This window comes from Streptomyces sp. NPDC057428 (assembly GCF_042803195.1).
GTDB lineage: Bacteria > Actinomycetota > Actinomycetes > Streptomycetales > Streptomycetaceae > Streptomyces.
In genome coordinates this window covers 1-46,341 of record NZ_JBHVCT010000055.1, presented here as the reverse complement: position 1 = coordinate 46,341, position 46,341 = coordinate 1, and the positions used below count along the sequence as shown (strand labels likewise).

Annotated in this window: 37 protein-coding genes, 4 pseudogenes and 1 CRISPR repeat array; of the genes and pseudogenes, 20 read left to right on the top strand and 21 right to left on the bottom strand. The window is 69.5% G+C overall.

Features of this window, described 5'->3' with window-relative positions:
• Positions 1–138 precede the first annotated feature (138 nt).
• On the top strand, positions 139–807 hold the full coding sequence (locus tag ACFU5K_RS21125; protein WP_384063869.1) for a hypothetical protein: 669 nt from the start codon (positions 139–141) through the stop codon (positions 805–807).
• A gap of 50 nt (positions 808–857) precedes the next feature.
• Here the strand turns inward: ACFU5K_RS21125 and ACFU5K_RS21120 are convergent, their stop codons facing one another.
• A complete protein-coding gene (locus tag ACFU5K_RS21120; protein WP_384063866.1) occupies positions 858–1,355 on the bottom strand; it encodes a hypothetical protein in 498 nt (165 codons plus the stop codon).
• 44 nt (positions 1,356–1,399) lie between these two features.
• On the opposite strand from ACFU5K_RS21120, the gene ACFU5K_RS21115 reads away from it, so the two are divergent.
• A protein-coding gene (locus ACFU5K_RS21115; protein ID WP_384063876.1) for an IS3 family transposase occupies positions 1,400–2,616 on the top strand; the annotation gives its coding sequence in 2 pieces (ribosomal slippage) (positions 1,400–1,715 and positions 1,715–2,616; 1,218 coding nt in all).
• A gap of 598 nt (positions 2,617–3,214) precedes the next feature.
• Here the strand turns inward: ACFU5K_RS21115 and ACFU5K_RS21110 are convergent.
• Positions 3,215–4,918: an IS1634 family transposase gene (locus ACFU5K_RS21110; RefSeq protein WP_384063864.1), complete on the bottom strand. Its 1,704-nt coding sequence runs from the start codon at positions 4,916–4,918 to the stop codon at positions 3,215–3,217.
• Between the two features lie 161 nt (positions 4,919–5,079).
• Here ACFU5K_RS21110 and ACFU5K_RS21105 point away from each other — a divergent pair, with 161 nt between their 5' ends.
• From ACFU5K_RS21105 to ACFU5K_RS21085, 5 genes are all read left to right on the top strand, one after another.
• Complete coding sequence (locus ACFU5K_RS21105) at positions 5,080–5,241, top strand: hypothetical protein (RefSeq protein ID WP_384063861.1); 162 nt, start codon at positions 5,080–5,082, stop codon at positions 5,239–5,241.
• 205 nt (positions 5,242–5,446) lie between these two features.
• Positions 5,447–5,812 (top strand): hypothetical protein, encoded by a 366-nt coding sequence (locus tag ACFU5K_RS21100; RefSeq protein ID WP_384063859.1) that lies wholly within the window; start codon positions 5,447–5,449, stop codon positions 5,810–5,812.
• Between the two features lie 106 nt (positions 5,813–5,918).
• Positions 5,919–6,614, top strand: a complete 696-nt coding sequence (locus ACFU5K_RS21095; RefSeq protein WP_384063856.1) for an ABC transporter ATP-binding protein — start codon at positions 5,919–5,921, stop codon at positions 6,612–6,614.
• Positions 6,611–8,851, top strand: a complete 2,241-nt coding sequence (locus ACFU5K_RS21090; RefSeq protein WP_384063853.1) for a hypothetical protein — start codon at positions 6,611–6,613, stop codon at positions 8,849–8,851. Before ACFU5K_RS21095 ends, ACFU5K_RS21090 begins: the two co-directional genes overlap by 4 nt.
• Positions 8,852–9,129: 278 nt before the next feature.
• On the top strand, positions 9,130–9,513 hold the full coding sequence (locus ACFU5K_RS21085; protein ID WP_384063850.1) for a hypothetical protein: 384 nt from the start codon (positions 9,130–9,132) through the stop codon (positions 9,511–9,513).
• Between the two features lie 194 nt (positions 9,514–9,707).
• Here ACFU5K_RS21085 and ACFU5K_RS21080 read toward each other — a convergent pair whose 3' ends face one another.
• Positions 9,708–10,250 carry a GNAT family N-acetyltransferase gene (locus ACFU5K_RS21080; RefSeq protein ID WP_384063848.1) on the bottom strand — a complete coding sequence of 181 codons (543 nt, stop codon included), beginning with the start codon at positions 10,248–10,250 and terminating at the stop codon, positions 9,708–9,710.
• The gene (locus tag ACFU5K_RS21075; RefSeq protein ID WP_384063845.1) at positions 10,235–11,221 is read right to left on the bottom strand and encodes an XRE family transcriptional regulator; all 987 of its coding nucleotides are present in this window, start codon (positions 11,219–11,221) and stop codon (positions 10,235–10,237) included. Before ACFU5K_RS21075 ends, ACFU5K_RS21080 begins: the two co-directional genes overlap by 16 nt.
• Positions 11,222–11,719: 498 nt before the next feature.
• On the opposite strand from ACFU5K_RS21075, the gene ACFU5K_RS21070 reads away from it, so the two are divergent.
• From ACFU5K_RS21070 to fxlM, 5 genes are all read left to right on the top strand, one after another.
• On the top strand, positions 11,720–12,211 hold the full coding sequence (locus ACFU5K_RS21070) for a hypothetical protein (RefSeq protein WP_384063842.1): 492 nt from the start codon (positions 11,720–11,722) through the stop codon (positions 12,209–12,211).
• Between the two features lie 286 nt (positions 12,212–12,497).
• Complete coding sequence (fxlA, locus tag ACFU5K_RS21065; RefSeq protein WP_384063840.1) at positions 12,498–12,686, top strand: FxLD family lanthipeptide; 189 nt, start codon at positions 12,498–12,500, stop codon at positions 12,684–12,686.
• 76 nt (positions 12,687–12,762) lie between these two features.
• The gene (locus ACFU5K_RS21060; RefSeq protein ID WP_384063838.1) at positions 12,763–15,789 is read left to right on the top strand and encodes a lantibiotic dehydratase; all 3,027 of its coding nucleotides are present in this window, start codon (positions 12,763–12,765) and stop codon (positions 15,787–15,789) included.
• An 11-nt stretch (positions 15,790–15,800) separates the two neighbouring features.
• Positions 15,801–16,958, top strand: coding sequence for a lanthionine synthetase C family protein (locus ACFU5K_RS21055; RefSeq protein WP_384063835.1), 1,158 nt, complete (start codon positions 15,801–15,803; stop codon positions 16,956–16,958).
• An 87-nt stretch (positions 16,959–17,045) separates the two neighbouring features.
• Positions 17,046–18,269, top strand: coding sequence for a methyltransferase, FxLD system (gene fxlM / locus ACFU5K_RS21050; protein WP_384063833.1), 1,224 nt, complete (start codon positions 17,046–17,048; stop codon positions 18,267–18,269).
• Between the two features lie 78 nt (positions 18,270–18,347).
• Here fxlM and ACFU5K_RS21045 read toward each other — a convergent pair whose 3' ends face one another.
• The 4 genes from ACFU5K_RS21045 to ACFU5K_RS21030 form a co-directional block, all read right to left on the bottom strand.
• A complete protein-coding gene (locus ACFU5K_RS21045) occupies positions 18,348–19,214 on the bottom strand; it encodes a hypothetical protein (protein ID WP_384063830.1) in 867 nt (288 codons plus the stop codon).
• A gap of 333 nt (positions 19,215–19,547) precedes the next feature.
• Positions 19,548–19,796, bottom strand: coding sequence for a carbohydrate-binding protein (locus ACFU5K_RS21040; RefSeq protein ID WP_384063873.1), 249 nt, complete (start codon positions 19,794–19,796; stop codon positions 19,548–19,550).
• A 64-nt stretch (positions 19,797–19,860) separates the two neighbouring features.
• A CRISPR array of direct repeats spans positions 19,861–20,133; the repeat unit is 28 nt; unit sequence GGACCATCCCCGCGCGTGCGGGGAGCAC.
• 222 nt (positions 20,134–20,355) lie between these two features.
• Positions 20,356–20,871: a hypothetical protein gene (locus ACFU5K_RS21035; protein WP_384063827.1), complete on the bottom strand. Its 516-nt coding sequence runs from the start codon at positions 20,869–20,871 to the stop codon at positions 20,356–20,358.
• A complete protein-coding gene (locus ACFU5K_RS21030; protein ID WP_384063826.1) occupies positions 20,864–22,576 on the bottom strand; it encodes a type IV secretory system conjugative DNA transfer family protein in 1,713 nt (570 codons plus the stop codon). Before ACFU5K_RS21030 ends, ACFU5K_RS21035 begins: the two co-directional genes overlap by 8 nt.
• Before the next feature lie 199 nt (positions 22,577–22,775).
• Between ACFU5K_RS21030 and ACFU5K_RS21025 the strand changes: the two genes are divergently transcribed.
• A complete protein-coding gene (locus tag ACFU5K_RS21025) occupies positions 22,776–23,096 on the top strand; it encodes a hypothetical protein (RefSeq protein ID WP_384063823.1) in 321 nt (106 codons plus the stop codon).
• An 85-nt stretch (positions 23,097–23,181) separates the two neighbouring features.
• Here the strand turns inward: ACFU5K_RS21025 and ACFU5K_RS21020 are convergent, their stop codons facing one another.
• The 6 genes from ACFU5K_RS21020 to ACFU5K_RS20995 are packed head-to-tail and all read right to left on the bottom strand — an operon-like array spanning position 23,182 to position 30,093.
• Positions 23,182–24,729, bottom strand: a complete 1,548-nt coding sequence (locus tag ACFU5K_RS21020) for a type VI secretion protein (protein ID WP_384063820.1) — start codon at positions 24,727–24,729, stop codon at positions 23,182–23,184.
• Complete coding sequence (locus ACFU5K_RS21015) at positions 24,729–26,252, bottom strand: SCO6880 family protein (RefSeq protein WP_384063818.1); 1,524 nt, start codon at positions 26,250–26,252, stop codon at positions 24,729–24,731. Before ACFU5K_RS21015 ends, ACFU5K_RS21020 begins: the two co-directional genes overlap by 1 nt.
• A gap of 3 nt (positions 26,253–26,255) precedes the next feature.
• Positions 26,256–28,127 carry a hypothetical protein gene (locus ACFU5K_RS21010; protein WP_384063815.1) on the bottom strand — a complete coding sequence of 624 codons (1,872 nt, stop codon included), beginning with the start codon at positions 28,125–28,127 and terminating at the stop codon, positions 26,256–26,258.
• The gene (locus tag ACFU5K_RS21005; protein WP_384063813.1) at positions 28,117–28,899 is read right to left on the bottom strand and encodes a hypothetical protein; all 783 of its coding nucleotides are present in this window, start codon (positions 28,897–28,899) and stop codon (positions 28,117–28,119) included. Before ACFU5K_RS21005 ends, ACFU5K_RS21010 begins: the two co-directional genes overlap by 11 nt.
• A gap of 9 nt (positions 28,900–28,908) precedes the next feature.
• Positions 28,909–29,244 carry a hypothetical protein gene (locus ACFU5K_RS21000; RefSeq protein WP_384063810.1) on the bottom strand — a complete coding sequence of 112 codons (336 nt, stop codon included), beginning with the start codon at positions 29,242–29,244 and terminating at the stop codon, positions 28,909–28,911.
• Positions 29,245–29,268: 24 nt separating this feature from the next.
• The gene (locus ACFU5K_RS20995) at positions 29,269–30,093 is read right to left on the bottom strand and encodes a hypothetical protein (RefSeq protein ID WP_384063807.1); all 825 of its coding nucleotides are present in this window, start codon (positions 30,091–30,093) and stop codon (positions 29,269–29,271) included.
• A gap of 358 nt (positions 30,094–30,451) precedes the next feature.
• Here ACFU5K_RS20995 and ACFU5K_RS20990 point away from each other — a divergent pair, with 358 nt between their 5' ends.
• The 4 genes from ACFU5K_RS20990 to ACFU5K_RS20975 all read left to right on the top strand — a co-directional run bounded on the left by ACFU5K_RS20990 (position 30,452) and on the right by ACFU5K_RS20975 (position 34,184).
• Positions 30,452–31,504 (top strand): NlpC/P60 family protein, encoded by a 1,053-nt coding sequence (locus ACFU5K_RS20990; protein WP_384063804.1) that lies wholly within the window; start codon positions 30,452–30,454, stop codon positions 31,502–31,504.
• A gap of 23 nt (positions 31,505–31,527) precedes the next feature.
• Positions 31,528–32,100 carry a hypothetical protein gene (locus tag ACFU5K_RS20985; protein WP_384063802.1) on the top strand — a complete coding sequence of 191 codons (573 nt, stop codon included), beginning with the start codon at positions 31,528–31,530 and terminating at the stop codon, positions 32,098–32,100.
• Positions 32,101–32,241: 141 nt separating this feature from the next.
• Entirely contained in the window at positions 32,242–32,634 is a 393-nt protein-coding gene (locus tag ACFU5K_RS20980) for a hypothetical protein (RefSeq protein WP_384063799.1), read from the top strand.
• A complete protein-coding gene (locus ACFU5K_RS20975; protein ID WP_384063796.1) occupies positions 32,634–34,184 on the top strand; it encodes a hypothetical protein in 1,551 nt (516 codons plus the stop codon). Before ACFU5K_RS20980 ends, ACFU5K_RS20975 begins: the two co-directional genes overlap by 1 nt.
• A 282-nt stretch (positions 34,185–34,466) precedes the next feature.
• On the opposite strand, the pseudogene ACFU5K_RS20970 reads toward ACFU5K_RS20975, so the two are convergent.
• Positions 34,467–34,829: pseudogene (locus ACFU5K_RS20970) on the bottom strand (GNAT family N-acetyltransferase); the annotation flags it as partial.
• Between ACFU5K_RS20970 and ACFU5K_RS20965 the strand changes: the two are divergent.
• A pseudogene (locus ACFU5K_RS20965) lies at positions 34,809–35,473 on the top strand (transposase); the annotation flags it as partial. The pseudogenes ACFU5K_RS20970 and ACFU5K_RS20965 overlap by 21 nt on opposite strands.
• Positions 35,474–35,501: 28 nt before the next feature.
• Here ACFU5K_RS20965 and ACFU5K_RS20960 read toward each other — a convergent pair.
• The 4 genes and pseudogenes from ACFU5K_RS20960 to mobF form a co-directional block, all read right to left on the bottom strand.
• The gene (locus tag ACFU5K_RS20960) at positions 35,502–35,789 is read right to left on the bottom strand and encodes a hypothetical protein (protein WP_384063794.1); all 288 of its coding nucleotides are present in this window, start codon (positions 35,787–35,789) and stop codon (positions 35,502–35,504) included.
• A 161-nt stretch (positions 35,790–35,950) separates the two neighbouring features.
• Positions 35,951–36,171: pseudogene (locus tag ACFU5K_RS20955) on the bottom strand (transposase); the annotation flags it as partial.
• A gap of 83 nt (positions 36,172–36,254) precedes the next feature.
• On the bottom strand, positions 36,255–37,676 hold the full coding sequence (locus tag ACFU5K_RS20950; RefSeq protein ID WP_384063791.1) for a hypothetical protein: 1,422 nt from the start codon (positions 37,674–37,676) through the stop codon (positions 36,255–36,257).
• Positions 37,677–38,038: 362 nt separating this feature from the next.
• Positions 38,039–42,106 (bottom strand): MobF family relaxase, encoded by a 4,068-nt coding sequence (mobF, locus tag ACFU5K_RS20945; protein ID WP_384063788.1) that lies wholly within the window; start codon positions 42,104–42,106, stop codon positions 38,039–38,041.
• 724 nt (positions 42,107–42,830) lie between these two features.
• Between mobF and ACFU5K_RS20940 the strand changes: the two genes are divergently transcribed.
• Positions 42,831–43,292, top strand: a complete 462-nt coding sequence (locus ACFU5K_RS20940) for an SCO4225 family membrane protein (RefSeq protein ID WP_384063871.1) — start codon at positions 42,831–42,833, stop codon at positions 43,290–43,292.
• A gap of 324 nt (positions 43,293–43,616) precedes the next feature.
• On the opposite strand, the gene ACFU5K_RS20935 is transcribed toward ACFU5K_RS20940, so the two are convergent.
• Positions 43,617–44,846, bottom strand: coding sequence for a PP2C family protein-serine/threonine phosphatase (locus ACFU5K_RS20935; RefSeq protein WP_384063785.1), 1,230 nt, complete (start codon positions 44,844–44,846; stop codon positions 43,617–43,619).
• A 322-nt stretch (positions 44,847–45,168) separates the two neighbouring features.
• On the opposite strand from ACFU5K_RS20935, the pseudogene ACFU5K_RS20930 reads away from it, so the two are divergent.
• Positions 45,169–45,410, top strand: a pseudogene (locus ACFU5K_RS20930) (hypothetical protein); the annotation flags it as partial.
• Between the two features lie 260 nt (positions 45,411–45,670).
• On the opposite strand, the gene ACFU5K_RS20925 reads toward ACFU5K_RS20930, so the two are convergent.
• A complete protein-coding gene (locus ACFU5K_RS20925) occupies positions 45,671–46,201 on the bottom strand; it encodes a DinB family protein (RefSeq protein WP_384063782.1) in 531 nt (176 codons plus the stop codon).
• Positions 46,202–46,341 lie beyond the last annotated feature (140 nt).

Here is a 46,341-nt window from a genome sequence, read left to right as displayed (position 1 = left end):
CTTGGTGCTGGTCATGAGGGGGTGGTTCTCCTGTCGTGCCCTCTCAGGCTAACCCGACGAAGCGGGGCGTCTCACCCAAGGCTGACAGAGAGGGGCCAGCGGGCTACGAATGTCAGAGGCATCCGGTTGGATGAGCACGTGACTGTCTATGACGTAGCCCGCCAGCTCCCCACCATCGCCGACCTGCGAGACCTGTGCCGCTCGCTTGCGATGCTCGATGCGATCCTGAGCCCGGACTGGGAAAGCCGGTACTACTCGTTCAATGCCACTTGGGCTGAAGGCGAGGAGATGGCTTCGATGCGCAACGGGTCGGGAGACGAGTACTCCATCGTGTTCTCGGCGGCTGGGGTCTATGTCCGCGGCTTTGGTCACGAAGCACCAATGAGCCCGTATGGACACGATGGCGAGCCCTGGCCGGGAGTGATCGACGATGTTCCCGAGGTCTTTAGGTCCTTCGTCGAGGAGCCGGCGTTCACCGACGAGGGCGGCGTGCCCGTCGTGACCGCCTGCTTGTGGCGGGAGACGACGGACGATCAGTGGCACCACGGCACGATCGACTTCCCCTCGGACCGTGCCGACCCTGACGGGGCCACGGGGCTGTTCGAGCTTCTGGTCGACCGCTCTCCCGAGGCGTTCCAGCGCTTCGCAGAGGACTATTACGAGGTCCCGGTGCACTTGAGGACGGTGAGTGACGTGTATGCCTTGAGGCCGCTGAACCAGGAACTCGTGTCGTCGTTGAACGTAGAGGTCACCCTGGCGGACCTGGCCCAAGACATCTCCGAAATCGGCTATCCGCAGGCTCACTGAAAGCCGATCCGTCTGCCCACCGGCACGTTTTTGCTGGTGGGCCTTCGTGTTCAGAGATCGCCGGTTCCCCGAGGAGCCCAGCCCGCTGGCGATCTTGCGTGATCCCCAGGGGCGTATCGGCTCCATGTCCCGCCGGTCTCGTTGCGGAGCCGGGTGGTGGTCTTGTCGTGGTAGCCGAGAGCGTCCGCGACGACGGGTGCGGGGAGTTCGAGGAGTTGCTGCCGGATGGCGGCGCCGCGGGCGGCGGCGATCGGGATTCCGACCTTGTTCAGAAGCGCGGACAGGTGGTTGGGGCCGAGCGGCTGGCCGGTCCGGCGGCCAGGAAAGAGCCAGCGGGATGCCGGGTTGGTGGCAGTGTTCATGTTGCCGCGGTTCGCGATGTGCTCCAGCAGCAGGGTGGCGACCGGTGCGGGAACGGGCGAGGGCGGCTCGCCGAGCCGCAGCAGCACAGCGTCGGATGACTTCGACGTCGATGCCCAGGCGGGCGCCGTGGTCGATGGCCTTGGTGCGGTAGCCGCTGTCGGGGCTTCACCCCAGATCGTGGACACCTTGGACACTGGGCCTTGTGGGTTCAGAGGAAGAGATGTCACTGATGGTGATGAAGGTGTACTCAGCGGAGTTCAGGGCGGATGCTGTCGCGTTGTATCTGTCGGACCCGAAGAACACGTTCGAGGGCGTGAGCAAGGACCTGGGGGTCAGCCGGGAGACGCTGCGGAACTGGGTGCGGGTCGAGCGGGCCCGGCAGGGCCGCGCGGCAGGTACGAGTGGCTCGCCGCGGGCGGCCCAGGCCGTCGATGTACCCTCCGACGATGTGCTGAAGGAAGAGAACAAGCAGCTCAGGGCTCGGGTCAGGGAGCTGGAGACCGAGCGGGAGATCCTGCGGAGGGCGGCGAAGTATTTCGCCGGCGAGACCAACTGGTGAGCCGTTTCCAGTTTGTTGATGATCATCGCGGCGCGTTCGGCGTCAAGCGGCTGTGCCGGGTCCTGGAGGTATCCAGGTCCGGGTTCTACCGGTGGCTGAAGGGCGCCCCGGCCCGTATGGAGCGGGCGCGGTCCGATGCCCGCCTGGCCCGGCGGATACGGGAGATCCACAAGGAGTCCGACGGTACCTACGGCGTCCCGCGGATCACGGCCGAGTTGTGGGACGCCGGGATCGAGGTGAACCACAAGAGGGTCGCGCGCGTGATGGCCCGGATCGGCCTGCAGGGCGTGCACCTGCGCAAGAAGGTCCGCACCACCGTCCCCGAGCCGTCCGCGGCGCCGGTGCCCGATCTGCTGCGGCGTGACTTCACCGCGAGCGAGTCGAACACCAAGTACGTCGGCGACATCACTTACCTGCCCATCGGTGACGGCCAATTCCTGTATTTGGCAACGGTGTTGGACCTGTGCTCGAAACGGCTGGCGGGCTGGTCGATTGCCGACCACATGCGCACCGAGCTGGTCACCGACGCGCTCCGGGCTGCGGCCCGTACCCGCGGCGGAACCCTTGACGGGGCGATATTCCACAGCGACAACGGCGCCCAGTACGCATCGAAGGAGTTCGCGCATGTGTGCCGCGAACTCGGCGTCATCAGATCACGCGGAGCCGTCGGAACCTCGGCGGACAACGCCGCGGCCGAATCCTTCAACGCGAGCCTGAAGCGGGAGACCCTGCAGAGAAGGAAACGCTGGTCAGGAGCGCGTGAGGCCCGCCTTGCGGTGTTCCGGTGGGTCACTCGCTACAACACGAGAAGAAGACACTCCGCACTCGGCCAGATCAGCCCGATCGCCTACGAACAACGATCGATTACGCTGACCACTGCCGCATAGCAAACGGTGTCCACGGTCCGGGGTCAAGCCCCGGAAGGTTCATAGACATAACAGGTCAGTTTCGAGGTCCTCCAGCCCCCGCACCACTGAATTTTCACCAAGCATCGAGTCCCGGTCTACCGCCGTTCGAAAGTCCGAGGGGCGTGGTCCCGATACGCAGGGCCCCATCCCGGTGGCCACCGAGACCTCCCGCGGACTTCTGGTCGCCTGCCTTCGGGCAACCGGCCGCCCCGACACTCTGGCCGTGCGACGTCAACGGCCACGCTAGCGTCTACCTGGGCCCCCTACGGTCCTGGCCAGCGGAGCCTACGGCGCCACACCAACTCGCGCCGACTGGAGCGACAGGACCACTCACGCCGGAGTGCAGAGGGCTTCGGTCATCCGTGCAGTCGGCTTCGGAACCTGACATCGGGCGTGAGATCCATGCCGGGAGGCGTCGCAGCGGATCACCAGATGTGCGTCAGCCGTGATGCCATCACCCCCACCTGAGTTCCACAGTTAGCGGTGTCGACTAGGGAACGAAAACGTGGGTTGACCTGCGGAAATGTCTGCGAGCACGCCGAGATGGCGTGTCACTAGGCGGGGGGATAGTGCCTGGTCAGCGGCCTGCGGTCAGATCGATGATCTTCTTGGGCGGGGTGACGTTCAGGGCGGTGAAGATGTCGCGCTGGGGCTTGGTGAGGTCGGTGGACTGGCGGAAGGTGCCGGCCGGGCCGGTGTAGGTGACGGCGTGCAGGCGCTGGAGTTCGGCGCGCAGGCGGTTCCAGGTCTGGCCGGTGGAGGTCTCGGCGACGCGGATCAGAAGCAGGGTGAGCCAGCAGAGCAGGATGTGGGCGCGGATGCGGTCCTCGCGGCGGTGGTAAACGGGGCGGAGATCGAGAATTTGCTTCATATCGCGCCAGCCGCGCTCGACTTCCAGGAGCTGTTTGTAACCCAGCGCGATGTCCTCGGCCGACAGCTTCGGATCCGAGGAGCGCAGGAGGTACTTCCCGTCGAGGTTGGCCTCGGCGGCGATCTTCTTCTTGTCCACCCGCAGCAGCCCGCTCGGGGTGGTGTGCAAGAACCGTTTCAGGCCGGGCTTGGTGGACAACACCCCAGCCAGCTTGTCGCGTTCGGGCCTGGGCAGCTTGTCCGTGCCCTCGATCGCCTCGGTGAGCTGGGTGACCATCCGCTGACGGATCGCGGCGTCGCGGGTGGCCTGGTCGGGGTTGAAGCAGATCACGAACCGGTCGTCGGTTCCGATGTTGACCTCCTTGACCTGGAGGTTGTCGCGCACGGACGCATAGCGGCCCTGCCGCGAGAGGGCGGCGCGTACTTCGGGTGATCCGGTGCGGAGCTTTTCGCCGATGATGTAGCCGCCGCCTCCGCGCATCAGCGCCCGGCGGTTGGCGGCGGAGGTGAAGCCGCGGTCGGCGACCCACACGATCTTCGACAGCGTCCACTCGCGCAGGTCGTCGCGGACCTGCCGGATCAGGGCCTGGTCACCGGTGTTGCCGGGCCAGGACCACACCCGCACCGGGATCCCGTCGCGGGTGACGGCCATGCCGATGACGACCTGGGGCAGATCCTCGCGGGAGTCCTTGGACTTGCCGTGGGTGCGGAACCCGTCGTGCCGCACCGCGTCTTCGGCCGGCGCGTCGGCGGCCAGGCGCTCGCCGTGTTCGTCGCGGGCGACGGGTTCGTCGGCGTCCTCGGTCTCGAAGTACGCGGAGGTGGTGTCGAAGAACAGCAGGTCCACCTCCAGGTTGAGCAGGTCGGTGACCTGGAAGTACGCCTCCTTGGCCAGGGCCGGCTCGATGGTCAGCAGATAATCCATGGCTCGGTAGCAGGCTTCGTCACTGATCGCCTCCAGGCCGTCTATGTGGACGTCGTCGGCGATCCACTCGGTCGCGGCGAGCTTGCTGGAGGCGGCCAGCGCCCGGTTGGCGACCAGCGCGAACAGCACCCGCTCGACGCGCGGATCCAGCCGCCGCCCGGCCAGTTGGCGGTGCACGACACCGTCGAGGCCGAGCCGGTGCCACAGTCCGTCCAGCGCGTGCACCCCGCCCCACGGCCTGGAACTGATCAGTGACAGGTCTCCCGAGCCGGTCGCGGCCAGCGCGGACGCGGGGTCCAGCAGTCTCGAGAGCGCGCCGACCAGCCGGCGCACCGCCTCGCGGTCGAGCTCGTCCTCCCGGCCGAAGGAGTGCAGCACCTTCGTACGCGAACGCCCCACGGCCGGGTCCCACTCGTTGTGGGCCAGCTGCAGATACCGGACCGTCTGCCCGTCCTTGTTCCGCCGGGACGTCGTCTTCACATACATGCCGCTAGACGATACGCACATCAATCCAGGTCACAGCCATGGGGGTAGCAAGTCGTGCCACTAGGCATTTCCAGCCTTTCACGCTAGGTGCAACCGTCTGACCTGCACCGATGCCCTGCCACACCCCCGAGAACCCCACTCAACTGTGGAACGTAGGAGAGGTGCGGCTGATTGCGAAGCGGTGGGTCCGGTACGTGATGGTCGAGATCGACGTGGACGACGACAAGGTAACCCGGGTGGTCGCTCTGTCCGAAAAGGTCCGCGAGGACCGCGGCGGCATGGGCCACTTCCTCGCGACGAGCAGTTCATCCGGCGGACAGTGACGACCAACCCCAGCTCCATGCGTTCAGAGTGGGCGAGCCGCGCCAGGAGTCACAGTTCCGGGTTGACGGACGGACTGATTGCGGATGCCCACCATGCTCGTGCCGTTGCCGTCGGATTTTTATGCGATGGAGCCATCTGATGATCACTTGTGGACTAGGCTGCGATCTTGTCATGTTCAGATGAATCGTGCAGAGGACTGATCTCATGAGCAAGCGAAGAGTTGCCATCGCCCTGTCAGCAGTCGGAGTCATCGCTCTCGTCGGTGCCGCGCCGGCACTCGCCTATCAGACAGCAACGCTGTCCGGCACCGGCCAGGCTCGCGTCTACGACAACTCGATTTCCAACAAAGCCGTGGTGGGTGCCTGGGACAGCACTTCGGACTCCAACCCGGTCTACAGCACCTACTATCGGTCGGCGAGCTCCGGCACACAGCGCAACGTGTGGAACAAGCAGGGCTCAGGTACCGAGGACTACTCGGGTACCGGAAGCTGGGTCATCAAGGCGAAGATCTGTGAATCCCAGATAGCTCAGCCGGACGACTGCTCCGTGTATGTGGCCATGAGCCACTGACCGAGGCGTGCTGACGGGCTCCGCCGCAACGGCGGGCCCGTTCAGATCCTTTGGCCCCGTGACCCGGTGACGCGCAGGCGGGCGACCGGCTGAGAGAGACCGTGTGATGCAAGTGAACCCCGTGCTGGAAGTCCGGGACCTCTATTATTCCGTGGCCGGCCGGGCGCTGCTCGACGGTGTGGACCTCGCGCTCCCCGCCGGTCAGTCGCTGGCCGTCACCGGGCCCAGCGGGACGGGCAAGAGCACCTTGCTCAACTGTGTGCTCGGGCTGATCCGATACGACCACGGTGAGGTTCGGATAGCTGGTCAGGACCTGGCCGGGCTCAAGCCGCGCACCCTGGCCAGGCACCGACGCGACACCATCGGCATGGTGTTCCAGTTCGGCGAACTGCTCCCGGAGCTCACTCCCGTGGAGAACGTCGCGATGGCCGCGCTCCTGGCCGGAGTGAAGCGGGCCGAAGCCTTCGGCCGTGCACGCCGACTGCTCGTCGACCTCGGCGTGCCTGTGGAGATGACTCCGACCGCGGAGCTGTCAGGTGGGGAACGGCAGCGGGTGGCAGTGGCGCGCGCCCTGGTGAACCGGCCTGCGCTGATCCTGGCCGACGAGCCAACGGGATCGCTCGACACGCAGAACAGGGAGGCTGTCGCCGATTTGCTGTTCTCCCTTCCCAGGGAATGGGGCTGTGCGGTCCTGGTAGTCACGCACGATAAGTCGGTTGCAGCCCGCGCCGATCACTGTTTCGCTCTCCGCGAGGGGCAGCTCGTCGCTCAGGGCGCATCTCTTTCCCGAGGTGTCCGATGAGTGCGGGACAGTCGCTGAGTCGTCAGCTGTTGCGTATGGGGCGCGCCGCCGGGCGTGGCTCTGCCGACGGCCGGATCCGTTTCGTGGCTCTGACGATCGCCACATGCGTGCTCGCCGTGACGTTGACCGCTGCGGCGGCCGCCTGGGCCACGTACCAGGAGCGGACCGATCGCGGGGCAGCACGCACGCCTGTGCTGCGTCTGCACGACGGGCAGACACCCGAACAGGCACCTTTGCGGATTCAGCTGTACCTGGACGATGTTCACGACCGGCAGGTGGAGGTCGTCTACGTCGAACCCATGAGCCCCGATGCTCCGCTGCCTCCCGGTGTCTCTCGCTGGCCGGGTCCGGGCGAAGCCGTGCTGTCGCCGTCGCTGGCCGCCGACGGGGTCGGAGACCGGTACGGGCGAGTCGTCGCCGGCATCGCTGCGGAAGGGCTGGCCGCCCCCGGTGAGCGTTACGCCTACGCCCGGCCGGCGAACGGAACGCTCACTGCCGAGCACGCCCTGCTCGCCACCGGTTTCGGGTCCGAGGACGCCGGCGGATTCGGTGACCTGGCCACCGTGCGCCCCCTCTCCGTCTTTCTCAGCCTGCTGATCGCCATGCTGGGTCTGCCCGCCGGCCTGTTCGCCGTGGTGGCCACCCGGCTGGGAGCCGCGGGCCGTGACCGGCGTACCGCGCTGCTCGGCGCGCTGGGCGGTGGGCGCCGACAACTGGCGTTGCTGAGCACGGGAGAAGCGGCTCCGGCGCTCTTGCTGGGTACCGTACTGACCGCGCCGGTGCTGGGAGCGGCCCTGGTCACCGATCTGAGGATTCCCTTCGTCGGCTATGTGCTGGCAGCATCCGACATGCGATCCCACGCCTGGCAGCTGGTCCTCGCGCTGCTCGCATCCCCCCTGCTGCTCGCCGCTCTGGTCGTGGTGATGCATCAGTGGGCGGGGCCCGGCAGGTCCACCAGACCGCGCGCTGCCGGTCGGGGGCGACTGGTGAAGGTCGCAGCCGGCTCGTGTCCGTTGTTCCTGGGAATCCTGAGCTGGTCGCCCACGGCATTCGCCACCTATGGAGCCACCCAGACCGTCGTACTCGTGTCCTTGCTCGGCACCGTTGGAGCCCTGGCCACCGTGCCTGCGGCCATCGCGCTGCTGCTGTCCGCGGCAGGCCGTGGTGTGACGGAACTCGGGCGCCGCCTGGGCTGGGCGGGGACGCTCCTCGCGGGCCGCTGGACCCAAGGACGCCCGGGTTACCTTTCGCGCCTGGTGGCGGGAGTGGTCATCGCGCTGGGGCTGCTGAGCGTGGTCCAGGTGTATCCGAGCATGCACAGCGCCTCTGTTCAAGGGGCGCTGGCCATGCGGGAGCGCTTCGGGCACAGCATCCTCACCGTACAGATGCCGCACGGCGCGGAGGACAGAGCCGGAGTGTGGGCCGAGAGGCTGCCGCCCGGGGCCGAGGTGGCGGTGCTCGACTCGACGCTCGGTCTGGCGAACGGTGCGGGCGAGGTTAAGGAGACCCCGGACGGGCCCGTCGAGGTCCGGCAGGCCGTCACGGTCCGCGGGAGCTGTGATGCTCTGCGCGGCCTGGGCCTGGAGTGCCCGGCTGGACAACGCACCCGGGACGTCCCCCTCTCGGATGCCACTCCCGCCCTCCGTGCCCTGCTGCCGCCCTCCGTCGCACAGGTGGGCGTGGACCGCGGTCCTCTTGCCGCCCGTCAGGGCAACACGATCGTCGTCTACTCACCGCAGGGCGAAGCGCTTCCGCTGGGAACCCTCAAACGCGACGCACTCTCCGTCCTGGGGCCCGGCGCCCTCGTCGAGGGGGTGGGGCAGGGATGGATCGGAGGTGCGGCCCTGCTCTCCTCACAGTTGCGGTGGGTGACACTTCTGGGAGTCGTGGGCGTGGGGCTGGTGGCGCTGGCCGCCGCGTTGAACTGCCTTGCGGAGGTCCTGCGCTTCGCACGCTCCATCGCCCCGATCTCTGTTGTCAGCGGCAGTCGGCGGGTGTATGTGACCGTGGCCGCCTGGACTCTCGCGGCGCCCCTGTGCGTCGCCGCCGCGCTGGGTGCGGTGAGCGCCGTCTGGGTCACCCTGCCCTACACGACACCGCCGAGAAACGGTGAGCTCCCTCCGTGGATGCTGACCGCGTCGGTAACTGTGCTGTGCGCCCTGGCCGTGCTTGTGGCCGGTGCGGCCGCCGTGAGCGCGGTACGGGAATCGCGGCACTGGCGTCCCCGCCACGACTGAACCCAATCTGCCGGGAACCTTGAGGCTGCAGAGTCAGCCGTCGTGAACGCCTTGGTGCATCGGTCAGCGATCCGAACGTTGGTTGACGCGGGCTGTGACGTTGCATAAGCGGTCGCGCGTGAAACCTCGCCGCGGCACCACCGCTCTCGGAAGTCTGCACACCCGCGTCCGCCGCCACTGAACCCGCACCTGGGTTCAACTTCCTGAACGTCCATGGGCGGTGCGGTGCAGGGTGGCACTGCGTCCGCACGCCCATATCCGAGCACCTGACCGAGGACTTGGCGGAACTGCCCAATGTCTTCGGACGGCGCTTCGATGACGGCCTCGATCTCGCGGTCGGTCAGCCGGAGGTCTTCCAGTGCTTCGGGGTCCAGCGAGATGCGGAGAACGTTGCCCGTCAGGGCAGCTTCCCGCACGCAGCCGTATGCGGTGCCCTGCCCGGCCGTGACCAGGCAATGTGTGTCCATCCCAAGGGCGGCCTCCTGGTCATCGGGCTCCTCTTCTCCCGCCATGAACATCAGGATGAAACCGCTTCCATCCTCACCCTCGGCAAGAGCGGCTTCGGTGAAGTAGCCGTCAGGGTCGATCTCGGTCCTAACGGCGCGGGCGGTAAATCGGTATGTCATGACGGGGTTCTATCAGTGTGCCCAGCCGTGCCGTGAGGCAGGGGCGAGCGCGATGTTCCACCGTCAGGCTGAGGTGGTGACGGGGACGCCACGTGGGGAATAACGCGGCTCTGTCCGCAGTTCCGTGAGCCCGTTCAGAACGACCTGTTACGACCTGTTTTGCCACCGGAAAATAGAACCGCGGGCGCAACGCCCCCGCGGCTGAAACGCGGGGGCGTGGACGGACGCATTCAGGCGGGCAGCTTCTTCAGCATCACCGCGTACACCGGGGAGTCGGCGAAGGGCTGCTGCTCCCCCGCCTTCGCGTAGCCCCACGTCTCGTAGAGCTCTTGCACCTTCGGGTGGGTCACGTCGACCAGAAGCACGGCGAGATCCTCGCTCCGCTCCGTTAGCAGCGCCTCGTGCATACGGTCCGAGATGCCCTGCTTCCGCCACGCCGGGCGCACCATGACCTCGGAGACTGCGAAGGTCGCGGTGTGGCCGTTGTTCGGCTCGAACTCCGTGGATCGCCACCATTCACGCCCCGGCTGCAGCGGGGCGCCGTAGGCGAAGCCGGTCGGTTCGTCCCCGTCGAAGGCAACGACGCAGGCGAAGCCGTCCATTGCGGACCAGTGGTCGACGAACCAGGGGAACCGCTGGTTGAACTCGTTGTCCATGGCATCGGCGTAGGAGTCGGCGTGCACATCGATCAGCATCTCCTTGAAGCCTTCCGGGAGGCTTCCCCGGCTGTAGTGCCGCAGGTCGATCACCCTGGTCGTCACGCTCGACTCCATTCAGTTCGCATACGGTCTGCCCAGTCGCGGGCGTACATCGTGGACGGCGCCAGCCGGAGCAGCTCTCGGTGGAAGTCTCCGATCAGGGTCCGCATCCGTCCAGGCAGTGGGGCGCCCTCCATGACCGTGAAGACGGTGGCTGCGGTGGCCGTGGCCTGCTCCGGATCCCCTTGTCGCAGTTGCGCGGTGGCGAGCTGACACGTCGCCAGCGCGCGGTTGCGTTGGAACTCCGCCGGGATCCTCGCGAGAGCACGATGGGCCATCGCCTCCGCGTCGGCCGACTCGCCGTTGTGGTTGAGGATGATGGCCGCGAGGTGATTCAGTTCGGCCGGCCCGTAGAACGCGGTCCATCGCGGGCGGTCTTCCTCGGCCGCCTTCTGAAGCGCGTCCTGCGCGGCGCCGAGGGCACGCTGGGCCGAGCGCGGATCCCCCAGTGAGGAGTGTGCCAGGGCGAGGCGGACGCGTCCCATGGACCTGAACAACGGGTCCGTGCGGGCGGCCTGGCACGCGTTGGCGGCCTGTGCCGCCGCGAGCTGCTCCGGCCAGTCCTTCCGCTGGTAGGCGAGCATGGCCATGTTGACCCACACCCGCATTCCCGTGGCCGCGTCCTGGGACAGGCCTGCGAAGGTCGCCGACTCGTGCAGGTACTTCCGGGCCGTGTCGAGGTCGCGCAGGTCGATGCAGGACCAGGCCGCGATGGTGGTGTACTCGGCCGCGAGCGCGTACAGGGCCCGCCGTACCCGTTCGCCGGCGTTGCGCTGCTGAAGCGCCAGGACCTCGGCGCGGCCGTCGAGGGCGGCAGCCGCCAGGGTGGTGTGGCCACCCTGGCGGTCGTCGGCCTCCACCAGCTGGTTCATGCCTGCTGCGGCGCGGGCAACGTCCGTCATGCCCACCGACCAGCGCTGTTTGCCTACGGGGACGGCGGCGGCTGCCGCTCCGGTGGTGGAAGCGATGAAGTCGCGTCGCAGCACGGGGTCCTCCGGGGGGCGGTGCATGGAGCTGGGTGCGTCGAACCCTAGGTTCGTCACGCGGCAGCCGAACACACGCTCAAGTGCGGCGCAAGTGCGGCCGATCGGGCGTCTGCTGGACCCGTTGAGCAGGTTACGGACCGTCCGCGACGTGATCTCACCCGGGCGACCGGTGATCTCCTGCAGCGCCCCATTGAGCCGTGCCGCCAACTCTTCCTGTGTCAGGCCGAGTTGCTTGATGCGCCTCTGAAGGACGAGGTTCGCTCCCATGCACCGAAAGTAACGCCGTCGTCACTCGAACGCCCAGCCCTTTGGTCATGTGATCGCAAAGTCTTCCGGTTGGCCGGCGCATACGAACCTGGACTCTTCCTGTTGCCGCCCGCTCTGGGCTCGTTGACTGGTCACCAGCCGCCGGGCCGTGTTCGGCACGACGGTGTGAAGGAGAGCCCGGCCCTGTCGCCCCGTCAGGGCCGGGTGCCGCACACCGGAGGGAATGACCTCGTGACCGTGATCATCGAAAGGCCGGAGCTGCTGCGCCCGTCCCTTCTGCAGCCGGCCGCCGACGTCGCTCCGGTGGTAGCGGAGTGGTCGGGCAGGCTGCCCACGCCCCGCGTGAACGCGCACGTGGCAGCAGCTCAGAGCGCACGTGTGCGCTGCAACCTGTGGCTCACGATCTTGCAGTGGCCCGGGCTCGTGGAGGGTGCTGCGGCCGTCGTGCACGAGTTGGTGCGCAATGCCGTCATGCACGGCTCCACTGCGTGGAACCGGCACGTCACGCTCAGATTCGCGCTCACCCACACCGGCGCTCTGCTCATCGAGGTGACGGACGGGCTTCCCACCTTCCCCGGCTTCGACGCTGGAGGGTCCGGGCTCGGTGGACTGGCTCGGGTACGCCGTCGCGGGGCCAAGGTCACCTGGTTCCCGACCTTCGACGGCAAGACCGTGCAGGCAACCGTGCAGGCCCGGCTCTCGGGCTCCGAGGCGCCGTCCTGACACCTGGCCCCGTTCCTCGCGACCGGCTCGTCCGCCGCATGGCCGACGAGCCGACGCGAGAACTGGCTGAGCCGCCCCCACACCGAGCCCAGCGCCGACAACCCGGGCCCGAGCCGACCACCGACTCCGCGCCCACCGACTTCGCGGCCACCCACTCCGTACTCGCCGACGGTTCCGCCCCCGCGGGGCGTTGACGAGCACGGGCACAACACCTCGATGCGGGTCGCATCAGCCCAGCAGCGAGGTGCGACAGAGCACGTCCATCGATCCGACAAGGAGCATTGCCATGACTGCTGTCATGCCCGAGCAGACCGCCCCGCAAAGGGCCACCGACACCGCCGACCTCGCCGAGGACCCGTTCGCCCTGGATCTGAGCGTGACCACGGACCTCGGGGGCCTCGGCATGCCGGCCGCGTGCGGCACCGGCGACGGCTGCGCCGCGTCCTGTGCCTCGTCCTGCGCGAGCGCGGTCTGACACACCGGTCCCAGGAGGGCCGGGGGACCCCGGCCCTCCCTCTCCACCGGTCCGCACGACGAAGGAGTTGTCGCGCATGAGCAACAAGTCTCTGTACGCGCACACGGGCACGGCTCTCTTACGGGCTGCGGCCGCACCACGGGACCGATTGCCCGACTGGTGGCCCGACCCGACGGACAGCGACGGCTGCATGAAGTGGCTGGACCACGTCTGGTCCCGCCAGGACCTCGTCGGGCCGATCCGGCAGGCGAACCGCGAACTCGCGCTCAGCATCGACGCCATGCGTGGCGGGCGGGCGGCCACCGGTAAGAAGTTACGACGAGCAGCGCTGTCGACCGCGCGCTACCTGCTGCGCGCCACCGGCCGCCCCACCCCCTTCGGTCTCTTCGCCGGTATCGCCCCGGCCGCACTCGGGGCTGCTGCCGAAGTGCGCTGGGGAAGCGGCCACCGGGCGGTGGCCCGCGTCGACACGATGTGGCTCAGCAGCGTCATCGAGCGTCTGGAGAACTGCCAGGAACTGCTCGAGCGTCTGGACGTCGTACTCAACAATCTTGCCGCCCGACGGGGCGGGCGCCTCCATGTTCCGCACGGCGGCCCTCACGGTGCCGGCATCAAGTACACGAGCGCGGTACGAGCGCTCGAGACCTGCGCTGCGGCACCGACCCGGTTCAGCGCCGTGGTCGACGGCCTCGCGGAGGTCTTCCCAGGAGCCGGCCCGGCGCGGATCCGCAGCATGCTCGTCGATCTCGTCCGGCAGGGATTCCTCGTAACGGGCCTGCGAGCTCCGCTCACCGTGACCGACCCTCTCGGCCATCTCCTCGAGCGCCTGCACGGGGCCGAGGCCCACACGATCGAAGCCGTCGCGCCGATCCTGCGCGGCCTCGAGGGTGCGGCAGCAGCTCTGCGGCACCACAACCGCACCCCCACCGCGGGGCAGACGCGGCTGCGGAACACGCTGGTCCGGGAACTGCGCGTCATGTCGGACGCCGGCAGGGCGCCGCTCGCCGTCGATCTTCTGCTCGACTCTTCCGTGCAAGTCCCGTTCGGCGTGGTGCGTGAGATGGAGGCCGCGGCGACGACCCTGTTGCGCCTGACCCGCCGCCCCACCGGCCACGCGATCTGGCACGACTTCCAGACCGCGTTCTGGGAGCGGTACGGCACGGGCACGCTCGTCCCGTTGAGCGAGGTCCTGGATCCTGCGGCCGGACTCGGGTTCCCGGCCGAGTACCCCGGCAGCGTGATGTCCACCCCTGCGACGCTGACCTCCGAGCGCGACGGAAGGCTGCTCGCGCTCGCCTGGCAGGCCGTGGTCGACGGCAGCCGCGAGATCGTCCTCACCGACGATGCCATCGACGCGATTACCGGGGACGGGCCGGTGGCGGGCCCGCCGCACGTGGAGATGTGCGCCCGGATCCACGCCGAGGACGTCGCGGCCCTGGACCGGGGTGACTTCACCCTCACCGTCACGCCCGCGCGGTCGGCGGGCACGCTCACGTCCCGCTTCACTCCGGCCGCCGGTGGATCCGGGCTGCAGGAGACCTACCGATCCATTCCTCCGGGCGTCGCCGGCGCCTTGCCGGCCCAACTGTCGTTTCCGCCGCTCTACGCCCACACGGAGAACGTCTGCCGTATCCCCGCCTACCTGCCGCACGTCATTTCACTGGGCGAGCACCGCGGGCCGGAAGGGCACGCGGCCGTGATCCCACTCGATGATCTCGCCGTCACCGCCACACACGACCGTCTGCACCTGGTGAGCGTCTCCCGCCGCCGGATCGTCGAGCCCCAGGTCTTCCACGCGATGGCGCTCGAGAAGCAGCCGCCGCCACTGGCCCGGTTCCTCGCCCACCTGCCACGCGCCTTCACGGCCTCGTGGACCGGCTTCGACTGGGGGCCCGAGGCGGTCCGGCTTCCCTACCTGCCGAGGGTCCGTTACCGGCGTACCGTGCTGTCCCCGGCCCGGTGGCGCCTCACGAGCACGGACCTGCCGGCCACCGACAGGGTGGAATGGGAACAGGCTCTTGCCCGGTGGCAGCGGCGCTGGCACTGCCCCGAGACGCTGGAACTGCGGGACGACGACCGGACTCTGCGCCTGACCCTGAGCGAGCGTCTGCATGTCGCGATCCTGCGCGCCCATCTCGACCGTAACGACGCAGCGATCCTGACCGAGGCCGCCCCCGCCGGTGCCTTCGGCTGGATCGGCGACCACGCCCACGAGGTCGCCGTGCCGCTTGTCGCCACTCGCGCACCTGCCCCCTCACCGCTGTCCGGTCGCCGGCTGCCCACACTGCTCAACAGCGCGCTGGGTCTCGCGCCGGGCTCCCCGGACGCCGCATGGCTGCACGCAAAGATCCACACCCACCCCGACCAGATGAACGACATCATCACAGGCCAACTCCCCCGGCTACTCGCTGCCCTGCCCGGCGAAGTCGAGTGGTGGTTCCTGCGCTACCGCAGCCCCCACGAGCCCCCTCATCTACGTCTGCGCCTTCGTGTCCCGAGCGCGGAGCTGTACGCGACGTTCACCGCAGCGGTCGGGCAGTGGGCCACACGGCTCCGCAGCGAATCCCTCGCGGGCCGGCTCGTCCTGGAGACGTACAGCCCGGAAATCGGCCGCTATGGACAGGGCGAGGTGCTGGCAGCGGCCGAGGCGGTATTCGCGGCCGATTCCCGCGCCGTCGCCGGCACCCTGCGCCACGTCCACGGCCCGCTCCTTCATCCGACAGCGCTCGTTGCCATCGGCATGGTGGACATCGCGCGCGGCTTCCTCGGCCATGAGGCGGGGATGAAGTGGCTCGCCGACCGGCCTGCCCCACCCGCGGCCGCAGACCGCGCTGCATCGGAACAAGCTGTACACCTCGCCCGGCTCCAAGCGCCTCTCGACCTGCCCGGCTGGACCGGCGAGGTGGCCGGCGCCTGGCAGGACCGTGCCGCCGCCCTGACCGGCTACCGCGATCAGCTCCCCGCCGATGCGGACCTCGACGCCGTTCTCGAATCGCTGTTCCACATGCACCACAACCGGATGCTCGGGCTCGACCGGCCGGGAGAAAGGATCTGTCGCCGCGTCGCACGACAGGCGGCACGCGCTCGGCAGGCCCACCGATGACCGCGGCGTCGATGCGACGGGAACAGTCCCTCTACTCCGGCGCCCCCGGAATCGCTCTTCGCCACAGCGCCGACGCCCAGGCGGGCCGAGGGGGATGGGAGGCCGTCCACGAGTGGGTGACTGCCATGGTCCGGCACCCTGTTAACGCTGACCCGGATACGTGCGGCCTCTTCGAGGGGGCGCCCGCCGTCGCCTACGCCCTCCACCTCGCAGACCGGCCTTCGTACGCCCCGGCCCTGGAGACGCTCGACCGGCACATCGTCGCCATGACGCGTCTCAGATTGCGCGCGGCCCACCGGCGCATCGACCGCGAAGAGTTCCCGCGACTCCGCGAATACGACCTCATCAGCGGCCTGACCGGGCTCGGCGTCTACCTTCTCACCCGGGGCGGTCACGACACGTTGCTGCTCGAGATCCTCTGCTACCTGGTGCGACTCACGGAGGCGGTCACGGCCGATCACGACCTCCTGCCAGGCTGGTGGACCGGCGACGGGCCCGAACTCCGACCGAGCGTCGAGTGGCCGGACGGGCACTGCAACCTCGGCCTGGCACACGGCATCTGCGGTCCGCTCGCCTTCATGGCGATCTGCATGCGACGGGGGCTCACCGTTCCCGGGCAGGCCAGAGCGATCCGCTACATCTGCACCACCCTCGATCAGTGGTGCCTCGGCACGGGAGACCGCCCCTGGTGGCCCGAGACGCTCTCCCGACGCGAGTGGAAAACCCGTGTGCCACGCCGGAACGGCCCCGGCCGCCCGTCCTGGTGTTACGGAACCCCTGGCATCGCCCGCGCCCGACAACTCGCCGCGCTGGCACTCGGCAATGCGCCGCTTCAGCACCATGCCGAGGCGGCGCTCGTCGCGTGCGTAACCGACGAACGACAGCTGAGCCGGCTCACCGACGCCTCGCTCTGCCACGGCTGGGCCGGCCTCGTACGCACCGTGCAGCGAACAGCGGCGGACGCGGGCCCCGGCAGCACGCTGGGCGAGCTCCTGCCCGGGCTGCACGCCCGGATGCGCGACCACCTCGAGCAGTCGGGCCTCCACCGGTCGGCGCCGCGTGCAGCAGGCCTGATGGAAGGCGCCGCAGGCATCCATCTCACGCCATTGGACACGGTCGGCGCCGCGCCGATATCCCGCTGGGACGCCTGCCTGCTCCTCTGCGGGTGACCCGCGCCCAGCGCCGCAGCACACCCACATTCGCACCACTAGGCTCGTGCCCCTCGTCACCGCCGGGCACGTCGTGGAAGGAATCCCATGAACACCACCACCCACTCCTCGCCCGAGGTCCTGCGCAACCGGCTGGTCGACGAGATCGTGGAGGAACGGATCGCCGGACTCTATGACCCGCGGGTCGAGGAAGCCCTGCGAACGGTGCCGCGGCACGAGTTCCTCCCGGCCGTGAGCATCGAGACCGCGTACGCGAATCAGTCCGTGTCCATCAAGGACAACCCCGCCGAGGACGCGCTCCCGTACAGCTGCGCGTCAAAGCCCGACGTGGTGTTCTTCATGCTCGTCCAGTTGCAGCTCGACGAAGGTCACCGCGTGTTCGAGATCGGCGCGGGCACGGGCGTGAACGCCGCATACATGCGGCGCCTCGTAGGCGCCTCCGGGCTCGTCGTCACGGGGGACATCGACGGCGACGTCACGGCCTATGCCCGCAAGACACTCGACGCGACCGGGTTCCGCGACGTCGACGTCATCACCCGGGACGGGGTGCTCGGCGCGGAGGAACGTGCCCCGTTCGACCGCATCATCGCGACCGTCGGGGTCTGGGACCCTTCCCCCGCCATGCAGAACCAGCTCAGGGACGGCGGCAGGCTGGTACTCCCCCTGCGGTGGCGAGGTCTGACCCGCAGCGTCGCATTCGTGCGACAGCCCGAACGGCTCCTGTCCGACTCGGTGAAGATGTGCGGTTTCCTGCCCTTGATCGGCCAGGACGGTGAGCGCACCGGTTACGTCGATGACGAGCACCTGATCCGTCTGTTCTGGGACGACGACCAGGCCATCGACCCCACCGAGTTGACGACGGCCGTCTCCCAGCCGGGAACGGTCGCCTGGACCGAAGCGAGTGTCGGGCCTGTCGAGTCGTTCGACGGCATCTGGCTTCGCCTGTCGGCCACCGAACCCACCACCTGCCGCATCACGGTGAAGCCCGCCGCCATCGAGGCAGGGCTCCGACGCCCCGCCGTGCCCGCCCTGAGCCCCGCTCTCGTCGACGGGAACTCGATCGCCTACCTCACTCTGGAACGCATGACGGTCGAGGAAGGCACGGAAGCCCGCTTCCGTATCGGTGCGGTCGGCTACGGACCACGCGGGCGCGCGCTCGCGGGGCGGCTGTGCGACCAGATCACGGTATGGGCCGGCGACCGGGCCGCGGAACCAGTGATCAGCCTGTACCCGGCAGGGACCCCGGACTACGAACTCACCGACGGCTACGTCATCGAGAAGCCGTCCGCCCGCATGGTGATCTCCTACTGACACCTCGCCACCCTGAAGCCGAGGCATCCGTTCGAACGCACGCATACGGACGGGGTGCGGGAGCGGACCGGGTCGCCGTCAGGTCGGCGGGTCGAGGGCGATGGTCCAGGTGTGGAGGGTGTGTGGGCTGGCATGACCTGGGCGAGGCTCGGCGATGACAGCGGTGACGTGGTCGCCGGCCCGGCGCAAAGACGGCGTGAAATCGGAGACCTGGTCGGGAGCGAGGGGCAGGAGTTCGGCAAGGACCACGGCGTCCAGCCTGCGGTCGACGGCGCGCAGTGTCCCGGCGTCGAGGACCAGAATGGTGCCGTCGTCCAGCACCAGCGGCCGCGGGGTCTGAGGATCGGCAAGTCGCGGACCACGTTCGATGACGCCGCCGGGCAGCAGCCGGACCACCCGGCTGCTGGTCGGGTGGGTGCGGTCCGCCTCGACGACGCGGACTCCGGTGCCGACCACGTAGTGGCCGTAGCTGCGCCAGGAGTCCACGGCAGTGCCGTCGCGGTCGTGCTCCCAGGTGTTGAAGAAGTCGTAGCCTTCGAGGCCCAGAAGGAAGCGTCCGCCGCGCAGGGCCGCACCACGCTCCCCGCGTAGTTCGGCGATCTGAGTGCCGGCCGCCAGGTCGAGCAACAGGGCCGGGCCGAGGAAGCCCCACGGGGTGTACTCGAGCGAGTCCGTGGTCACCAGCACCCGGCCACCGGAGACGTGGGCGGCGTTGGGACGGCCGGCGCAGCGGTGCGTCCAACGGGTTCGGCCCGCGGTGTCGACGCATCTGATCTCCCCGGTCGTGCCGTGGATGCGCAAGTCGTCCCGCAGCACGAGCGGCTGCTGTGCGGGACGGGCCTCGTACGGCGGGCGTCCGACCGTGCGCTGGTAGTCCACCACCGTGGCACGCCACGGGGCTGAGGTCGGCTCACCGGCGCGGCCGCTCTTCTCGGGCTTCGGCATGGCCGCGATGATAGGGCGTAGTTGCAACGCTCCGGCCGGCCGGCACCTCGCCACGTCGTCGGGGCCGTCCGCGCCCACCGCGCGTGGCCGGAGGAGGCCGTACCTATGACGACCACTGTCTTTCGGGCAATCACTCGGCCGTGGGATGGCCCAGGTCAAGCGCAAAACGGGTCCCCCTCAATTCCTCTGAGGGGGACCCGTTGCGTTCACCACGGCATGGCCGCCGACCCGCCGGCCGACCTTCGCCACTGCTTCCGGTCGATGGCGGCGGTCGGAGCCCGCCCGCCGGTCGGGGCGCCGACAGTCGCTTCCTCCAGGTGTGCCTGCCGGTGCCTACCTCCCGAGGGTGAAGGTGTCGATGTCGAACAGGGAGCCTGCGCCGCCGGTGAAGGTGAGGAACACCGGTCCGGTCGGTGTGCCGGAGAGCGCTGTGGAGACCGTTCTGAAGGTCTCCCAGCCTCCGGTGTTGGGCACGGAGACTGTCCCGATGATCTGTCCGGTGGCCGAGCCGGAGCGGACCTGCACGGTGCCGCCCGCGCCGGCCGAGGAGACCTTGGCGGTGAAGGTCTTCGCACCCGTCAGTGACGCCTGGGCGTAGCCCGCCCAGTCGCCGTTCTCGATGTTCGAGATTCGTACGGACCGACGGGGGACCATCCCCGCGCGTGCGGGGAGCACTGATCCCGCGGTGGACGCTGCCGGTCATGGGCGGGACCATCCCCGCGCGTGCGGGGAGCACAGAGCTCAAAGGACTGACTCGGAGCGGGTGTACGGACCATCCCCGCGCGTGCGGGGAGCACCCTGTGTCTCTTCCGGCGGTTCTCGCACGGGTGGGACCATCCCCGCGCGTGCGGGGAGCACACGCGCCTTCCTTCATCACAACACCGGCCTTCGGGGCCATCCCCGCGCGTGCGGGGAGCACTCTTGTTGAACTGCGAGTTTGTCATCCGAGAGAGCCGTTCTGCATAACTTCCTTCGATTCCGACAAAGCGGCCTTTCGAGCTGTTACACCCAAAAAGAAGTCTCGTCAGCCACCCCTGAGCTCAGCCACTCATCTTTCGCCACCCTGAATCACCGACAGGCCCCGGCGTCTCCCCCGATCTCGCAGTACTTCGCGCCCCACCGCTGGCTGGCCCTCTGGCTTCTACAGTGGCGTCGCAGCCTCCGTCGCCCGCCGGCGGAGCTCCGTTTCCGCCGGATGCCAGGCAGGGTCGGTGGTGGCCCGGGACGCCTGGAGGTAGGCCTCAAATTCCTCCGCCGCTCCGGGGCTCGCAGCCGACATGAGCGGCGGAACCTCGTGGCGTCCGGCGGCGCAGGCGGCCAGTTGCAGGCGCGGAAGCATCGCGTACAGGGTGTTGATCCAGTCGGCCTCCGCGAGCTCACGGCCCGGCGCCTGGTCGCCCGCGTACGTGCGGATCCAACCGACGTAGAGAGCCGTCAGGTGCTCCACGACCGGTGAGTGGCGGTGCCAGCAGGGCGGGAGGTTGTTGTGCAGCTCGAAGGTGGTCCGCAGCCAGTCGACCCATACCGCCAGCTCACGAAGCCGTTCCTGTCGCTCCGTCGGCTCCATGGCGGACCACACCCACCGCTGCGGCTCGGGCTGCTCCTGCGAAGGGACCGAGGGCCACAGGGAGGCCGCGTTGCTGTACGGATCAGACACCGGTGGACGCCTTCCCGGGAACGTACGCATCGGGGCCGGGACTGGGGTCGGCCAGCAGCTTCCTGAGGTCCTTGTCGCGGAAGGTCAGCCGCATCCTGACCTTGATCGGTGGCTGGTTCGAGTACTGCGCGATCGCGGTGAAGTCCGGCAGCTGCTGCAGTGAGTGCACCGGCGCCAGGTCCGTCTCGGTCGCCGAGGTGTTCGTGGAGTACTCGCCGCGCGAGCGGCCGTGCGAAGTCCTCATCACCTCGGTCCGCCCGTACAGGCCGGAGAAGTAGCGGAGCGTCTCCAGGTCTCCGCAGCCGGGCAGCAGCATCCGCAGGCCACTCGCGGAGAGCACCGTGTTGGCCTTCTGGGTACCGAGCCGGTCCCGCAGCTGGGAGAGGTCGTGCCACACCGTCAGGACGTCGATGCCCATACCGCGGCCGGTCGTGAGAATGTTCGGCAGCCTCGGGTAGCGCAGCATGTTCCCGGCTTCGTCGACCATCACGCCCAGCGACGGGTCGAGGGGCTTGCCCGTGCTGTTGTAACGGACCTCGGCGCCATGAATGATCGAGGCGATGATGGAGGTCAGCAGGGGGGCGAAGCGCTCGGCGTCGGCCTCGGAGGCAATCAGGCAGACGGTGCCGTTCCCCTCCAGGAGTTCTCCGACGGTGAAGTCCGTGCCTGCGCAGGTCTCACGGACTTCCTCGTCGGCGTACACCCTCACTAGCACGTTGAGGGTGAACTGGATCGACCCGATGCCGTCGTCGTGAAGCCGCAGCCAGGGTGAGGCGTAGTCGTCGGCGACCTCGTCGAAGCCGTGCTGCAGCAGGACGGCTCGGACGTGGTCGACGGCGTCCTTGCCCAGGCTGAGCCAGCGGCGCATCGCCGTCACTCCCCCGCCGGACAGGTTCGCGGCGAGCAGGACACCCTTGAGGACGCTCTTGGCCTGGTCGACCCACGGCGCGGCGCGCTTGCTGTCACCGGAGGAGGACGCCTCGGCCATCCATGACGCCATCCGGTCGGCGGCCCTCGCGTCGGTGCAGTAGTCGACGGGCGACCATCTCTGGGTGGGCCGTCCGGGAATGCCGGCCGGGGCGATGACCCAGACCGGCCCGAAGTGGCGGCGGCGCGCGTAGATGATGTCGAGGTCTGCGGCCTTGGTGGTGGTCACCACCAAGGGGCCTTGCCATTCGGCGGCGTTGGGCAGCACCAGACCCGTGGTCTTCGAGGACCCCGGCACTCCGAACACCGTGGCGCTGATGTTGGGCTGCGCGGCTACGATCTTCTTGGTACGCATCCCGCGCCCGGCTGTGATCCGGTTGGCGCGCTTGACCGGGTCCTGTGGCGCCCGCAGTTTCCGCTCCACCGTCGCTCCGCCCCACTGGGCGCCGCCGGTCCGGCCCCTGCGGTCGACGATGCTGACGGCCTTCACGACCAGGACGAGTACGACCAGGAGGAGTGCAGCGGTCAGCACATAGAACAGCCAGCTTGGCGGGGCCGGGTTGTACGCCGCGTCGGGGCCCCGTACCAGGGACTTGAGGACGGTGGCGGGAACGCTGTCGGTACGGGTGGCCCACCCCCGTCCGGACAGCAGGGCCGCGGCCGGCGCGGCCAGCAGGACCGCTCCACCCACCGCGACGGCCGCTCCGAATCCGTAGGCGGTGAGCAGGGTGTTGTCGTCCAGGCCCGCTGCGGGCGACCCGGTCTTGTCCGCTGCCATCGCGTCCGTACTTTCTGGGTTCGTTCTGGTCAGAATCGTTCCGATGACCTGGGAGGCAAGGTCGGACCGGGTCCACTCGAAGCTTGCGGTCGTGCGTTGAGGTGTGCCCGGCTGAACCGGGCAACGGTCGTGAAGGGTGGTGCGTCCGTGCGGGTGTGGGCCAGCCCTTCGTAGGGGCGGATTTACTGAGGGGGCTTTGATGGAGAAGGACACGGAGCGGGAGCGAAGCGCGGAGGCAGCACCGAACGCGTACGAGCGGGTCCTCGCAGAGGATCGGCGGGTAATCCGGGAGGCACTGCGCTCCAGCCGGGGCGGGGCACACGGCGGTCTGGTGGTAACGGCCGTAGCGCTCGGTGCGGTCGGGGCTTTGGACGGCCCCAAGTGGCCGTTCATCATCGGCGGCGTTTGCGCGGTCTGGTTTGCACTGGCCTTGGCCGTTGTCCGCCGACGCGGCGGACGGGGCTGGACGGCGATCGAGCGTGCGTACATCGCGACCTTCGGCTGGGCCCAATGGCTCTGACTTGACCGGTGTCGGGCCGCTCTCCAGCACACCCGCCCCATGGGTTCTGCCCACTCGACGCTTCAGAAATGACGAACCCACGGGCTTACACGACCATCCGCTCGTCGGTCTCGAACAGCTTCTGCTCGATGTGGGAAAGGACCAGCTGGACGGCGTGGCCGCCCCCGCGGCCCACCTTCCACAGAGCCCGTCCGCGCTGGCCGGCACCCCAGGACCCGATCAGGTCGCATTCGGCGTCCGAGAGGCCGATCGCCTCGCGGGTGATCTGCAGGGGGCGGGTGTCCTGGGCCAGTTGGATCCGTGTCTCGCAGGAGGAGATCAGGTCCTTGGCGATCGCGACGGCCTCCGAGCTCGCCGACCCGACGCTCTCGAAGTCCGACAACCGGTGGGTGGCCAGGATCTGGATGGTCCCGGTTGCCCGGGACAGCCTGAGGTCGGCGTCGATCTTGCGGACCATCGCCGCCCCTCCGGAGCGCATCTGCCGCCACAGCTCGTCACGGACGACGATCCACGGCCGTTGGCCCGGCCGGTCGATCGCCGCCTGGGCCCACGAGGAGACGCACGACAGGACCATGGCGATCGTCTCGTCGCCGTACTGCTCGAGGGCACTGATGTCGACGGACTGGATCGGTGCGTCCCAGTCCAGGCCGATCGAGGTCTGCTCGTCGAAGAGACCGCCGAGATGCCCGTTGACCATCGTGCCGAGAGCTGAGCGGATCGACACCATCTGCTCGCGGGCCAGCTGGACCTCGCCGTCCCGGACCCGGAGCTCCTGGGCCATCGCGTCGGTGGGGTCACGGAGCTTGTCGTAGACGAGAGGCAGGGTCGGCGCGGCGAGCCTGCTCTGTCCGTACAGCTCACCGGTTACTTCGCGCACCGCGACGTCCAGGGCCTCCTCCTCCCGGGACTCGAGGGTGCGACGGAGCTGGAGTTCCAGGAGGGCTTTGAGCAGGGTCAGGCGGCGCCGGTGAATCTCCTGCAGGCGGCCCCTCAGCTCGGCGGGATTCTTGATCCAGTCGAGGCCGGCGCCGAGTGGTCCCGCGTCGAGCGGGTTGAGGCGGCCGGGCAGGCCGGGGCCGAGACGAACCGGCTCGACGCCCAGGTGCCGGCAGAGTCCGGCGTACTCGCCTTTCACGTCCCCGGCGATCAGGGTCCGGTGTCCGAAGGCCATCAGCCGGAAGCACAGGGCTTTGATGTGGGCGCTCTTCCCGCTACCGGGGATGCCGGTGATCATCACATTGGGGTTGGTGCAGAGACCTTCTCGGACCCAGACGGCCGGATGCGCGCTGAAGGCCTGGGTGGTCAACGTGTTGTGCCCGATGTACGCGCCCACCGGTGGCAGCGATCCTGCGTGCAGGAAGGGATACGCCCCGGCCGCGTTGCCCGTGTCGGCCCGGACCACCTCGGTCCGGGGCAGGGATGCGGAGCGGCCTGCGAAGGGCTGCGGCCAGCCCTTGCGCGGAGCCACCCGCATGACGGTCTCGGCGTCCTCGAGCCGACGGGACTCCCGCTGCTCCGCGGGAGTCGGGCCGGAGGGCGCCGGGACATACGCGGTGTCGATGCCCGTGGCTTCACCGATTCCGGACGCGTCCAGCTCGGTTTCGGTGAGGCGACGTCGTGTCCGCAGGCCCATCAGAAGCCCACCCGCCGGTCAGGGAGGCCCTGCCCCAGGGGCAGGGCGCCGGCGGCGAATCCGACGTCCTGGGCGCCCCACATACGCCGTAGCTCCAGGCCGGATGCGGCTGCGTCGGCCTGCATCTCGGCGCAGGCCGTCTCCAGCTCCTCCAGATCGGTCACGGTCACCGACAGCACCGCTGTCATCCGGACCACGCCCTGCCCAGCCGCGCGGGCGACATCCTGGCTGCGGGCGAGATCGACCTCGCGGCGCTCGTCCTCGCTCTCGTCCCGTCCGGTCTTGGCGCGCAGGTAGCGGGCAGAGGACCGCTTGCTCTTCTCGCGGGCCAGTTCCTGACGGGCGCGGCGGGGGCCGAGCGGCTCGTAGACCAGGCTCATGGATCGTCGTGCGTTGCGCCGGGGCCGCAGCAGCGGCTGGAGGAACGTCGCGTAGACGTGGGCCTTGGGCCAGGTGCGCACCTGATAGGTGACGGTCCACGCCCCGTCGTGCCGGTACGTGCCCCATCCGGTTTCCGCCGCCGCCGGTCCGGCCAGTGCGGGGTCGACGCCCTCTTCGACGCCTTCCCATCCGGGGTTCCGGGCGGCTGCGTTGGTTGTGGCGATCGCGACCTGGGCGTCGGGGTCGTACGCCGTGCGGATGCTCTGGGCGACCTTCCGGGGGGAGAGCCATTCCATGACCTGGAGGCTCGCGGTGCTCAGTGCTCCGCCCAGTGCGTGGATTTCCCTGACCAGGACGGCGGCAGCACCGACCTGACCGCCGCCGGCTCCTTTGATCGCGAGTCGGGCGCGGCCGGCGGACAGGGTCACTGACAGGTAGGTCTCGCGGTTGGTGGCCGCGGGCCCCGCGCCCTCCATCAGGTCCGCGAGGGCGCTCACCGCGGCAGGAGGCGCGTCAGGAGTGATGTGGTGAGCCGTCCATGACCGCAGGGCGGCGCCGTCGTCGGGCAGGCAGCGCTGGTGCACGGACAGCCGCACGACCGGAGAGTCCTCGGTGCAGAAGGTCCGCAGGAGGGCTGCCCAGGACGAGACCCGTGCAGCCTGCTTGTCGGTGTCCACCAGCGCGAGGCCCGGGAAGGAGACCCGGGACACCGCGGTGTACGTCCCGGCCACCGGGTCGTGCGCGACTCCCAGCAGACCGCCGAGGCCGTCCGGTGCCTCGAGGATCCGGAGCCTGGCCAAGGTGCCGGGCAGGTCCATCGGCTGCCGGCCGGTTCGGGCCGAGCGGGGGGCGAACGGCCCCGAGACGAAGACGTTCTGATTTCGCGCCACGGCGATCTGATGCCTCACTGCCAGCAGGATCCATTCATCGGCGCTCAGCCCGCTGACACGGCCGAACGCGAGCACGAGGAGCACCGCGGCCACCGGCACGCACGCACCGGCCGCGGCCCAGCTCGCGAGGTTGACGGGGATGAGCAGGAGCGTGCAGCCGAAGGCGACCAGGGCGAATCCGGGGCCGGAGAGGCGCCCCATGAAGCCTGACTTCTCCGACTGCCATCCGCTGTAGGTGACGGGTCGTGTCATGGGCTATCCCTGCGTCGGAGGGCTGGGAGGCTGCGCCGGAGGCGGCGGGATGTCCGTGCCTTCGGGCCGGGTTTCGGGTGGATGCCCCGAGCCGGCCGGTACGCGGCGCTGGGCGATGACGACGTGGCGGCCCCCTGCGGCACCGTGGTCGAGTCCTGCGTGACCGGCAGTGCTCGACATGCCGGACTCAAGGGTGTCCTTGCCTGCCGCCAGAAGCTGCAGGGGCAGTGCGACTGTTCCGAAGACCTTCGAGCCGAAGGACCGCCCGGCACCGTTCGCAGCGCTCCCGCCGACGCCACCGCCGGATACCGGGGTGGCGTTGGAACCGCTCGTCGACGTCTGGGCGGTGTCCTGCTCCAGGGCCTGGGTGTAAGCGCTGCCGCCGCCGACCGCGCCGGCTCCGCCCATCTCGGGGCGGTAGCCACCGCTCACCGACGCGGCGGACGACCCGACGGAGCTCATGAGGCCGGAGGCGATCGCGCTGCCCCCACCGACCGTGGAGAACGTCATGAACTTCGCCAGCACGGGCCATGCGAAGCAGGCCAGGATGAAGATGACCAGGCCCACGAACATGTTCTGCACGCCCTGCCCTTCGGCCATCGCGCCGAATCCGATGGCGAAGCACAGCACGATCATCGGCTTCATGAGGATCAGGGCGATCAGGGCGTTGCGTGCCTTCGGCCACCACTCCTGAGTGGAGTCCGAGAGCTGGCCGGCCAGAACGACGGGCATGGTCGCGACCAGGATCATGATGCCGGCCTGGCGCAGCAGCACTTCGAGCCACAGCGCGGCGATCGCGAGGATGCAGATGATGCCGACGACGATGACAACCCCGACCGCCGCGGCGGCCACCCCCTCGCCGGTGATGAGTGCGGTGCCGACTGTGGCGGCGCCTCCCCCGCCGGTGATGAGTCCTCCGAAGAGGGTGCCGAGCTGGTGCTGCATCGCCTCGGTCGCATCGGCCTCGCCGGATCCGCCGCCGTCGAAGGTGTAGTTGATGATCCAGGTGGACACCGCGTCCGACCAGGACAGAGCGGTCTGGGTGGCCAGCACGTACACGGAGGAGATCACTGCCCACTTCGCCAGGCCGATGACGGCGGTGGCGGCCGGCTCGCCCCGCTGGCTGACGGCGACCTTCCCGAACTGCAGGAGCAGGAGGAAGGTGGCGATCACCAGGGAGAGGGATGTCATGACGCCGGTGACCGAGTCGATCCCGGTCCTGGACAGGTCGATGGTCGACGAGGAATTGAAGATCTCCGCGAACTCCTCCAGCAGCCACACCACGGCTTTCCCGATGTAGCGGGCTGCCTCCTGCAAGGCGTCCGAAGCCAGCTCACTGATCTTCCCCGCCGCCCAGGTCACCGGGTTCTTCGCGTCCGGCGGGTATGTGTGCTGGCCGTCCCGCAGGCACTCCTGGAAGGTGCCGCCCTTCTCGACGCAGGCGGTGACTAACTTGTTCAGCTCTTCGAAGTTGCCCTGCTCCTGGTCGTAGGCCTTGCGCCATTTCTCGAGGCGGAGCTCCTCATACCGTTGGCGATCGGCTTCGCCGCAGTTCCTGGCCGCGTTGCCGTCCGCCCCCTCGCACTCGCCGATGGTGCCCGGCAGCTCACCGGCTTCGGCGGGCCTGCAGTCCCCGTCGGTGGCCCCGAAGTCCATGACGCACCAGTGGCCCTGGGTGTCGATGCCCGCGACGTCACCGCCCTTGGCCCATTCCTGCGGCGGCGGCTCGGGGGGCCCGTGATCGGCGTGCTTGCCGTCGTGATCGGCCGCTGCGACGGGGGCGGCGACCACGCCGCCGGCCATGCAGAACAGCAGGGCGAGCAAGAGGCACCGGACCCTGGCTGCCGGGGAGTGCTGCGAGTGCTCAGTCCTCATGCCTGACCTGGATCCACTGGTCCCGCCACGCAAAGGGCGAATCCGGGTCGTACGCGACGGGGAACGTGCGCTGCTTCACGTAGTTCGCCTCGTCGGTGATCTTCCACGCACCGGCCTGCCACTTCACGATGAGGTCCGTGGTGTCCCCCTTGACGGGGTTGTCGTCCGTGGCCTTGTCCGGAGTGGTCGCGTACCTGTCGAAGCTCAGCCAGATGTGGACGACGTCGCCGCGGGGAAGGTCGCCGGCGAGGCTGCGCATCCGCACGGCTTCCACCGTGGTCGTGAAGGTGATCCCCGCCGGTGTGCCTCCGGAGGCGGGGAGCCCCGCGCCCTCCCGGAGTGTGCGGACCTCGGAGATCTGCTTGTCGATGTACCCGGCCGCGTCCGGCGATGTCACGACTTCGAGCTGCTGGCGGGCCTTCTGGTCGTCCATCCAGGCGTACTCCTCCCAGAAGTGGACGACAGCGGAGATCGCGCCCCCGGGGCTGTGCGGGAAGCCGGTGCTGACGCCCCCCTTCTGTCCTGTGGGCGCGTTCAGCGACACCTTCTTGGCTCGCTCCGGCGTCATCTGCGCGCTGTCATCGTCCGAGGCGGAGCCGGACGGCTTCGCCTCACGGGTGGCCGTCGAACCGGCTGCCGGAGTACGGGAGTGGTCGTCGTCGAGCAGTGAGTACGCGGTGACGCCCCCGGCGCTCACCGCACCGACGACCAGCACGGCGAGCCCGGCAAGCAGGAACTTGGCCCGTCGGGCACTGCCTTCGTGGTTGTCCATGCCGGCGCCTCAGATCGACATGTTGTAGACCGCGAGCACGAGCGAGCTGGTCAGGCCGATGCCACCGGCGCCGCACAGGCTCCAGAGCACGGACTGCTTGCCCCTGGCCGCCAACTGCGCCCTTTCCGTGTTGTGGCCGACGGCAACCAGCAGCCAGCCGGTCAGGCCTCCGATCACCGCGGCGGCCAGGCCGAATCCCGCGGTCCAGTTCAGGACGGTCTGCACCTGGCTGTTCACCGCGGCGGGGAGAGCGGGCGCCGGTTTCGGCACGATCGGCAGATCTGCGGCCAGTACCTGCAGGCCCGGGTCGGTGGCAAGAGTGTGGACAGCGTCCATGAGCGTCATCGGGAACACCTCGTCAGGGCTCGGCTACGAATGGGAGACCACGGCAAGCGGCGCGGGTCGCGGTGCGTCCGGGAGCGGCGTGCCCCATGAGGCTCCGGCTGCCGCGAGGACTTCCTCGCTGAGCAGACGTGCCGCTTGCCGGGTACGTGAGCGCAGGCGGGCGACCGTGCGCAGCCCGTGAGCGCGGATGTGCGGGTCGTACGGAAGGTGGACGACCGCGGCAGTGCGTGCGGACAGCATCGCGGCGCCGGCCCGCGCGACAGCGGGAACGCGCCCGTCCGACTGCGCGACCAGGACCACCACGGTGCGCTGGAGCGGTATCCCGTCCGCGTGCAGTGCCATCACCGCCTGCTGGAGGGCCTGTACGCCGCCGGCGGTGGCGGAGGCGCACAGCACGGGAACCGCGTAGGGCAGCTCGTACCAGGACCGGGTCTGCCCGGTCTGCCCGGCGCACCGGGACTCGATGAGGTCGTGGGACACGGGGTGCGGGGTGTCGGCCACGACGCACTGCCAGCCGCCGATCGCGGCCAACTGCAGCCAGGCGGCCGGAGCGTGGGGCAGGGCGAGCGGAGGGCTGTGCCAGTCACGGCCGTCGGTCAGTACGTGCCAGCCGGGTCGTCCGGTACCGGGCCGTGCAGCCGCAGCATGCCGCACCTGGGAGCGGGTGAGCGGCCTGTCCGGCGGAAGTGCCGCCAAGCCGCCGGACTGCTGCCCAGCCGTCCACGACGGCCAGGGCGACGAGAGGCGTGGAGCAGTGTCGAGGACGACGGTGGTCGCGTCGGCCGCAGCCATTCGCTCCGCCAGCAGGTCCGACACGGTCGACCGGCCGCTGCCACCCGTAGCAGCCATTACCGGCACGACCAGACGGACCCCCGTGGAGAGCGCAATCGAAGGTAGGTCCCTTTTGCCCACGCTAACCCCCACCGGCTGCACCAATTATTCGCATACGCTAACACTTCCCTCCACCCTGCCATACCGGGCGACTTCGAGTGCCCGAATCCGGTCAGATGGAAGGTTTATCGGGGCGCTCAATGCTGGCTCCACCAAGCAATGATGGCATAGTGTCACATCCGGTTACCCGTCTGCATCCTGCTCGACGGCTTGAAGCGGACTGAGTATGCGGATTCGTTTCAGCAAATTTTAGTGCAGGCCAAGGGGGACTGTGCGCATCAAACGATGGTTGGCGGTGGCCGTCGGCGGGGCCGTCATGACCCCAGTGGCTCTGGGGGTGGGTGTCGTACTCCTCATCGCCGCCTTCGACGAGGACAGCGGAGCCGCGGGCGGAAGCCTCGGACCGACGGCCAGCAGTCTGCGTATCGGCCGGGGCGGTGTGCCGTCCCTGTACGCGTCGATGATCCTCAAGGCCGCCGCCGACTGCGACGCAGGACTTCAGCCTGCGGTGCTGGGGGCGCAGCTGAAGCAGGAATCGAACTTCAATCCGCGGGCTGAATCCCCTGGAGTGGGCGCCCAGGGCATCGCCCAGTTCATGCCGGGAACGTGGCCCACCTGGGCGACCGACGGAAACGGGAACGGCACCAGGAGCGTCTGGGAGCCCGCAGATGCCATCGCCGGTCAGGGGAAGTTCATGTGCAGCCTGATGCGGAAGGGCAAGGCGCACCCCCGATACGACGGATCACCGACGGAGCTGGCACTCGCCGGCTACAACGCGGGCTGGGGCAGAGTCGACGAGTACCGCGGTGTCCCTCCTGCGGACTTCGCCCAGGGCCAGACGTACCACTACGTCAGGAACATCATGGCGCTGGCGAAGCAGTTCACCGCCCCGGCAACGAGCGCCGACGTGCAACTGCCCGCCGGGTACACCCTGCCCGCCGGCGCACCCCGCGAGGTCCGCACCGCCGTCGCGTGGGCCCTCGAGCAGAAGGGCGGCTGGTACCGACTCGGCGGCGACTGCACCGACGCCCATGGTGCGGACTCCGCTCGCTGGTGCGACTGCTCGTCCCTGATGCAGCAGGCGTACAAGGCAGCCGGCATCAGCATCCCGCGGGTGACCTACGACCAGGCCGACATCGGCACGCATGTCAGCGTCGACAGGCCCAGGCCTGGGGACCTGGTCTTCAACCCCGGCAGCGACGGCTCCGATGCCCGCCCCGGGCACGTAGGCATGTACATCGGCGACAACATGGTCATCGAGGCTCCACGCACCGGGGTGCGGACTCGCGTCGTTTCGTACAGCAGCTGGCGCAACTCCACGAGTGCCGTCACCCGCGTCACCGAGGTCCGCCGGGTGGTGCAGTGGTGACGGGCGAGACCGAAGGACGGCAGATGCACACCGGGCACATTGGACACATCGGACACGAAGAGGTCTTCCACCCTTGGGGCACCGTCACCCCGGCCTTCTGGGGCGTCCGGCATGAGGCCGTCCCGCCGGAGCGGTCCGTGGCCCGCATCCCGCAGGTGCTGCGCGGACGGCTGACGGAAATCGCCGCGACGGCGGCCGCCGGCCGGCTCCAGGACGCCGCCTGGACGGCCTACCAGCTCGACGCCGAGGTCACCGGCGAGTACGGCCCGGAGCACCTCAACACGGTTCACATCCGGGAGATCCGCGCGCATCTGGCGTACCTGGCGAACGACCACGCGACCTCGCTCGGGTGGTACCTGCACACCGCCCGCCTGCGGGCCACGATCCAGGGGCCCGGTCACCCTGACACCGAGGAGGCCACCCGCCGGGTCTACAGCCTGTGGCGCACCGTCCCGGACGCCGACGCACCCGCGCTCGGCGCAGAACTCCTGGGCACGGTCACCGACATCCACGGGCCGGAGTCGGCAGTGGCCCGTCGGACCCGCAAGCGGCTTCGGGCCCTGACCGCTGCACGCGAGGCCAGAAGCATCACCTGAGTGTCTGACGACCGCTCCGTCCACAAGCGCTCCGTCATCCACAGGGGGTTGGGGCTCCTACTGGATGCGGTGCCACGATTCCCATCCGCTGCAACGCGCGACAGACCCTCAACGGACGCGCAACAGAAGGAAGAGGCCCTCATGAACACCGCGATGAACGCTCTGGACGCAGCTCTGGCATCGACGCATCCCGCCACGGTGCTGGCCGGAGCCTGGGACGCACTCGATCTCGGAGAGCGAGTGGCTGATGCCGTCACCTGGGACGAGGCGAGCGACGATGTCCTCGCCCTCACCGCCGCGCAGGAATGCTCGGCAGCCCGCTCCCTCCTGCCGGTTCCTGAGACCGGGCGCCCACTCCCCCTCGATGCGAACGAGATCCAGGCCGGCCCGGGCGGACTCGCTCCGTACGTCGCGCTCCTGGACAGGGCACATGGGGCGTTGGCCGGCCTCGCCGCCGAGGACGCCCAGTTGGGTCGAGCCGCCGAGCACGCGGCTACCGCCGCACGCTCGCTGGCCGCCGTCCGGGGGCTGTGATGGCTACGCTCGACGAGCTCTTCGACACGGCCGGGGCCCGGCTCCGGACGGCAGCAGCAGCTCCGTCATCCGACCGTCCTACCTCCGCCCGTCACCTCGACCAGTTCCTGTCGGCCCTGACCGAGCCCCTGGGCATGGGGGACGAGGACGCCCCCCAGTCGTCCGTCACGAGCGATCTCGTCTATCACCTCCGGAAGGCCAGTGATGCCCTGCAGTCCGCGCAGGGTCTGCTGCCCTCCCCCGGCGGCGGGCCGGCCGAGGGGCACCTCCTCGACGCCGCGGCCGCCGTCCACGCGGTGCGCGACGTCATCGAGAGCCACCGCGGACCCGACCGCGTACCGCTGACGGCGTACGCATACGCACTCACCACAGGCCCGGCCCATCACTACCTCACCCGTCGGTGCGCCGAACTCGCCTGGGGTGCGGCCGACGTAGCGTCCACGCTCGCCCAGGCCGCCCTGGACCCCTCCATCGCGGCAGCGTTCACGGACGTCCGCCGCTTCCTCTCCGAGGCGTCGGTCTTCGGCCGGGACGGGACCCGCGACGCGGACACCGCGATCGGCGCCCTCTCGCTGACACTGCCCGTCACCCCCGTACAGGCACACCCCACCGACAGGACACGGGACGTGCCGGCGAACCTTGCCGAGGACTGCGACCGCCTGTCCCGGGCGGCCTTCGAAACGCTGCACCACCGCTCCGATCACCGAATGAGCGGATCGGACCTCCAGCAACTGGCGCGCTGGACAGCGATGCAGCGACTCCTGTCCGGCCGGGTGCTGCTCAGGGTCGCCGACGAACTGCCTGACGAGGCTGCCGCCTCCCTGCGGGAGAGCGCGCAAGTGCTGCGTGGGTCGGCGCAGGCCTGGCAGAAGTCCGCGACAGCGTGGCACCGGATCGTGGACATCTCCGACCCGCGATCCCACCCGAAGCTGCCTGCGCCCAGTTACGAGATCGTGCGGCGCGGCGAGGTGGTACGCCTGCCACAGGTCGTCCCCCACCCGGCCACCTTGATCGCCCACACAGCGGCCGTCCGCGTCGGGCAGTTGCTGTACGGACCGCAGTGGCGGCCCGAGACCGCGACCCGCCCAGACCCGCGGGGAGGATCGGAGATCCTTGCCGACGCGCAGGGCGCCGGAGCTTTGGCCGCTGCCCTGTACCGGCTGCCCGCCGCCGGCTGGCAACTCGCTCTCGCTGCGCCGCAGGCCGTGAGCCTGGCTCGGGGCGGCCTCGTCACCGACGTTTTCGAGCACCAGGCACCCGGACCGGAGAACCACCGCTTCCGACCGGTCCACCCTCACCAGCTGGAAGCGCTGTCCCGCTCGTACAAGGCAGTCCTGCCGGCAGAGCAGGCGTCGGCGGTGTCGCTGCTGGACGTGGCAGCGCAGGCCGGAGTGCCAGTACCGCGCGCGCTGCTGGATGCCGCGGCGCACAGCACGCTGGCGGCAGCCGCGCAGGGTTGGGGACCGGCCCGGAGGGCAGCCGGGCCGGATCAGTCCGGGATCAGAGTGCAGCAGCGGCCGCAGGTGCGGCAGCGGCGGACGAGTCTGTAGCAGACTGTGCCGCTGCCGTACCCGGTCTGGCCCGTCAGTGCCTCAGCGCCGCGGTCACTGACCCGCAGACTGCGGATCAGTGACCGCGCACCTTCCGCTGTACGGCTGCCGGCATATGAAGGTTGTCTTGACCGCAACTCATCAACCTCCAGGATTGCTCGCTCGACCATCTGCGTCCTGGCTTCGTTGACAGGGGCTCCGGTTCAACTCTTGTGGTGGCACCACTGTGCGTGACAACTGACATTCCGTATAGCAGGCAGGGAATTGGCCCACCGCGCTACAGGCGATCAGTCCGGCTGCCGTCTCCCTTGAAGCCACAGGTATTGAAATAGAAGGGACGCAGGTGCTCCTCGAAGTCGACGTGAAGCCACTCGCACTTCGCGGCACGGGCTTCATTGGCCGCGGTTGCGACGAGCGCGGCTCTATCCAGGATGAAGGCATGAGCTCCGCCCGTCCCAGACCACGTTGACGAAGCCGATCAGAGAGCCGTCTTCCCGTGCACAGACCCAGCCGAGGCTGTGGCGCTCAACTCGTTCTCGTCAGTCGGTCTGAGCGACTGGGTGACCCAAAGCCGTCGGCGTGTACAGCGTTGAGGGAGACGTTGTCGAAGTCGCCCCGCCATTCATACGCGGCCTGCTCACCCAGTTCCACCCCGGCCTGGAACGCGTCCTGGGCCCCCGCCTCGACCACCAGGCCGTCACCTGGCTGCTGGAGCGCCGCGGGTCCCCCGCCGCACTGCGAGAGGCCGGCCGCCGCAGCCTCGTCGAACTCATCCGGCCCAAGGCGCCACGCATGGCCACCCGGCTGATCGACGAAGTCTTCGACGCGCTCGAAGAGCAGACCGTTATCGTGCCAGGGACCGGCACCCTCGGCATCGTCGTGCCCTCCCTGGCACGCTCGCTCGCCGCGGTCCACGAACAGCGCCGGGCCCTGGAAGCCCAGATCAACACCCTGCTGGAGGCGCACCCTCTTTCCCAGGTCCTGACCTCGATGCCCGGCGTAGGCGTCAGGACCGACGCAGTACTGCTGACCACCGTGCGACGGCACCAACTTCCCCACCGCCGCCCACCTCGCCTCCTACGCCGGTCTTGCACCGACAGCAAAGTCGTCGGGAACCTAGGTCCACGGCGAACAGCGAACACGCACCCCGAGGCAGACGACAAATGCGCGCCCGCCGCAAAACCCACACCCTCCTCCGCCTCGCCCACCAACGCATCAGCGTCCTGTTCGCCATGCTCCGCGACGGCACCTTCTACGAACCCCACATCCCCCTAGCGACGGCGGCATGAACCATGCCGCCAGGCAGATCAATTCAGGTCAGCGCGTTGTGCCGTCTGTCCACGCCGAGATATCTGCGGCAGCCCGCCGGACAGCTTCTTCCTGGTCCCGGGCGAGCTTCGCGCAGGTCGCTGCGACGTCCGGCACACCGTCCGGTCCCACGAGGGCGTCACACACCCCGGTCTGCAGCCAGTCAGCCTGGTTGTCGTCAGCCTCGGCAACCGCGAGAGCAATGAGCCGTACGGCGGCCACCGTCCCCACCCGGGCCAGGGCCTCTGCCGTCTGTCGAGTCACCGCCGTGTCCTCGACGTCCAGCAGTAGCCTCACCAGCGCTTCCGCAGCTTTAGGAGCATCAGCGAAGGAAGCGAGGTCGCGCCCGGCCCGAACACGTTGCCTCCACGAAGAAGACGACCCCTCAGCCAAGGCCGCCTCCAGCCCACTCATCATCTCTGGCACGACCAGACAGTCTCATGCCGCACAAAGAAGACCGAACCCCTGGGCAGCTTCTTTACGGCCAGGCGGATGATGGTGCCCTCGATGATGGGCAGTGCAGTGGCCCGTCGTGGTGCAGCCATGCGGCTCGGCGGGTCAGTCGCGGGTGCAGCCGGTCCCATGCCTGCGCGATCGCTTTCCCGTAGAGCCGGGTGTCCGTGGCCGTCGCGGCCTGCTCGATGCCCCAGGTTGCGGGGTCACCGAAGACGAACTCACCGCGTTGTCACCAAGGCAGGCGTGCTGTCGCCAGGGGCCACCGGTGGGTGAGTGCTGAGCAGAGTTCGGGACCGTGGTGCAGTCTCAGCTGTCCACCCCGGCTTCCCACTTACGCCGGCGCAGCGTGTGGTCGCTGAAGAGGTGTCGGCTCTGGTCGAGCAGTTCACCCACCTCCGCGTCGCCGCGCCGCCCGTCCGGCGACGGATGCCACCGCTGCACTGATTGCTTGGCCCAGGTGCGCAGCTTCATATCCGGGTCCTGGAACAGACCGACCGCCGCCCGTAGCGCCACGGTGCCGCCGCGCGCGTCGAGCAGCCGGAATGCGCCGACGCGGACGTGCCGCGGCCGATCGGTACTGGTGCGCTCCAATAGCCAGTCGGCGGGCAGTTCCCTGGCCGAGGGCAGCAGGGCGGCGGCGGTCTCGCGGACGACACCGGCGGCAGGGTCGTCGAGGAGCGGCCGCAGCTGCTCCGCATCCGCGCAGTCCAGTGCCCGCAGTCCTGCCACCGCTCGCGCTCGCACCCCGGCCGCCGGGTGCACGAGCAGCAGCCGCAAGAGTCCGACGTCCGCGCGGTTCCCGCACTCGGCCAGCCCGATGACCGCACCGGGCGGCAACGCGGGGTCGTCCGGTCTCGTGCACCGCTCCCGGTACCAGGCCGCCGGGTCAACACCCTGCTGTCGTACGACATACCGGGCGCAAGCACGCACGAGCGCGGAACGGTCGCTGAGAAACGGCTCCGCCTGCTCTGACCGCCCCGCCCGTCTCAGCGCGGTGACGCCGGCCGAACGGGTACGCGGGTTGCGTGCGGACAGCAGTGGAGGCAGCACACCCTCGTAGGCATCCTCATCCCCCAGAGCCGTGAGCGCCGCTGTGGCACACAGGTCCTGGACCACGGAATCCTGGTCCCCGGCGGCCGCGCGGGCCAGCTCAGCGGGATGGAGCAATTGGCCCTCGATGGCAAGCCGGTACGCGAACCGCCGGACGATGCGGTCGGGGTCAGCGAAGAGAACAGCGAGCTGCCCGTGGGATGCCTGGCGCAGAATCTGGCCGAGCACATCGACGCCGAAGGCACCTCTGTCGCGGCGGCCGACGCGGAGGATGAGCGGCGCGAGGTCGAGGGCAGAGCCCACGTTCAGGGTCTCACGCAGCAACCTTCGGGCGTGCTCGCGCACTGGGCCGACCCAATCGGCACAGCGGATCACGACCAACGGCAGCAGACCGGGGTATGGAACCGATTGACGCACCGCCTCCTGACGGATCCTCCCGTCCCGGTGGCAGAGGGCGAGTGCGAGCCGAGACTCGCCGAGCTGAGTCGGGTCGGCGGGCAGTGGGGCGGAGCGCTCCCACCCCGGCAGGAACTCCGGGCGGTGCCAGGCCACCTCACGCACTCCTGCGTCCAGCGCGAGCCAGTCAGCGGGGTCGGCGACATCAAGCGTGCTGTGGAGCGGCGTACCTCCCGCGAGCCGCGTCGCTGCCGCTGTCCCGTCTTCGATAGCCTCAAGCATTCCCGCCCCTCCAGCAGTCGTACCAGGTGATCGTAGGGGCGCGGTTCGCGTAGGGCGCGCGAAATATGGTCCGTGATCGCCAAGGGCCGCCGTTCGGCGCCCTGCCCACCAGAAAGCCGAACGCGGTGACATCGCCCCTGCTTCGCTTGCCGCTGGTGACGCGCCGCATCGGTGACAACCACCATGCTTTGTCCTACTGAAGCCGCAGGCCAGCGGACGCCGATGCGGTCATGGGAGCGGCGGCAAGACGCTGCCCGCCTCCGAGAGCTGCTGTGCCGCCCGGCAGCATCCGCTCCCGTCCGGCATCGCTTTGCGCTGGAGGGCCTTCCGTTCACAACCCGTCTGCGGGTAGTCGCCCCCCGTCAAAGGCCTCGGCGTGGACCGGTACGGGTCTGAGCTGTCGGCTGGTACGAGCGGCTGTTCTGCGCTGTGACACGGGCGCCCCGACTCTCCCGGGCCTTCTGGAGATCGGCGCGCGCCTGCATCTCGGATTCGTGGAGCCTGGGGTGCTGTTCCGCGATCCTGCCTCGCAGGGCCTGCTCGGCCCGTGCGTCGGCGGCAATGCTCCGGAACATGGCCGCGTTCTCCCGGGCCTTCGTCGCCTGCCCGTGTGCGTGGGAGAACCGTCGCTCGTCGCCGGTGTCGATCTGCTGGGCTCGAGCGGGCACGAGGGTTTCGCGCATCACCGTGAGCCGGGCCGCGAGGGTGCTGACGTCCGGCGCCCGGTGTTCCGTGGCACCCAGCACGGCAGCGTACGGACTCGTCCGCAGGATCTCCCACGCCGTCTCAACGGCCCGGGCTGCGGCGATCCGAGCCTCTGCGGCCTCCCGCCATCCCGCAGCGCGCTGTTCGACGGCCTGTTCCTTGAGCTTCAGATGCTCCTTGCGGGAGGTGCCCGCCAGGCGCAGCGCGAGCCGGCCCTTGTCGTCGGCGGCCGCCAGCCGGCGCAGGTGCTCATCCGCCCTCGCCGCGTGGGCGGCCGCGGCGGTTTCGCGGGCCTGCTCGGCACGCGCGATCACCAGTTGCTCGTCAGCCAGGTAGAGCAGCGGGTAGATGGGCGCGACCTCCCGCAGGCCCCGGCTCTCCCTGCGGGCCTTGTCCGTCGCGATCTGCTGCCGCAAGGCCCGCTCGGTCTCTGCGGCCTCGGCCGCCGTTTGATCCTCGCGTCGTGCTTCGACGGGGCTGGTGGCGATGAGCCGGTTGAGCTCCTGGTCGGTCCGGTCGCCGTACGGACGGCGGTCCCACGCCGGAACTCCTGCCGGCTCCCGCTCATCCTCTGTTCGTGCGAGCTGCTGCCTCCGCTCGTCGGTAAGCCGGTACTCGGGCGGCTGGTCGGCCCGCTGCCGCTCGTCGTGAGCGGTTGAGGTGAGCGCTCGTACGGCGCCCACGCTTCGAGTGCGGGTCGGCGGCGGTACGACGGCGGGGGCCGCCGGTTCCTCGAGCGGGTCGGAGACCATCGCATCGGGTCGCGACTGCCCCAGGAAGCGCGCGAAGGCATCGACGGCGCGCTCGAGGTGCTCCTTCTCCGTGCGGGCGGCACCGAGTCGTGCCCGGGTGTCCTCGCTCTCGATGACCGCGAGCGGCAGCCACAGGTGGTTCTCCCGCTTCCCCCGGGTCAGCCCCGGGTACGCGGCGAAAGCATTCGCACCGTGCCCGTACAGCAGGCTCGTGTCGCAGGTCATCCCCTGCGAGGCGGCGATCGTCATGGCGTAGCCCAGGGACAGGGCGCCGGAGGCGACCTGGTCGGGCGTCAGCCACGCGGACACGTGGGTGTCGTCCTGGCCGCGTACGCGGGTGCGCCAGGTGATCTCGATCCGCCCGTCCTCGGCGATCTCGCTGACGACGGCCCGGTACCTGTTCAGCAGGTCCGAGCCGTCACCGCGTCGGCTCCTGTGATCGTCGACGCGCACCCGCACGGCGTCCCCGGTGGCCAGGGTGAGCCGAGCCCCGCCGGGAAGGGCGTAGGTGTGTTCGTCGCCGAGTTCGCCGGCGGCGCGACGGATCTGCTGGGCACCGGCGTTGAGCGCGTCGACGTCCGCGTTACGGGCGGCGAGCACCACCAGCTCGTCGACGAGGTCGTGGGTGTCGGGCCATTGGCCGCGGCGCAGTTCGTCCCACACGGTGAGGATCTGCGAGCGGGCCTCGTCGGCGGTCCTGGTGGGGTGGATGCGGCCCCGGTCGGCGAGCAGGCGCAGGGGCTGGTCGTGGTCGCCGGTACGCCAGACCTCCAGCGCGTGCCGTTCGGCGGCGTCCTCCTGTCGGCGGTTCCCGTGCAGGGTGAGCCCGCCGACCAGCCGGTGGACCTCCCTGAACCAGCCGCCCGCCCCGATCGCCTGGAGCTGGACCGGGTCACCGATGCCGATGATCTGCGTATCGCTGCGGGCGGCCTCACGCATGAGGACGCCGGCGGACCGGTCGTCCACCATCGTCGCCTCGTCGATGACCAGGACGCCGACGCCGGTGAGGCCATTCCGGGTGCGGATCTGCTGCAGCCAGGCCGCGACCGTGCGCGCGGGGATACCTGACGTCCGGGTGAGGTTCTGGGCGGCAGCATCGCTCAGGCATGCTCCGGCATACGTGATGCCCGCGGCGTCCCACCCGATCCGGCACGCCTCCATCAGCGCGGACTTGCCTGCTCCGGTGACGCCGACGACGGTGTCGATGCCGTGCCCTCCGGTCAGCAGCCGGGTCACCGCCGCGTTCTGCTCGTGGGACAGCTCGAAGCCGACCGCGACCTGAAAGACGTCGACGGCGGCCGTAGCCTGGTCGGTGGTCAGCGCTGTGCGGGCTTCGCCGTGGCGGGCGAGTGCCTGGTCCCGTACGTAGTTCTCCGCGTCGAGGATGTCCTGGGTTGTGTAGCGGGCGGTCGACGTCATGACGGTGGAGCCGTAGTCCGGCACGCGGACCGCGTACCCGACGACGTCGAGGACGTCGTCGGCGAGCTCGTCCAGGCTGCCGACGCCGTCGACGTCTTCCAGTCCGTACCGCAGCGCGTTGCCGACCGCTGCGAGCAGTTGCGCGCGGCTGAACGTCCTCTCGCCGTGGGTGAGACCGGTCTCGGGCGCGAAGACGATCGCGGCGAGGTCGGCGGGCGGCGGGATCCGGGGGCCTGGGCCGCCGACGGTTGAGCCGCTGTCAGGACCGGGCGGTCCAGGGGCGGCGTACGCGACCATCGCGTCGACGTCGACCCCGGCGTGCAGGGCGCGCCGCCGCCAGCTCCCCCGCATGGCCGACGCGTCCCCGCGGTGCTTGGCGCGCAGGGTCTCGGCCGCCGCGCGGTCCCGCTCCTGACGCCCGGCCACGTCCCCGGCCAGGTCCACGATTCTGCCGTGGCGCCGCGAGAAGAGGTCGCGGACCGGCTCGGGGACTCCGTCCACCTCCCAGGCGCCGGTGCGCTCGGACTGCTGGCGGCGTACGCCGAACCGTTGGTGCGTGAGCGACCGGACGCGGGCCTTGAAGAACGCGTCGGCAGCGGCGGCGTGCCGGTGCAGGTCCTGGCCGGAGTTACCGATCGAGCGCCACGCGCCGTCCTCGCACAGGCCCATGTTGGCGATCGTCACGTGCAGGTGGAGGTGCGGGTCTCCAGGCATCCCGTCCCCCATCGGCCGCGCCGACCGGTGCTCCACCGACCAGGCCAGGAGCCCGCCGGTCGCGAGCCGGACCGGCTGCCCGTCCTCGGAGCCGACCGCGTACCCGATCCAGCGCTCCACCTCGCGAACCGTGTCCCGCGTCGCCTGGTGCACCAGGTCGCGGTACTCGCGCTCGTCCCCCTCCCCCATGAGCCCCGGCAGGACGCTGTCGCTCTTGGGGAGATCCAGCATCAGGTCCCAGCCTCGAACCCGGTCGTCGACCCGTTGGTCCGCGTGCTTCCGCGCCTCGGCCAGCTCGGTCTCCCCGTAGACCTCGTCGAGGGAGAGGCCGGCGGCGCGGGCGAGCTTGTGGAGGGTCGTCGCCTGCATCCGGTGCCGGTCGCCCTGGCGATGGACCATCCGCTGCTGCTGTGCCAAGACCTTCTGCTGCTTCGGCTTGCCCGCCAGCAGGTCGGCGGCCGCCACGCCCTTCTCCTCGGCGGCGGCCTCGATCGCCTCGACCAGGCGGGCGGTCGTGAGCTTCGCCTTCTCGTGCGCGCGGACCGACGTCTGTGTACGGATCAGCCTGGCGCCGGTCTCCGGATGGCACCCCGCCATAAGACGCCGGGCCGCCTCCTTGCCCTCCTCGTCCAGGACCGCGGCCGCGGTCAGACCGACCTCCGCAAGGCCACTGCCCATCCACACGAGAGCGGCGTCGCCCTCCTCCCCCGGCCCGTACTCCGGCGCCGGGTAGGCCACCTCGTGAACCGCAGAGTCGGACGCCGCGACCAAGCACCCGGCCTGCTCCTTCAACCGGTACTCGACCTGTTCGTCGTCGCGGATCGCTGTCACCCAGGCCATCGGCTGCCCCTCGTTCCCTACCGCCCGTCAGACGAGCTTGTGCGCTTGTGCGTTCCCGGTCTGCCGGAGTCTCCGTCAGGGGAACCCCCTTCGTGCTTCCTCCTAATTCGATCACGAGCGGGGAGGAACGAGCGGGGAGGACGTATGTCGTGCGCAGGGTTGATGTAAGTGGGATGCGCAGGGTTTTGACAGTGGTGGCGCAGGGCTTGTGTCAGTGGCTGGGTACGTGTCGCCGGCGAGTCGGAGGCTGTAGGACGTCGTTGCTGAGGGTGTCGACGCGGCCCGGTGCGGACGTCGTGCAGCCCTCGCTTGTCTGTGCGTCCCGGAATCGGGCGTCTCCGGGACGGCCGCCCCGTCGGCGCGGCCAGCACGCGGGAGGCGTCCCGAAACCGGCGGGTGCGACGGGGAAGAGCGACGGGTATGCGGGACGGTCGCCGCTCGGGTCCCACGAGGTCGGCAGCCCTCACTCCTTCGGTGCCCCGGTCCGGAGCCCGGCGCTGTTCGGGATCGACATCGACACCAGCGGGCTGTAGTGGCGGAACGGTCCGCAGCGCCTGGTGCCGGACATCGGGCGGTTCGTCATGCGGTGTCCCTCCCATTGGGCCCGTGCACGGCTCTGACCAGGTACGTAAGGCGCCGCGAGTGAGTAGGCGTACTCAGGTGGCCGGGCCAGGCAGCTTCGACACTGGCTCCAGGAAGTTCGGGGTCGGGAGTGGGGAACGTGATGGAACGGCGATGGTCGAAGCCTGAGATGTGGGTGCCCGGTGGATACCTGGTGCTGGTCGCCGCGATGGTGGTCTGGCTTGAGGTGGCCAGCCGGACCGGGCGCGACGTCGGCATGGGCGCCATCTGGCCCGTGCTGGCCACTGCGCCGATCAGCCTCCTGCTGCTGACCTCCTTCGGAGCCGCAGCGGCCTCCCGGGGGGCGGACTCGGCCACGGCGCCGATGGTGGAGCCTTCCTACGGCTCGCAGCCGCCAGCCCCGCTGCCCACAGACGTCTCCGCGGTGGGAGACCCGCTCCCCTCCGACTGGGTCCCGGACACGTCCGTGGCCGACAAGCCAGAGATGTGGGATGTCTTCGGCCTCTACATCCCGATCCTGGTCGGCGCCCTGATCAACGCCACGGCGATCTGGGCCCTGCTCCGCTGCTGGGCGCGGTGGCGGAGCGCGCGATCGGCGTCCTAGGCAAAGATGGGTGCTTTCGAGGGCCGGGGTCGGGACCGGAGCAACGAAGCCCAGCTGCGCCTCACATGATCTGGCCTGGCATGGCGCACTGACAAAACACTGCGCCGCGCTGACATCTACTCCGCGCACGACTACGACAAGAGAACGTCAGCGGGTGGCGACACGAAATGTCAGCTGACGTCGGCATGAGGTGTGCCAGTAGACGGCCGGGTCGGGCGGCTGGTGGGCAAGGCGGTCAAGGAACGGGGGCCTCGCCCGAGGCCCGTCGCGCAAGGGCACGTCACCGGTCTGCGGGCAGGTCCGGGACGCTGCCGCGCGGCTCGGTCACAGGCGGACGACGACCAGGGCGGTGTCGTCCGTGTTGCCACCCGGAGGGATCAGTTCCGCCAGCAGGGTGTCCGCGAGGGTGTCCGCATCCTCCTGTCCGTGACGGCCGAGGCAGTCGGCGAGCCGGTTCAGACCGGTGTCGATGTCCTCGTGGCGGCGTTCGATGAGGCCGTCGGTGTAGAGAACGAGGGTTGCGCCCTCGGAGAAGGCCGCCTCGGCCTGGATTCTCGGAACGTGCTCGAAGCGGGCGCCGAGCGGCGGGTCGGTGGCCCGGTCGAGGAACTCGACTGTCCCCCCGGCGTGCAGCAGGACGGGTGGGGGGTGGCCGGCGCTGCTGTAGGTCACGGTGCGGCTGTCGCAGTCGATCACCGTCTGCAGAGCGGTGGTGGACTCGGCGCCCTCCACCGAGCGGGCGTAGAGGCCGAGTGCGTCGAGGGCCGCCGCGGGGCCGTCGGCCACACGGACGGCTGCGCTGAGCGCACTGCGGAGCTGGCCCATGACGCCGGCGGCGCTCAGGCCGTGGCCGACGACGTCGCCCACCGCGACCGCGAAACAGCCGCCGGGCAGTTCGGCCAGGTCGTACCAGTCGCCGCACACGTTCAGCGACCCGACTGCGGGCTGGTAGCGCACAGCGCCACGGCGGCGGCCCAGCGGTCCGGGCGCGGGGAGCATCGCGGACTGCAGGCTCAGGGCGACCTCGCGTTCGCGGGCGTGGGCCCGGCGCAGCCGCTCGTTGACCTCCTGGAGCTCCCGGGCGCCGGTGTACAGCTCGGCCTCCAGGGCCCTGGTCCGGTCCCCGCCGAAGCGCCCGCCACGGGCGCGGAGCAGTTCGGTGACCTCCTCCACCCGGTGCAGCACCAGCGCCACCCGCCCGTCCGCGTCGACGACCGGGGCGTTGACCGGGCTCCAGTACCGCTCCTCCCACCGGCCGGGCCGGTCGGGGTCCTCGACGTCGTAACGCTGCAGCGCCATTGCGTCGCGCTCCCCGGTGGCCGCCACCCGCAGCAGCGACGCCTGGAGGTTGCGCGTGCCGGTAGCGGCGGGATCGTTGGGGTTGTCAGGGAACACATCGAACAGGTAGCGGCCGACGATCTGGCCACGGGTGCGCCCCGACACGCGCAGATACGCCTCGTTGACGTCTGCGTACACCAGGTCGGTGGTGAGCAGGGCCACCGCGGCCGGCAAGGCCTGGAAAACCGCCTCGTAGTCGATCCCGGAGTGCTTCACGACGCCCTTCGCCTCTTGTGCAACAGCGGTCCGGCGAAACCTGCCGCACCGGACACCCGCGGGATCCCGACGTGACAGCGGCCGAACGCCCACAGCGTGACCCAGCCCGGCAGCCCAGGGGCCCATTGCGCCATCGGCGGCATGTCACCTGCCGTCGGTCACCCCGGCGAGCTCAAGGACCTGCGTGCGGCGGCCGTCCGCGGCGCCGGGAGGTCCGGAGCATCGGTTCTCCCTGTGGCCTACAACCAAGCGCGGTCGTCAAAAGTCTTGATCTTCCGAGGAAGTCGCACGCTGCCCAGCACGATCAAGACCGAAGGAACGCATGAACCGACCCAGAGGAACGACGGTCGCCACCGCGAGCGCCGTCGTACTCGCCACCGCGGGCAGCCTGCTCCCGCGGCGGCCCCCGCGTCCGCCGCCGTGACCTGTGCGTCGCCCGTCTTCACGCGGACGTTCTACGCGAACACCACCTTCGCCGGGACCCCCGAGGCCACGGACTGCGACTCCGTGATCGACCAGAACTGGGGCACGGGCGCACCCGGTTACAAGGGCATACCCTCCAACCGGTGACCAGACAGCAGCCGTACTCGGGTCGCCTGCTGGTAGCCAGCACTACTCCCTCGCCCAAATACGTCTGGCCGTCATCACAGGCTGTGCTTCCCACAAGGAACCAGGAGTACATACATCCGTTTGTCAGGCACCTCTTGCATACTCTGCCTGCGTCGATCAGCTCTACTCATCGCGACAAGGTGTTCCGAGCTCCGCCTCGTGCCACGACCGGCGAGGTTTGCCCCATGGCAACCGCGGGCAGCCCCGCCCCGCCGTCACCCATCACCCGTCACCCCGTCGGTCCGCTCTCGTAAGAAGTCGGCGTGGCCGTTGTGCCGGGCGTACTCCTGGATCATCATCACGTAGGCCCAGCGCAGGCTGACGGTCACGCCGCGGGACGACGTGAAGGTGTCATCGAGCCCACGGTCGGCGGCCGCCGCGTCTGACGCCGTGACCTCTGCCCGGAACAGCCCGAAGTCCCGCTCCGCGCAAGCGGCACGGACCCCTTCGATCCCCTCGTCGCCGTCCGCGGGACCTGTGAAGACATCGCCGATCGGCTCGTCGGCCATCCTGCGTCGGAACCACCAGCGCTCCACCTCCGCCATATGACGGACCAGGCCGAGAAGGGTGAGGTCGGACGGCTCGACGGTCGTCCGCGCCAACTGGTCGCCGTTCAGCCCGCTGCACTTGGCCAGCAAGGTCTCGCGGTGCCACGTCAGCCATCCCTCCAACATCCGGCGCTCGTCCACGGTGGCCAAGCCGTCGATCCGTGTGGTGCGTTCAACCTTTGGCGCTGTCCACGTCATGGGCCCATAGTCCGCCGCTGCCGCGCCCGGGCACCAGCTTTTTTCGGCTCTCCTGCCGTATGTGTGGGTGTCCTGACCTGCCCTGATACGGGAAACACGCCGTCTCCTGTGATCCTTGAGGTGTCTGGACTCAAATTGGA

What these genes read in the sequence shown, in the direction of transcription:
- ACFU5K_RS21055 (WP_384063835.1), top strand. Translation starts at nt 15,801, where the DNA reads ATGCGACGGGAACAGTCCCTCTACTCCGGCGCCCCCGGAATCGCTCTT.
- ACFU5K_RS21110 (WP_384063864.1), bottom strand. Translation starts at nt 4,918, where the DNA reads ATGTATGTGAAGACGACGTCCCGGCGGAACAAGGACGGGCAGACGGTC.
- ACFU5K_RS20980 (WP_384063799.1), top strand. Translation starts at nt 32,242, where the DNA reads ATGAACACCGCGATGAACGCTCTGGACGCAGCTCTGGCATCGACGCAT.
- ACFU5K_RS20975 (WP_384063796.1), top strand. Translation starts at nt 32,634, where the DNA reads ATGGCTACGCTCGACGAGCTCTTCGACACGGCCGGGGCCCGGCTCCGG.
- ACFU5K_RS21095 (WP_384063856.1), top strand. Translation starts at nt 5,919, where the DNA reads ATGCAAGTGAACCCCGTGCTGGAAGTCCGGGACCTCTATTATTCCGTG.
- ACFU5K_RS21090 (WP_384063853.1), top strand. Translation starts at nt 6,611, where the DNA reads ATGAGTGCGGGACAGTCGCTGAGTCGTCAGCTGTTGCGTATGGGGCGC.
- ACFU5K_RS20985 (WP_384063802.1), top strand. Translation starts at nt 31,528, where the DNA reads ATGCACACCGGGCACATTGGACACATCGGACACGAAGAGGTCTTCCAC.
- ACFU5K_RS21025 (WP_384063823.1), top strand. Translation starts at nt 22,776, where the DNA reads ATGGAGAAGGACACGGAGCGGGAGCGAAGCGCGGAGGCAGCACCGAAC.
- mobF (WP_384063788.1), bottom strand. Translation starts at nt 42,106, where the DNA reads ATGGCCTGGGTGACAGCGATCCGCGACGACGAACAGGTCGAGTACCGG.
- fxlM (WP_384063833.1), top strand. Translation starts at nt 17,046, where the DNA reads ATGAACACCACCACCCACTCCTCGCCCGAGGTCCTGCGCAACCGGCTG.
- ACFU5K_RS21100 (WP_384063859.1), top strand. Translation starts at nt 5,447, where the DNA reads ATGAGCAAGCGAAGAGTTGCCATCGCCCTGTCAGCAGTCGGAGTCATC.
- ACFU5K_RS21005 (WP_384063813.1), bottom strand. Translation starts at nt 28,899, where the DNA reads ATGGACAACCACGAAGGCAGTGCCCGACGGGCCAAGTTCCTGCTTGCC.
- ACFU5K_RS21045 (WP_384063830.1), bottom strand. Translation starts at nt 19,214, where the DNA reads ATGCCGAAGCCCGAGAAGAGCGGCCGCGCCGGTGAGCCGACCTCAGCC.
- ACFU5K_RS21020 (WP_384063820.1), bottom strand. Translation starts at nt 24,729, where the DNA reads ATGGGCCTGCGGACACGACGTCGCCTCACCGAAACCGAGCTGGACGCG.
- ACFU5K_RS21080 (WP_384063848.1), bottom strand. Translation starts at nt 10,250, where the DNA reads ATGGAGTCGAGCGTGACGACCAGGGTGATCGACCTGCGGCACTACAGC.
- fxlA (WP_384063840.1), top strand. Translation starts at nt 12,498, where the DNA reads ATGACTGCTGTCATGCCCGAGCAGACCGCCCCGCAAAGGGCCACCGAC.
- ACFU5K_RS20990 (WP_384063804.1), top strand. Translation starts at nt 30,452, where the DNA reads ATGACCCCAGTGGCTCTGGGGGTGGGTGTCGTACTCCTCATCGCCGCC.
- ACFU5K_RS21010 (WP_384063815.1), bottom strand. Translation starts at nt 28,127, where the DNA reads ATGAGGACTGAGCACTCGCAGCACTCCCCGGCAGCCAGGGTCCGGTGC.
- ACFU5K_RS20925 (WP_384063782.1), bottom strand. Translation starts at nt 46,201, where the DNA reads ATGACGTGGACAGCGCCAAAGGTTGAACGCACCACACGGATCGACGGC.
- ACFU5K_RS20940 (WP_384063871.1), top strand. Translation starts at nt 42,831, where the DNA reads ATGGAACGGCGATGGTCGAAGCCTGAGATGTGGGTGCCCGGTGGATAC.
- ACFU5K_RS20950 (WP_384063791.1), bottom strand. Translation starts at nt 37,676, where the DNA reads ATGCTTGAGGCTATCGAAGACGGGACAGCGGCAGCGACGCGGCTCGCG.
- ACFU5K_RS21030 (WP_384063826.1), bottom strand. Translation starts at nt 22,576, where the DNA reads ATGGCAGCGGACAAGACCGGGTCGCCCGCAGCGGGCCTGGACGACAAC.
- ACFU5K_RS21060 (WP_384063838.1), top strand. Translation starts at nt 12,763, where the DNA reads ATGAGCAACAAGTCTCTGTACGCGCACACGGGCACGGCTCTCTTACGG.
- ACFU5K_RS21015 (WP_384063818.1), bottom strand. Translation starts at nt 26,252, where the DNA reads ATGACACGACCCGTCACCTACAGCGGATGGCAGTCGGAGAAGTCAGGC.
- ACFU5K_RS21000 (WP_384063810.1), bottom strand. Translation starts at nt 29,244, where the DNA reads ATGACGCTCATGGACGCTGTCCACACTCTTGCCACCGACCCGGGCCTG.
- ACFU5K_RS20995 (WP_384063807.1), bottom strand. Translation starts at nt 30,093, where the DNA reads ATGGCTGCTACGGGTGGCAGCGGCCGGTCGACCGTGTCGGACCTGCTG.